Origin of the sequence: Glutamicibacter nicotianae (genome assembly GCF_006539525.1) — a bacterium.
Lineage (GTDB): Bacteria > Actinomycetota > Actinomycetes > Actinomycetales > Micrococcaceae > Glutamicibacter > Glutamicibacter nicotianae.
The window spans coordinates 112350-168468 of sequence record NZ_BJNE01000005.1; the positions used below are offsets into that span (position 1 = coordinate 112350).

Below are 56119 nucleotides of genomic sequence, written 5' to 3' on the forward strand. Positions count from 1 at the left end.
ACCCGGGGCATGAGCCGGATGCCTGGGGCGAGGCGCTGGACCCCGAGGGCATCGTGCGCCAGGCACGCACCATGGTCGAACGCTACGGATTCAAGGCGCTGAAGCTCAAGGGCGGGGTCTTCCCGCCCGAGCAGGAGGCCGCCGCAATCGAAGCCTTGCACCAGGTCTTCCCCGGAACGCCGCTGCGTCTGGACCCCAACGGGGTGTGGAATGTGGCTACCGGGATCGAGGTGGGCCGGCGGCTGGACGGAGTGCTGGAATACCTGGAGGATCCGTGCCTGAGCGCGGAAGACAACGCCGCGGTGCGCCGGGCCATCCCGATGCCGTTGGCGACGAACATGTGCGTGGTTTCCTTCAATGACCTGCCCGAAGCGATCGAACGCAAAGCCATAGACATCGTCCTGTCGGACCACCACTTCTGGGGCGGACTCAGCCGTTCCGCGCTGCTCGCCGGCATCGCGCGCACCTTCGGCCTGAAGCTGTCCATGCATTCGAATTCGCATCTGGGCATCAGCTTTGCGGCGATGGTGCAGCTGGCTGCGGCGACCGAGAACATCGACTACGCCTGCGACACCCACTGGCCGTGGAAGCGCCCGGACGAGGATGTCATCCTCCCCGGGGCGCTGGAACTGGCGGGCGGTGCCGTCGCGGTGCCCGAGGCACCGGGCCTGGGGATCGAGCTTGACCCGGAGGGGTTGGCACGGCTGCACCAGCAATACCTGGACTGCGGGCTGCGCGAACGCGACGACACCGGCTACATGCGCCGCATCGACCCGTCCTTCGAGCTGGCGAGCCCCCGATGGTAGCGCCGTTGCGGGTAGTCGTCACCGACGCCATCGTCGCCCGCTTCGAGCCGCTGTTCCGCAGCCTGTCACCGCACCACGACTGGCACTTTGCCGCCTCGATGGCGCCGGGGCCGCAACTGGAACTGATAGCCGAGGCCGACGTGCTGGTCTGCGCCCGGCTGAGTGCCGAGCAGGCCGCGGCTACCCGCGCCGGGCTGGTTCATGTCACCGGTTCCGGCACCGACCGGCTGGCACTCGACCGGCTCTCCTCCGGCACCACGGTGGCGCGCACCGCGCATCACGAACGGGCCATCGCCGAGCACATCCTGATGGTCATCCTGGCCGCGCAGCGCCGCCTGCTTGAGGTCACCGCGCAGTTGCGCGCTGGCAGCTGGCAGACCCTGGCCACCGATCCGCAAACGCCGCTGCACCGTACGCTCGCCGAGCTGACCATCGGCTTCGTGGGGCTCGGTGCCATCGGCACGCAGGCCCTTGAACTCTGCGGCAGCCTGGGTGCCCGCTGCGTCGCCGTGCGACGCACCGTCCCCGAGGAGCTCCCGCCCCATGCGGCCTGGGTGGGCACCATGGATGCATTGCCACGCCTGCTGTCCGAGGCAGACGTGCTGGTGCTGTGCGTGCCGCTGACCGATGAGACCACCGGGCTGATCGGCAGCGAGCAGCTAGCCGCACTGCGCCCCGGGGCAGTGCTGGTCAACGTCGCCCGTGGCCCGGTGCTGGACCTGGCTGCGTTGCACGAGGCGCTGGATTCGGGCCGCTTGGGTGCCGCGGCGCTGGATGTATGGTGGCAGGCGCCGGAGGGTATGCAGGCACCGGAGGACACCCGGCGCCTTGCCAACCATCCCCGAGTCATCGCTACCCCGCATTATTCAGGCCATTCGAACGACACCTTCACCCGCCGGGTGCAGGAGATCTGTGCGAATATCGATGGCTACGCGAACTGCCTGCCCGTGCGAAACGCTGATTAGAATAGGAGTTATGCAAGAAGAAGAATTGATGCAGACGGTCGAAGAAGAATTCACCGCCATCTTATTGCGTGCCCGCCAAATGCTGATCCGTCGTGCCAAGATCATCCACCCGGATCTGCAGGACCCGGGGTACCGCTTGCTTGCAGTGGTCATCCGTGATGAGGCGCAGCAGCAGGGGGCGCTCGCAGAGAAGCTGCGCTTGGACAAGGCAACCATTTCGCGCCTCGTGCAGCACCTTGAGTCCTTGGACCTTGTCACCCGTACCCAGGATCCTTCCGATGGCCGGGCCCAGCTGGTCTCGGCAACAGATATAGCCAAGGAAAAATGGCGTTCGAGCGGCAACACGCTGCGTCAGGAACTGCGCCGCCAGCTCAAGGAATGGGAAGCATCCGAACTGAAGAACTTCGGAGATCTCCTGCACCGCCTCAACCACAGCTTTGACGAAATTCTCTAAACCGCTAGAGGAGCCGAAGCCTTGGAAACCCTACAGTTTCCAAGGCTTCAGCTTTTTAAGCATCAATCCATCAGTGCCAAGAAATCATCGGCAGAAAGCGCGGCGCTCTGAGCCCCCTCGGCAGTGTCGCCCAAGACATCGTTGAACAGCTGCGTCTTCTTGGCCTGCAGCGCGAGCACCTTGGATTCGATGGTGTCCTTGGCTACCAAACGATACACATAGACGGGCCGGGTCTGCCCGATGCGATGGGCACGGTCAATCGCCTGTGCTTCGGCCTGGGGGTTCCACCACGGGTCAAGCAGGATGCAATAGTCCGCTGAGGTGAGGTTGATGCCGAATCCTCCGGACTTCAGCGAGATGAAGAAGACCGGGAAATCCCCCTCGCTGAAACCGTCAATCAGTTCCTTGCGCCGCGGTCCACTGGTGGAGCCATCAAGGTAACCGTGCTCAATGCCCAATTCCTCGGCGACGTCGCGTGCCCTGGACAGGAAGCTGGTGAATTGGCTGAAGACCAGGATCTTGTGTCCCTCGGAAACCGCATCCCCCATGAGCTCACGCAGCATTTCCAGCTTCGCGCTGGGCGCATTGCCTTCGCCTACCAGCGAGGGATCCAAAGCCAGCTGGCGCAGCAAGGTCAGCGACTGGAGAATCTGGAAGCGATTCGAATCGACATCGTCAACCAGGCCCAGCACTTCTTGCCGCACGCGCTGGAAGCGGCGGTCATAGGCTTTCCGGTGCCCTGGCTCCAGCTCGACTTCCAGGACCTGTTCGGTCTTTGCCGGTAGCTCGGGAACGACCTGCTCCTTGGTGCGGCGCAGCACGAATGGTCGCAGACGGTTCTTCAAGCGTTCCATCCGCTCTTGGTCCCCGTCGGCGATTGGCTTCTGGTAGTTGTCCTTGAAGGACTTCGCACCACCCAGCAGGCCAGGTGCGGCCAGCGAGACCAACGCCCACAGTTCCATGAGGTTGTTCTCCATGGGCGTGCCCGTGACCACGAATTTGCACGGCACCGGCAGCTGCCGGGCCTGCTTGTAGCCCTTGGACGCGTGGTTCTTCAGCTGCTGGGCCTCGTCCATGATCATCACGTTGAAACCGGCAGCCTCGAAATCCTCATAGGCCAAGCGGAAGATCGTATAGCTGGTCACCACCAGCTGCGCATCGCCGATCTGCGCAGCCAAATCCTGGCCGCTTTTCTTTGCGGTTGAGGTAATGCCGGTGACGCTTATCTGCGGGGCGAAACGCTGCGCCTCATTGATCCAGTTGCCCACCACCGAGGTAGGGGCAAGCACCAGGAATTTCTGGCTGGGATCTTCAACGCGTGCCTGTTCCAGGCAGGCCAGCAGCTGCACGGTTTTGCCCAGCCCCATGTCGTCGGCGAGGACCCCGCCAAGACCATGGGTGCGCAAGAAGTCCAGCCAGGACAGGCCATGGCTCTGGTAGGGGCGCAACTGCGCGTTGAAGGTATCCGAGAGCTCAACAGGCTTCATCTCTTCGCCGCTTTGCAATGCCTTCATGGTCTGCAGCCACTGGTTGTGCTGGGCTTCGATAATTCCCAGATCCACCAGTTCCTGCCACCAGTCGATGCTCAACTTGTGGATGCGAATCGTATCGCCCTGCACCGTGCCCAGCTCCCCGGCTTCGGAGATCAGCTGGCGCAGCTGGGCAAAATCCGCACCATCAATCGGGATCACCGTCAGGTCATCGAGGATGAGGTACTCATCTTGCTTGGTCAGGGCTTCGAGCAGCAGCGCGAACGGCACTTTGATCTCGCCGAGGAGCACTTCCACGGACAGGTCGAACCAGTCACCCGTGCTTTCACCCGCTTCGACGCTGACCGTCGCCGGGGCATCGCTGATCCGGTACTTCGGCAGCCGGTTCTGCTCCTCGATGATGACATCGGGATGCTCTTCCAGCAGCGGCAGTGCGTGGACCAGGAAGTCGATGGACTCAGAGGTGCTGAATTCCTTCGGAGGGAAAATCCCTGATGCGGTCAGTTGCCCCAGCGAACCCAGCTCGCCGAGCTTGTCCTGCACCGAAGCTGCAATTTCCCTTTCCACGGCATGCTGGCGAGGCCCCTTAGATGAGTACTCCCAGGAATAGCGCACGGTCAGCGGGGCTTGGATGCTTTCCAAGGACAGCTTGAGGCTGGGGCGCGCGGGAACCGGGATACGGTAGCTGCCATCTTCGCTCTTCAGCGGCGCCATCACGCGCAATCGGTCCAGATGCTGGGTCTCGAAAAGATCGATGGCTCCATCCGGAATGATGTGCGCACCGGAGTCGATGAACGCCGCCAGTTCCTTCGTGACAGGTTCAGCGAACTGCGCCAATCCGAGTTCCTTGGCCTTCGGCAAGGGGCTGGAGGCGTAGGCCAGCAGGGTCGGTGGCGTACCGATCGGCAAGAGGTGGTGGTGCTCTTCGCGCGGCCCGCGCAACTTGCCTTCCATGCGCAGGCCCTGTTCAGTGCGGCGCACATCCACGTGCGCCATGGCTGGTATCTCGCTGAATTCCACCGGGAGCTTGGCAGCGGAACCGCCGTTGACGATCTGCACTCCGGCGTCGCGCAGGGCCTCGAAGGCATCCAGCAGGTCCTGGCCAGGCAGATCCATCAGCGAGATCCAGTCCTTGGGATCCCACGAATGCCGGTAGGTGCTCTGTTCTACGTGTTCACGCAGCCGGTCCAGTTCAACGACCGCTCGGCGCTGCTTCTTGGAGAAGCGCTCATCGAAGGCGACGTTGCGCCAGCTGACTCCAGTCTGGACCCAAGGGCTCTTGGTGCCCCGGCGGGCCGGCCGCGCCTGCAAGGTCAGCGCGTCCGCGCCTCCGTAACGGGGTTCGCTGACCACTTTCAGGATCAATCCCAGCGGTTCCTCGTCAACCAGTTGCTCATCTGGAATTGCTGGAAGCAGACGGTCCAGGGTTCGTTCCCACTGCGGCTTGCTGTTGCGTTTCCATGCGAAAGGGTCCACCCCGGAGTCGGAGACGAAGAAGCCCTGGTCTTCTTCGGTGGTGACTTCAATGAGCAAGGCGGCGACATCCTCGCAGGATTGAACGCCCGGATGCTTGCTGCAGAAGCTGGTGAAGCTGATATTGCCGCGGTTGATTTGCAGCTCGGCCATCACCGATTCGCGCAGCACCATTGCGGAAATGCGGGAAAATCCCGGCTTCATGTACCGGTGGACGATCTCCACTTTTCCGGAATCGCAGAGGAACTGGCCCAGGTTGTATTCGGATTCGGTCACCAAGGTCTGGGCCGCAGAAAGTGTCAGCTGGAATTCCATACTCGCCGTTCATTGTTCGTGCAGTGGGTGCCCGAGAGCTCGATTCCATCTTAGCGAGCAGCCAGACAAGTTGCCCGATGACGAAAAGTTACCCCTGCCCTTTACGCGCTGGCACCTCAGCCGATAGAAAAGAACCACAGAATCACGAGTTCCGCTCTTTGAGCCCTGGCTGAGTGGACGGCAACCCTCCTGCGTCATTGTGCGGGGTGCCCCAGGTGAAGATTCGACGCATCTTGAACGCCAAGGTGCGTAAGCGATGGCGCCCCTTGCGCCAGAAAGGGGATTAATTCCTCATGTCTAATGCAGCATCTACCCTGACCGTATCCGAAGACCGCGCACAGCGCCTGCAGGAAGCAGGCAAGGGCTGGGGCGAACGCATCTCGGCGGCCCCGCAAAGCGCCAAATTGACCTTTACCGTCGAGGGCGAGGGGTTCGATTCGGTAGCCAGCAACATTGTCTCCGGGAAGCACACTTTCCAGGTCGACGAACCAACTGCCCTGGGCGGCAATGATGCCGCGGCAAGCCCGGTGGAATATGCGCTCGGCGCGCTGATCTCCTGCCAGGTTGTGGTCTACCGCTTGTACGCGCAAAACCTCGGCATCCAGGTGGACGAGGTGAAGATCCAGGCCAACGGCCACCTCGATGTCCGTGGCCTCTTCGGCATTGACAAGTCTATCCGCCCGGGCTTCTCGTCGGTGGAACTGGACATCCAGATCACCGGCCCCGAATCGGCCGAACGCTACGAGGAACTGCGCCAGGCCGTGGACGCCCACTGCCCCGTGCTGGACCTGTTCGCCAACCCGGTGCCGGTGCGCACCGCGGTGAGCATCGCCAGCTAGCAGATGCGGCAATGGCGCCCCGGGGCCGGATCGGAAAATTTCCGAACCGTTATCCGGGGCGCCATGCGCATGCTGAAATCTTGCTTATCCCTACCGCGTCTGCGAGTAGAACCAGTTGATGTGCTCTTCGAGCAGCTGGGCTGCCCGTTCGCGCTGATTCGTCGCAAAGGCGTGGTGGATGGCCTTGTGCTGGCGGCGCAGCACGCGCACCACCGGTTGCCAGGCCTCGTCGCTGGGCACCGAGTCCGAGACATAGTCACTGATCGAATTGCGCAGGGATTCCATCATGGATTCGACCACCGAATTCCCGGCCATGGAGGCCAGCAGCACATGGAATTCGGCGTCAATGCGGTGGAAGGCCTCGCGCGAAAGCTGCGGATCGTCCATGCGCATGATCAGCACCGCGGTGCGGTCGATCACCTGCTGGGCATAAACCGGGTCGCGCGGGTTCATTTGCGCGGCCCAGGTTTCCAGCAGGATGCGCGATTCGACAATTTCGCGGACGTTAATCCCCTTGGCTGCCAAGTGCAGCCGCAAGGCCTGCGAAATGCCGGCCGAGGGGTTGGAAATGATCACCGCTCCGGAGTTCGGTCCAGAACCGGTGGAAGTCCTGATAATGCCCATCACGTCAAGGATGCGGATGGCATCGCGGACTGATGCCCGCGAGATCCCATGCCGCTCCGCGAGCGCACGCTCGCCGGGAAGCTGGTCTCCTACGGAGAGCTTCTCTTTGCGCAGATCCTCTTCAATCGCTTGGAGAACGATCTGGTACGCACGCGGAGCTGGGTTCATTGACATCGGATCTATTTTAGCGGTTCATGGCTAGGGCAGCATCCAGGACAGAACCGGGGTGGACTGCAGGTAGACCAAGCAGCACAGCACCAGCAGCATGCCTACGGACCAGCCGGCAACCTTCTTGAGGATCACCGATTCCTGGCCTTCCATCTTCACCGAGGTGGCGGCGATGGCCAGGTTCTGCGGGGAGATCAGCTTGCCGACCACGCCGCCGGAAGTGTTGGCGGCAACCAGCAGGTTCGGATCGATGCCGGCATTGATGCCAGCGGTTTGCTGTAGTTTGGCGAACAGCGCGTTGGCCGAGGTGTCCGAGCCGGTCACCGCGGTGCCGATCCAGCCCAGGATTGGCGACAGGAAGGCGAAGAACGCGCCGGTTCCCGCCAGCCAGGTGCCGATGGTGATGGTCTGGCCGGACAGGTTCATCACGTAGGCCAGGCCGAGGACCGACAGGATGGTCAGTGCCGCGAAGCGCATGTTGTAGATGGTCTTGCCGATTTCGGCAGCACCCTCGGCGAAGGTCATCTTGTATTCGCCATTGCCGTCATTCAACGAGTAGACCAGGGCCACGATCAGGCCGGTGATCAGCAGCAGGGTGCCCGGGGAAGACAGCCACTGGAAGTTGTAGACGGTGGAGGTGACCGCTTCGCCTTCGGCGTTCAGGATCTTGCCATCCAGGCCCGGCCAGCCGAACTTGATGTCGGTGCTTGCCAGCCATGCAGGAATGTCGACGCCCAGCTTCCACAGCTTGGCCACGCCGAAGATGACGATGACCAGCAGGTATGGGAACAGAGCCATCCAGGTGTTGCCTGCGTGCAGCTTGGTGTTGCCTTCGTGCGGAAGCGCAGCGGCTTCAGCGGTCAGTACGCGCTGGCGTGCTTCGTCGGCGCCCTTTGGAGTCCAGAACCGAAGCAGGATTACTGCAGCGGCCAGGCCGATCAGCGAGGCGACGATATCGGTCAGCTCGTAAGAGAAGTAGGTGGAGCACAGCCACTGCGCGACACCGAAGGAAATGCCGATGGTCAGCGTCGCCGGCAGGGTCTGGCGCATGCCGCGCCAGCCATCGAGGATCAGCACCAGGATCGATGGGACAAACAGTGCCAGCAGCGGGGACTGGTGGCCAACGATGGCGCCGATGTCGGCAGCCGGGATGCCGGTCAGCGCGCCTGCGGTGGTAATCGGAATGGCCACGGCGCCGAAGGCTACCGGGGCGGTGTTGGCGATCAGCACGGCGCAGGCAGCGCGCAGCGGGGACAGGCCCAATGCCAGCAGCATGGTGGCGGTAATCGCCACAGGTGCGCCGAAGCCTGCCAACGCCTCAAGCAGGCCGCCGAAGCAGAAAGCAATCAGCACGGCCTGGATGCGCACATCGCCGCCGCCGATGACGTCGAAGACCCTGCGCAGGTCCTCGAAGCGGCCGGATTTGACGGTCACCTGGTAGAGGAAGATCGCCATCACGACGATCCAGACAATCGGGAAGGCACCGAACACCATGCCCATGACCCCGGAGTTCAACGCGAGCCCGACGGGCATGTGCCAGCCGAAGATCGCGACGATGATCGCTACAGCCAGCGACCCCAGGCCGGCCCAGTGGGCCTTGACCTTGATGATCGCGAGGAGCACGAAGAATGTGAGCAGCGGGATGAGTGCAACCAGCGCCGATAGCGCGATGCTCCCCGCAATGGGGTCTGTCGTGGGTGTAAACACGGTGTGGGCGTCCTTACTCGAGATGGTCTGACCATATGTGGTCCGACCACCTAGAGTACAAGGTGAGAGCTATCACAACAAGTCTTGACTATTTCGAAGAACCTCGCATAGTATGGTCTGACCACACCCTGAAAGAGTCATTTATTATGCGAATTGCTCTCTTTGCCACGTGCATTGTGGATGCTATGTATCCGGAAACAGCCAAGTCGACCGTGAAAATCCTGGAACGCTTGGGCCATGAAGTCATTTTCCCCAAGGCGCAAGCCTGCTGTGGGCAAATGCATATGAATTCCGGATATATGCCTGAAGCGCTGCCCGTCGTCGAAAACCACATTAATGCCTTCGACACCGAAGACTATGATGTCGCGGTCGCCCCCTCGGGTTCCTGCGTCGCTTCGGTCAAGCACCAGCACCCGTACCTGGCCGAGCGCCTGGGCAAGCCCGAGCTCAAGGACCGCGCAGTTGCCGTCGGCAAGCGCACCTATGAGCTGAGCCAGCTGCTGGTGGATGTCCTGGGGATCACCAACGCGGCAGAGCAGCTGGGCAGCTACTTCCCGCAGACCATCACCTACCACCCTTCCTGCCACGGCATGCGTTCGCTGAAGCTCGGCGACCGCCAGCTGGATCTGCTCAAGACCGTTGGCGGCATCACCGTCAACGAGCTTCCGGAAGCCGACCAGTGCTGCGGCTTCGGCGGCACCTTCGCGATCAAGAACTCCGATGTTTCCTCGGCGATGCTCGAAGACAAGATGAAGAACATCTGTTCCACCGGCGCTTCGGCCTGCGCAGGCGGCGACGCCTCCTGCCTGATGCACATCGGCGGCGGCCTTTCGCGCACCGGAGCCAAGCCAAAGACCCTGCACCTGGCCGATATCCTGGCCAGCACCATGGAAGAGACGGTGTCACTGTGACCCAGGTATTCCTCGGCATGCCTGCCGGCGGACAGGGCAACCTGTTCGAGACCGAGCCATTCCCCAAGGCGGCGCACCGCGAACTGGGCAATACCCAGATGCGCAAGAACCTGCGCCACGCCACCCACACCATTCGCGACAAGCGGCTGAACGTCGTCGGCGAGCTCCCTGATTGGGAAGAGCTGCGCGACGCCGGTAGCGCCATCAAGAACCTGACGATGGCCAACCTCGAAGAGCGGCTGGAGGAGTTCGAGAAGAACTTCACCGCCCGCGGCGGCGTCGTCCACTGGGCCCGTGACGCGGCCGAAGCCAACAAGATCGTCACCGAGCTGGTCAAGGCCACCGGCTCGAATGAGGTAGTCAAGGTCAAGTCCATGGCCACCCAGGAAATCGGCCTGAACGAGCACCTGGAAACCGAGGGCATCGAAGCCTTCGAGACCGACCTCGCCGAGCTGATCGTCCAGCTGGGCAACGACAAGCCAAGCCACATCCTGGTTCCGGCCATCCACAAGAACCGCACCGAGGTGCGCGACATCTTCCTCAAGGAGATGCCGGTGGTGGACCCGAACCTGACCGATGAGCCGGCCAAGCTGGCCGAGGCCGCGCGCAAGCACCTGCGCAAGAAGTTCCTCGCCGCCAAGGTCGCCATCTCCGGCGCGAACTTCGCGCTGGCCGACACCGGAACCCTGGGCGTCGTGGAATCCGAGGGCAACGGCCGAATGTGCCTGACCCTGCCGGAAACCCTGATCACCGTCATGGGCATCGAGAAAGTCCTCCCCCACTGGGAAGACATCGAGGTCTTCATGCAGCTGCTGCCGCGCTCCTCCACCGGCGAGCGCATGAACCCCTACACCTCGCTGTGGACCGGGGTCAGCGAAGACGACGGCCCGCAGAACGTGCACATCGTGCTGCTGGATAATGGCCGCACCCGGGCCCTGGCCGACCGTTTCGGCCGCACCGCACTGAACTGCATCCGCTGCTCGGCCTGCATGAACGTGTGCCCGGTCTACGAGCGCACCGGCGGCCACGCCTACGGCTCCACCTACCCGGGCCCGATCGGCGCGATCCTCTCCCCGCTGCTGACCGGCATCGAGGTCGAGGAAAACGGCTCCCTGCCGTACGCGTCCTCGCTGTGCGGCGCCTGCTACGACGCCTGCCCGGTGAAGATCAACATCCCTGAAATCCTCGTGCACCTGCGCGGCGACGATGTGGATGCCAACCGCGACAAGCACAAGATCCCTACCCAAATGGATCTGCTGATGAAGGGCGGCTCCTGGGCACTGGGCAAGGGCAAGAACATTGGCCTGCTCGAGAAAGCCCTGCCGCTGGGCCGGCTGGTGTCCGGCAAGGACAAGAAGATCAAGAAGCTTCCGGGCATCGCCGCAGGCTGGACCGCCAGCCGCGACATTCCAGCCCCGCCAAGCAAGTCCTTCCGCGACTGGTGGAGCGACGAAAAGGAGTCCAAGTGAGCGCAAAAGACGAAATCCTCGGGCGGATCCGCTCGGCGCTAGCCGATGCGCCCGTCGCGCCCGAAGTTCCACGCGAATACCGCAAGACCTCGGACATGGGCGAAGCCGAGCTCATCGAGCTGCTGGTCGACCGCCTGGTGGATTACAAGGCCGGAGTGGACGTCATCGACGCCGCGCAGATCCCGGAATTCGTGGCCGCCAAGCTGGCCGGTGCCTCCAGCGTCGTCTACCCGCACGGACTGGACACCAGTTGGCTCTCCGCGCTGGGCGAGAGCGTTGAGCAGCGCGTGGATGCCCCAGGCGCACGCCTGGGCATCGCCGAGCTGGATGAAACCAGCGCAGTGGTCACTTCCTCGGCAGTGTCGGTTGCCGAGTCGGGCACCATCATCCTTGATGGCGAGCCGAACCAGGGACGCCGCGCGATCTCGCTGGTGCCAGATCAGCATGTGTGCATCGTGCCGGTTTCCTCGATCGTGCGCCTGCTTCCGGAAGCCATGCCTCGGCTGACGATCACCCGTCCGCAGACCTGGATCTCCGGTCCGTCGGCCACCAGTGATATCGAGCTGGAACGCGTCGAAGGCGTACACGGCCCGCGTACGCTGGACGTCCTGATGGTCCGCGGCCTCTAAGGCCAGCTCACCAAGCTATCGCGGCCGGTTCCCCTCCTAAACCTCCAGGGAACCGGCCGCGAGTTTTTAATGCCTTCCAGCTGCCATTGCCGGTTACTGCCCGGCAATGAAATCTTCCAAGCCGGCTTCAATGCGCTCACGCGCCGCGAAGACCGCCGAGGGCAGCCCAGCCTCGAACATCTGGCGGAAGCGCACCGGCGGGATGGAAACGCTCAGTCCCGCGACCACCTCGCCGGCCCCGTCCCGGATGGCCACGCCCAATGCGTTGGCGCCGACTTCGGTCTCTTCCAAGTTCACGGCAAAGCCCCGCCGGTTGGCCGTAATAAGCTCCTGCTCGAAACCGGCAAACCAGGACTGCGGGAAGTCGGTGCCGTTGATCCTCGATTCGAGAAGGTACAGGTCCTTGACCGCTGGGAGACCCAGCTGGGCGAGCATTGCCTTCCCAGCCGAGGCGGAATGCGCCGGCATCACCTCGCCTTGCCGGTCCCCCACACGCACGGCGCGCGAGCCTTGTACGGTGGCCAGGAAGCGCACTTGCGTGCCCGCGCGGACCATCAGGTTCACGGTCTCGTCCAGCTCATCGCTCAGTGCCTGCAGGTGCGGATGCACGCGGCGACGCAGCTCTGCCGTCCAGCTCATTCCCGCCGGAGCCACGCCCAAGGCCGGGCCGGGAATGTATCGATGAGCGGCATCCTGGTCGGCAAAACCGCGGTACACCAGCATGGCCAGCAGCCGGTGGGCCGTGGAGCGCGAGATGCCCAATTCCAGCGCCGCATCACTCAGGCGCAGGGTGCCGAAATCGCGCAGCAACTCAAGCAGGGCCAAGGCATTATCCACCGAGGCAATGGGATAGGACGGCCACTTCCGGCGGTATCTCTTGAACTGCATGCTCCGAGCTTACGCGCTGCATGCCGCCCGCTCCGAAGTGCGCAGCATGGCCCAGGATTCTGCTCTGCAGAACAACATGGCCTGAGATCGCGGAAAAGCAATAGCCTCAAGGCAATCCTTTTACCTTTCCACAGCGGCATCACGACGCTGTCAACCTGCAAAGGCCGAACATGCAGTACTACCTCAATGGCTTCCGCACCGGAAGCCCCGATATCCAGCCAGCGCAGCGCGAGCACGACCCGGAGGTACTCCCCACTCAGGTTGATGTGCTCATCGCCGGAACCGGTCCGGCCGGGGCCATCTTGACTGCGCAGCTCGCCGAGTTCGGCGATCTGCACACCCTGGTCATCGAGAAGAATGGCGAACCGCTCCTGATGGGCCACGCCGATGGCGTCGCCTGCCGCACGGTGGAAATGTTCAACGCCTTCGGCCTGGCAGACCGCCTGCTGCGCGAAGGCTACAGCGTGAACGAGACCGTCTTCTGGGGCCCTGATGCCAAAGACCGTTCGCAGATCACGCGCAATAGCCGGGTCAAGGACGTTGCCGAAGGCCTGAGCGAATACCCGCACCTGATCGTGAACCAGGCCCGCCTCCAGGATTTCCTCTTCGACAAGGCCTCCAAGAGCCCAAGCCGTACAGCTCCCTACTATGGAGTAGAGCTGATCTCCGTGGAAAACACCAATGACGGGGACTATCCTGTGGCGGCCACCGTCCGGCGCAACGGCGAAGAGCAGCAGATCCAGGCCAAGTACGTGGTGGGCACCGATGGTGCCCGGTCCGCTGTGCGCCGGTCCCTGGGCATCAAGCTCGAAGGCGATGCCCGCAACCATGCGTGGGGCGTCATGGATATTCTGGCCACCACCGACTTCCCGGACATCCGCTTCAAGGCAGCCATCCAGTCCGCCGATGGCGGCAACATCCTGTTGATCCCACGCGAGGGCGGATACATGGTCCGCATGTACGTGGACATGGGAGACCTGGACCCAGAAGACCGCGAGGCGCGCAGCCGCTTCACCTCGGACCAGCTGATTGCCACCGCGCAGCGGATCATCCACCCCTACTCGCTGGACGTGAAGGAAATCGCATGGTGGTCAGTCTATGAAGTCGGCCAGCGCGTGGCCGCCCGTTTCGATGATCTGGATGCCAATGCGGCCCCTGATGCGTCACCGCGCATTTTCATCGCCGGGGATGCCTGCCACACCCACTCGGCCAAGGCCGGCCAGGGCATGAATGTTTCCATGCAGGACACTTTCAATCTCGGCTGGAAACTGGCAGCCGTGCTGCAGGGCCGCGCCCACAGCTCGCTGCTGCGCACCTACTCCGAAGAACGCCAGGCCATCGCCCGGGAACTGATCGATTTCGACACCCGCTGGTCCAAGACCATGTCGACCGCGCCCAAGGATCCCGGCAAGCCCGAAGCAGGCGGGCTGGATCCAAACCAGGTCCAGGAGCAATTCCAGCGCGGTGGCCAGTTCACCGCGGGCTTCGGCACCCGCTACACGCCCTCCCTGCTCACTGGCGGCACCGAGCACCAGCATCTGGCTGCTGGCTTCCCCGTCGGCGAGCGCTTCCACTCTTCGGATGTCACGCGCATTGCCGATGCGCAGCGCATCGGTTTGGGCCACACCGCCCAGGCAGATGGACGGTGGCGCCTGTACGCATTCGCGGACCGCGATGCCCAAGGTGCTTCGCCGAAGTATGATGCCTTGATCCAGTTCCTGGTCGAGGATCCGGACTCGCCGCTGCGGCGCTTCACGCCTGCAGGTGCTGATGTCGACGCGGTGTTCGACTTGCGCGGCGTGCACCAGGGTTCGCACACGGAGACCACCGTTGCGGATCTGCCGGCGCTGCTGGTTCCGGCCAAGGGCAAGTACGGCCTGCGCGACTATGAAAAGGCCTTTGCCTCGAAACTGGTTGATGGCGGGGAGGAAATCTACGAGGTTCGCGGCATCGACCGCGTTGCGGGGGCGCTGGTGGTCGTTCGCCCGGACCAGTACGTGTCCATGGTGCTCCCATTGGATGGCACCTCGGCTCTGACGGAGTTCTTCGCCCGATTCATGGCCGGAACCGTGGTGACTGCCTGACTTGCAGCTCGTCTTGTGCCCTGCACCACTGTCATGAATGGCAGTTGTGCAGGGCGCACTCTGCTTACATGGGTAGGTAAGCAGAAGAAATAGAAGCGAAAGGCCGGAATGCGGCAAGATCAGGACCTCCAGTCTCGGGCACATGGCGTTCCCGATTCTGCTTTGCGCTTCATAGGCTTCCTCTCCTTCTTCGACCGCTATGGCACCCCGCCGATGCTGGTCGCTTTGTCGGTCGGCACCTCGCTCAGCTTCGCGCAAACGGTCCAACTGGTAGCGTCCTATGCCTTGTTCTATGCCATTGGCCAGCCGATCTGGGGCATGCTCAGTGACCGCTTCGGGCGCTTGGCGGTGTTGCGTGCTGCGCTCATCGGAGCCGCGCTGGCCGCAATCGCAAGCATCCTGTTCACCAACTACCTGCCGCTGCTCATTGCCCGCTCCATCTCCGGACTCATGTTCGGAGCGCTGTACCCGACCCTTTTGACGCTGTTGGGCGATACCCGCACCGGTGTAGAACGCGCCCGGGGCCTTTCCGATCTGCAGGTCTATTCCTCGCTGGGCACGACCTTGGCGACGTTGGCTTCGGGAGCATTGGCGTCCTATGCCAATTGGCGGCTGGTGTTCTTCTTGCCTGCACTCGGTTGCATTGCTGCCCTGTATTCCCTGCGGAAGTCCGCGGAGCCGGAGCGTTCCCGGTCCGGGTTCAATTTCCGTGCCGCGTTGCGTCCAATGAATTTGGCCCTCTACGGCATCGTCTTCCTCGAAGGCGGCCTGCTGATGGGCTTGCTGACCTATATCGTCCCGGCCTTGCAGGAATCAGGTGTCTCCATCGGCCTGGCCGGAGCGCTGGGCTGCGCTTTCGCTGTGGGAGTCATCTTGGGCGCGCGCTTGATGCGCCGATTGGTGGCACGTTTCAGCCGAACGTGGCTTATCGGCGCTGGCGGACTGGTGCTTTGCGCGGCGTTCCTCCCCTCAGCATTCGCACCATACCCTGCCTCGTACACCGTCACGGCATTCCTGCTGGGCGCCACGAATGCCATCATGCACTCGTCCATGCAGGGCTGGGCAACCGATATCTCGCCAGACGCGAGGGCCACCACCGTTTCGCTCTTCGTCTTTGCCCTGTTTGCCGGAGCTTCTGCGGCGACCTACCTCACCGCGGATCTGGCGCAGCATGGCGGCTACGGCCAGATCTTCGGCTTCGGGTTGGCATCCAGCCTGCTGCTCGTGGCGTTGGCGACCGGCACCCATGCGCTCTGGCGCCGAAAGCATCCTGCAAGCTAGGCATCCTGGCAGGTTCGAGCCTTCATTTCGTTGCGGAAAGTTCCTATTGCTCAGGCGCTTTGGCCATCTGCATGAGAGAATCTTGAACTAGGCGCATGAGCTTCACGAACGGAAAGCAGGTTGTCATGACCAGTCCAAGCGAAGAACCGAGAAACCCTTATTCTTCGGGACAGCAGGGGCAGAACCAGCAGTACCAGCAACCTGGCTACTACGAGCTCAATGGGGTGCCTCAGCAGCCGTACTACAACCAGCAGGCTCACGGCCAGCCGGGCCCATATCCCCCGGGCAACTTCGGCTATCCTCCTGCAGCCCATTTCGAAGGCGCCCAGTTGGCGCAGACTTCGATGATTCTTGGCATCTTGTCCCTTTTCGTTGCAGGCGTGATTCTTGGGCCGATTGCTATTTCCAAAGCCAACAAAGCCGAGAGGGAATTCAACACGGCAGCCACGGTCGGCAAGGTGACCGGCTGGATCGGCACCATTTTCGGCATCCTTTGGGTTGCGTATTTCGCTTTCATGTTCCTCGGCTTGCTCGCCTTTTCCATGGAACCTTCATTCAGCGAGTTCTAGGCACCTCGCAATTACGCTCTTAACGGCAAAGCCCCGTCTCACTTTCGTGAGCCGGGGCTTTCCGGTATCGGCCCTTACGCCGTCATCCCCATGACGGCTTTCGGGAAACTATTACTCTGCGGTTGGCAGTACGAACGAAGCGTCGATTTCGATCTTGACCTTGTCGCTGACCAGAACGCCACCGGCTTCCAGTGCTGCGTTCCAGGTGATGCCGAATTCCTTGCGGGAAATGGTGGTCGATGCGAAGAAGCCAACGCGGGTTGCACCGAAGGCGTCAACAGCTTCGCCGCCGAGCTCAGCTTCGAATTCAACTTCCTTGCTCACGCCGCGGATGGTCAGGTCGCCAACGAGAACAAACTCTCCGGTGTCGCCCTTGACTGCGGTGGACTTGAAGGTCATGGTTGGGAACTGCTCAGCGTTGAAGAAGTCCTCGCCCTTCAGGTGAGCATCGCGGTTGGCATCCTTGGTGTTGACCGATGCGATCTGGACGGTTGCCTCAACCGAAGAGTCGGCCAGGGTCTCGCCGGTGGTCAGGGTTGCATCGAACTCGGTGAAGCTGCCGCGCACCTTGGAGATGCCTGCGTGGCGAACCGAGAAGCCGATCTCGGAGTGCGATGCGTCGAGGTTCCAGGTTCCGGTGGTCAGTGCAGTTGCAGTCATGTCTACATCCTTTCGTCGGGCCGCCAAGTAGTTGACGCCTCAATTTGTTTTGCTGATACCAGTATGACACTAATGAAGTTGAAGCGTCAACCACTTTTTGCAAGAAAAGTTCAAACCGGATCGTCGCAAGGTTCATTTTTCGAATCTGACTAGGAAAGTTTCCGATGAAATTATTTTTCAATCACCCCTTTACTCCTGCACGTTGATGGCTAGACTGAGGCCATGAACGCAAATAACCCAGACCCCAATCATGTCCAAGAGGAAGCCGAGCTATCTGCAGAGCTAGAGGAAATTTGGCAGGAAGAATCCATCACTACCGCTGCCAGCACCGAAATCGCCGATGAAGTCGACGGCGAGCTCGGCACCCGTGATCAGCCGTAGGCAGAGGGCATCCACCTATCTCCATCCTGCAAGCAAAACCATCGGAGCGGAACCAATCCCCAGTGAATCCTCGGCAACATTAAACTGGATCCCCGGCATCGAGATGCCGGGGATCCAGTATTTATTGCCTGCAATTTGCGTTGCCGGGATCAGGGTTCGGAGACCAGGCCCTCTCCAACCATCCATTCGAAGGCAACATCGGCTGGTTCACGTCCAACGACATCGACCTGGTAATTCAGCTCCATCAAGACCTGATCGGTCAGCAATGGAGCGATCTGGTCCATGATCTGCTGGATCTCCGGGTGCTCGTCAAGGAATTCTCCGTTGAAAGCCGGGGCAGCGTTGTAGCTCGGGAAATACTTCCGGTCATCTTCTAGGACGGTCAGGTTCAACGCCTTGATGCGTCCGTCAGTGGTGAAGACTTCGCCGAAGTTGCACGCGCCATTAGCGGTCGCCTGGTAGATGGCACCAACATCGTACAAACCGATATTGTCCTCGCTCACCTCAGAGCCTCGGTCGATGCCGTAATGCTCCAGCATCGGTGTCAGACCGTCGCGGCGGGAGTTGAATTCCGGGTCGACGCAGAACGTCAGTTCGTCGGGATCCAGCTTCTGCAGCTCGGAAAGCTTGGTAATCCCCAGCCGCTTGGTCGTTTCCTCGTTCATCGCCAACGCATAGGTGTTATTCAACGGAGCCGGGTTCCCCCAGACGATTCCGTTGGCAACATCCTCATCATGCACCGCCTGCCACTGCTCCTCCTCGCCCACGACAGGCTTCTCATGGCCCAAGTACGTCAGCCAGGCGGTACCGGTGTACTCCCAGAGCACGCTCGCGTCGCCGGAAAGCAGCAGCTGGCGCGCCGGCTGGGACCCGGGAACATTGGTCAGGTCGGTGACATCATACCCAGCGGCTTCGAGTGCGATCACGGTGATCTTGCCCAGCAGCAGCTGCTCGGTAAACGCCTTGGATGTCACGGTCACGGACGTGCTTGCAGCATTGTCGACCAGCGGCTTGATCTCGGCCGGGCCGGCTGGGGGCACAGTGCCGGTCGAGGGGCTCAGCCCGCAGCCGGTCAGTCCGATCAGCGCGGCCATGGACAGGACAGCGAATTTCAGTTTGCGGTTCACGAAAGTCCTCTCGGTCGGGCCACCTGTTCGACGACGCGGCCAAGCCAGTCAACCGTCAAGGCCAGCAAAGCCACGAGCAGCGAACCGGCGATCAGCACCACATTCAGATTCAGGTTCACACCCGTGGTGATCAGGATGCCCAGCCCGCCGCCGTTGATGAAGGTGGCCAGCGTCGCGGTGCCGACCAGCAGCACCAGTGCGGTGCGGATGCCCGAAAGCATCACCGGGACGGCCAACGGCAGTTCAACCTTGAACAGCACCGCCATCTGGCTCATGCCGATTCCCCGTCCGGCTTCCACCAGGCGCGCATCAACTTGCTGCAGGCCGACAATGGTGTTGGAGAGCACCGGGAGGATCGCGTAGATCACCAGCGAGATGATTGCGGTTTTCGGGCCGAATCCCAGCCAGAACGCCAAGAGCACGATAACGCCGATGGCGGGTGCCGCCTGGCCGAAATTGGCTATGGCGCGTACCGCCGGGGCGGCCTTGCGCAGTCCCGGGCGGGTCAGCAGCACGCCCAGCGGGATGGCGATCAGCAGGACGATGACCGCCGCGATGACCGTGATCTTCAGGTGGTCGAGGGTATAGCCCCAAATTGTTGCCGGATCCAGCGTTTGCCGTTCGGTCTCGGTCAGATCGGCTGTCACCAGCCAACCCACCAGGATGGCAAAAGCAGCTGCGATTCCGGCGATTTGCCAAATCAAGCTGCGGGTTTCGGATCTCATGCCGATTCACCACCCTGTCCGGCGGCGGCACCGTCGATGTCCACGACATTGATGGCACCGGAATTCAGGCCCACCGGAGCTTCATGGTCAGCATCCTCGGCATTGTTGGCGGCGGCGATCGCCTCCATGACGGTCTGCACGGTAATGACACCGGTGAGCACATCACGGCGCCCGGTCACCAGGGCCGACTCGGAACTGGCCACCAGCATGGTGTCCAATGCGTCATTCAAGGTTGCCTGCTCGCCGACTACCGGCATGTTTTCGTCGTAGGTGCCCTCGATGATCTGGGCACGCGACAGCTGCCTGCGGTCCAGCCGGCGCAGCGGACGTCCGCGCGAATCAAGCACCACAGCGTATTTGCGTCCGGCGCCCTGCAGCTGCGAGAGCACATCCGAAGCGTTCTTGCCCGGGGTGGTGGTCAGCGCGTCTTCCAGCTCCACTTCGTTCACCCGCGTCAGGGTCAGCTGCTTGAGGCCCGCACCCGAGCCGATGAAGTTCTCCACGAACTCGCTGGCCGGATTGGCCAGGATCCGTTCCGGGGAATCGTATTGCTCCAGTTGCGCGCCTTCGTTGAAGATCGCTATCCAGTCGCCGAGCTTCACCGCTTCATCGAAGTCGTGGGTCACGCACACAATGGTCTTCTGGACCTCGGACTGGATATTGAGCAGCTCATCCTGCAGGCGCTGGCGGGTAATCGGGTCGACCGCACCAAATGGCTCATCCATCAGCAGCACCGGAGGATCTGCTGCCAGCGCACGGGCCACGCCCACGCGCTGCTGCTGGCCGCCGGAGAGTTTCTTGGGGAAACGGTTCCGGTACAGGTCCGGGTCCAGCGAGACCAGCTCCAGCAGCTCGTCGACGCGGGCGGAGATCTTGTCCTTGGGCCAGCCCAGCATCTTCGGCACCATGGCGATATTTGCGGCCACGGTCATGTGCGGGAACAGGCCGCCGGCCTGGATCACATAGCCGATGCGGCGGCGCAGCTCGTCGCCGTTCATGTCAGTGACATCTTCGCCGTCGATGACAATCTTGCCGCTGGTCGGCTCGATCAGGCGATTGATCATCTTCAGAGTGGTCGTCTTGCCGCAGCCTGATGGCCCGACGAACATCACGATGGATCCTGCGGGGATCTCGAGGGTCAGGCCGCCGACGGCCGACTTCTTCTGCCCCGGATAGGTCTTGGTTACTTCTTCGAGCATGATCGAAGCGCCGGTGATATTCTGGGCCACTGCGTTTTCGGAAATCTTATTTTCAGACACGGATACCTCGCGGGGTAGTCAGTCGGCCAATGCCGAGCAAAATCAAGTCAAGGATGAGCGCCAGGATGACGACGCCAACGACGCCGGTAACCACGGATTCCAGGGAGTTCGCGCCGCCAAGACGCGACAGTCCCTGGAAAATGAATCCGCCAAGGCCTGGGCCCAGGGCGTAGGAGACCACTGCGGCGACGCCCATCACCATCTGGGCTGAAATGCGTATGCCCGTGAGGATCACCGGCCATGCCATGGGTATCTCCACGGAGACCAGCGTCTTCAGCCGGCTCATGCCGATGCCGCGTGCCGACTCGATAATGGTTGGCTCGATGTTGTTCAGGCCTACGATCGCATTGCGCAGAATCGGCAAGGCCGCGAAGAACGTCACCACGATGACGGCCGGCGTGACGCCGAAGCCGACGGGAACAATCAGCAAACCAATCAAGGCGAAGGATGGAACGGTCAGGCCGATGGCGCTAATGCCGTTGGCCAAACCGGATAAGGACTTATTGCGGTAAACCAGTACGGCAATAAGGACAGAAATAATTGTCGCCAGGATCAGGCACTGCGCGACGAGCGAGAAATGCTGCCAGGAGGCGAAGAGGATATGGCGAGATCTCTCGCCAATAAAGTCACCCACATTAAAACCTGCTTCACTTTAGTTTTGTATCTAGATCTTTGTTTCAGGACTGGTCACTGGGACCCGAGCTTGCCCTGAGTTTAGCCGGGTTGCCGTAGCCTGACCAAGCCACGTTTTGATAACACACCTCTGGCTTGGCCCTATTCAGCGCGGATGGGAATCTCCTGGCGGGTACGAAATATGGTGCACTTTCAGCGGGAAATGTAGTGAGATAGATTCATGAAACTTGCCACGCTCCGCCTCGCCAGCGAACCAGGCCATACCACCGCGGCTGTCATTGAAGATGGCCGTGCCTATTATTTGGACAACATCGATTCGGTGCAGCGTTTCCTGCGGCTTGAGGAAGCCGTCCAGCAGGAAGTCATTGCCCGGGCCCTGGTGGGCGATTCCATTGCCGAGGGCGAAGCCGACTACGCTCCGCTGATTCCCAAGCCGGAGAAAATCTACTGCATCGGTTTGAACTATAAGACCCACGCGGCCGAGGTCGGCGAAGAGCTGCCGAAGTATCCGACGGTTTTCGCGAAGTTCGCCTCCACCCTCTGCGGTGCCAATGACTCGATTGAAATTCCCGTTGAGGACCACCGTGTGGACTACGAAGCAGAGCTGGCCATTATTATCGGCAAGCCTGGCCGTCGCATCAGCCAAGAAGATGCGCCAGCGCATATTGCTGGCTATGCGGTGTCCAGCGACGTGTCGATGCGCGGCTATCAGGGCCGTACCCAGGAATGGCTGCAGGGCAAAATCTGGGACCACTCCACTCCCCTGGGTCCTTGGCTCGTGACCCCTGATGAGCTGAATCCTTCGGCGCGCATCAGCAGCAAGGTCAATGGCACCGTGGTGCAGGACGAGCAGATCGATGACCTGATTTTCTCGGCGGATGAGTTGGTTTCCTACCTTTCGACGTTCAATGAATTGCGGCCGGGCGACGTCATCCTCACTGGCACGCCCTCCGGTGTCGCCTTGGGTCGCCGGGACGAGAATGGGCGCCACCCGTGGCTCAAGCACGGCGACGCGTTGGAGACCTCGATTGAGGGCCTGGGTACCTCGACGGTAGTTTTCCACGCGCCGCAGCACTGATATTCCCGCTGGTTCTCGGGGCCTGTCCGCATCGGCGGGCAGGCCACTGGTTGTTAAGCACCGCTTTTCTTTTTGTTATTGAGTCTCATTCTCATATAAGCTGTGATGCGTGAACCTCATTGTCCTCTCCGCACTTGACACCTCCAGCCGCGACACCGGCTTGGAGCACCTGCGACGCCACCACCCCGATGCCATCTTCCTGCGCTATGACTTCGTCGACGGCAATCGGCTGGTGCGCCATGTCTTTGGATCGGCGACCGCCGAACGCGCTGAAGCAGTGCTTGAGCATCCCTGCATTGGCTGTGCCACGAAATTCGAGATCCTGCCGACCATCAGGCGCCTGGCACCCCAGGATTCCGAAACCACCATGGTCTTGGGGCTGCCTTCCACCTGGCATAGCGCCTCGGTGCTCCAGATGCTCGAAACACAACTCGAACCACTGGATCTGCAGATCAGCAGCATCGCGCTGGCCTTGGATCCAGCCGAATTGGAAAACCAGATGTGGGATCGGCATACCCTCTGGGAATCGGGATTCAACGCCATGGAGCACGATGCGCGGACTGCCGGAGAGTTCTTCTTCACCGAACTGATGCAGGCAGATACGCTCATTCCGGTTGAAGGCCTGGAAGCCCAGCTGCTTGAGGATGCTGCAGGTCCGCGGCGTGCTGGCGGCATCCGCTACGAAGCCGGTCTCGGCCTGGCACGGCAGATGGCGCCGCATGCGCAAATCTGCGTGCACGAAGGGGAACTCGGATCCTTCCACCCCGCCGCGGCCCGCCAGCGCACCAGCGCCGGGCATCTGCCGCGAACACCCCTTGATGCCAGCAGTGCGCCGATCCGCCTGCACGCGGAACGTCCGCTCCACCCCGAGCGCTTCCGCCAAGCCCTGCCGTCCTTGGCTGAGTCCTGCACCTGCATCCGCGGCGTCCTCTGGGTAGCCAGCGCGCTGAGCGAGCGCGTTGCCATCGGCGGAGCCGGTCCGCGCATCTGGATGGAGAACACCGGGGCCTGGCATTCGCATATCGCCGTTTCAGAATTGCTGCTCTACGGATCCGAGCATGAAGCTTCGCAGATTGAAACGGTTTTCGAGCAGTGCCAGGTCACCGAGGAAGAGCTCAAGGGGCTGTTCAACTCCGCAAATCACGAGGGAGGTGAATGGCATGAAAGTTAGGAATTCCATCCGTGCACTGAAGAAGGCACCGGGATCGCTAGTGGTCAGACGACGCGGCCGCGTCTTCGTGATCAACAAGAAGAATCCGCGCATGAAAGCGCGGCAGGGCTGAAGCCCCGCAGCTTGCCGGCATCCACCGCAGTGGATGCCGGCGGAGCCTTTTCGGCCCAAACAGCTGATCCATTGGTGAAAATAAGTTAATGAACTGGACATGACCCGAACCAGCGCGCTTTGTGACACACCTCTTCCGAGTGCCATATGATGGCACTCACATAAGGGAATCGGCTTCTCGCCTGAGACTCTTCATCATCAGTCACTCGCACATAAGGATATTGAATCCATGGACGCTTTGGGCACTCTCTTCGGGGATATCTCTTCCGTCATTTGGGGACCGTTTGTCCTCATCCCGCTGCTTCTGGGCACCGGCCTGTACCTGACCATCCGCTTGGGCGGCCTGCAGTTCTTCAAGCTCGCCGCCGCACTGCGCCTTGGCCTGCTCAAGCGCAAGGACGCTGATGCCGAGGGCGACATCTCGCAGTTCCAGGCACTGACCACCGCGCTGGCCGCTACCGTCGGTACCGGCAACATTGTCGGCGTGGCCACGGCCATCGGCATCGGCGGCCCGGGCGCCCTGTTCTGGATGTGGGTCACCGGCCTGCTCGGCATGGCCTCGAAGTACACCGAGGCCTACCTCGGCGTGCGCTACCGCGGCACTGACGCCGCCGGCGAAAAGTCCGGCGGTCCGCAGTACTACCTCGAACGCGGCATCAAGGGACCCTTCGGCAAGTTCCTGGCATTGTTCTTCGCCATCGCCGCCACGCTGGCCTGCTTCGGCATCGGCAACATGACCCAGGGCAACTCCATCGCCCTGAACCTGGAGAACTCCTTCAGCGTGGCCCCATGGGTCACCGGCGTGGTCCTGACCGTGCTGTCCATCGCGGTGCTGGTTGGCGGCATCAAGTCCATCGGCCGTGTGACCGCTGGCTTCGTTCCGGTGATGATCGTCTTCTACGTGGCCGCAGCGATCTACATCCTGGTCGCCAACGTCGGTGGCATCCCTGCAGCTTTCGCTACCATCTTCACCGATGCCTTCACCGGCACCTCCGCTGTGGGCGGCTTCACCGGCTCGGCCATCATCATCGCCATCCAGTACGGTGTTGCACGCGGCATCTTCTCCAACGAGTCCGGCATGGGCTCGGCCGCCATCGCCGCCGCGTCGGCGCAGACCACCCACCCGGTTCGCCAGGGCCTGGTCTCCATGACCCAGACCTTCATCGACACCATCATCGTGGTCACCTGCACCGGCCTGGTCATCATCACCACCGGCACCTGGAACCTGATCGACGAGGCCACCGGCGAGCAGATCTCCGCCGCGCTGATGACCGGACAGGCCTTCACCCACGGCCTGCCAGGCGAGTGGGGCCACTGGATCGTGACCATCGGCCTGGTCATGTTCGCCTTCTCCACCATCCTGGGCTGGAGCTACTACGGCGAGCGCAACATCGAGCGCCTGTTCGGCCGCAAGCTGGTCATGCCGTTCCGCGTCGTGTTCTCGCTGGTCGTCTACGTAGGCTGCACCACCGAGCTGACCGCAGTGTGGAACTTCTCGGACATGATGAACGGCCTGATGGCCCTGCCGAACCTGATCGGCCTGCTGATCCTGTCGGGCATGGTGGCACGCGAAACCCGCTGGTACCTCAAGCATGACCCGAAGCTGGAAGCGAGCAAGGCGCAGATCGAGGACTTCATGATCGATCGTCCCGGCTGGGCCGAGTGGAAGGCCGGCGACGTAGTCGGCTCCTCGCGCAACCGCGGTGCCCACGAGGCATAGGCGCAGCTAGCGAAAAGGACCCGTCCGGCATCTGGTTGAATCCAGACGCCGGACGGGTCCTTTGCTGTTGGAAGAAGGTTAGTACCCTAGGCGTTCCACAAGCCGTAGGAGTCGGCCAGGTCGGCAATCTTCTGGGCACGGGCCAAGCGAGGCAGGTACGAGCCGTCGCCCACCGATGCGCCCGCGGCATGCGCTTCGAGCAGTTCCATGGCCCAGGACAGTTCGTCTTCGCTTGGTGCCAGTGCGGCGTTGATGCCATCAACGTGGTCAACGGACAGGGACAGCTTGCCGGTCATGCCCATGGAAGCGGTAACGCGGGTTTCCTCGGTCACCTTGGCCGCGTCGGCACCTGCTGGCGGTGGCCCGTCGATTGGGCCGGGCAGCTTGCCGACACGCGAAGCGATGACGAGGCGGCCACGTGCGTAGGCCAGGGCCATCGGCTCATCGGAGATGCCGGTGTCCTTGCGGAAGTCGTTGATGCCGAATGCCAGGCGGAAGGTGCCCGGAGCCGAAGCGATCTTCGTTGCATTCTCGATGCCCAAGGCGGTTTCGATCAAGGCCAGTACCGGTGTGCCCGCGCGCAGGCGCATCGCGCTGTAGGTCACTTGTTCAGGCTGCTCGGTCATGGCCAGCATGATTCCGCGCAGGCCGGGGGCGCCGGACAATGCGGCAAGGTCATCGGCCCAGAAATCGGTGTCAATGCCGTTGACGCGCACCCAGGCAGTCATGCCATTGGACAGGGCGCGTACCACGTTGTCGCGAGCCTGGATCTTCTGATCATCAGGAACGGCAGCTTCCATGTCGAAAATCACCGAGTCCGCTTCACATGCTAGTGAAGGGGCGAAAGTTTCCTCCTTGGCAGCATTGACCAAGAGCCAGGAACGGGACAATTTTGCAGGAAGAGCCGCAGCTCGACGATTTCGGAATGCCATAAGTCCTACACTACTCACTTGCCACGCACAGCTTCCACTGGCCATGTACAGTATTTGCTTCAAGTGAACCGGTTGCCTTGAAATACAACGCAAAAGCAACCGGGTTTCGTGGTGCTCCTGTGCGCCAGCCTGGCTGTTCTGCAGCGAAAAGTGCGCCTGGATTTCGTGGTGATCCTGTTGTTCCCCTTTTATTGGATCTGCCGTTTCCGATATCCAACGGCAACGTGCACAAAGCTGGAAATGATCACCGATAATTCTGAATCAGCTAATCAAGCGCATCACGCTAATTCCATTCGCCGGAACCGGAGAAATTCCTTCATGGATATTCGATTGGTTTTCTTCCTTGCCCATTCCTGCCAGCTTTGCGACTGGCCACTTCGATTAATCGCTCCCAAGGGCCAGGCCTGCTCCCCCAGCTATTGTGCGAAGCAGCTTGCAGCATCCTTTGAGACAGGTGCATATAACGAATTTCACAACTGTTAAGCCTGCTCGCACTCTGCGTTGACGGCCAAATATAGTCGGTCAATGCATCTGCGATAACCTCGTTCTGCGGTCTAGTCCTTCCTCCCAGCGGGCCGTCTCCTTCGACAAACCGAAGGGATCTGCTCATGAAAGGTGCAGCCGTGGCGAACGATTCCACGCAACTGAAAACCGATTCCTCCGGAACGAAACTTGAGCGCGGCCTGTCCAGCAGGCATATCCAGCTCATGGCGATCTCCGGAGCAGTTGGCACCGGCTTGTTCATGGGCTCCGGCAAGACCATCTCGGCAGCCGGACCGTCGGTCATATTCGTGTACATGATCATCGGCTTCATGCTCTTCTTCGTCATGCGCGCCATGGGCGAGATCCTGCTCAGCAACTTGAACTACAAGACTTTCGCAGATTTTGCCGGAGACCTGCTGGGGCCTTGGGCCGCCTTCTTCACCGGCTGGACCTACTGGTTCTGCTGGGTTGTCACCGGCATTGCCGACGTAGTCGCCATCGCCCAGTACGTCGCCTACTGGTGGTCCGAGATCCCGTTGTGGCTTCCTGCGCTGTGCTGCATCCTGCTATTGGCCGGATTGAATCTGCCAACTGTCAAGGCCTTCGGCGAGACCGAGTTCTGGTTCTCGTTGGTGAAAATCGTCGCCATTCTGGCCTTGATTGTCTGCGGACTGGCCATGATCGCCACCGGTTTCAGCTCATCAGAGGGAGACACCGCGTCCTTCGTCCACCTCTGGGCGCACGGCGGCATGTTCCCCACCGGTTTCATGGGCTTTGTCGCTGGCTTCCAGATCGCTGTTTTCGCGTTCGTTGGCATTGAATTGGTTGGCACTGCAGCGGCCGAGACCAAGGACCCTGAGAAGAATCTGCCCAAGGCGATCAATTCCATTCCGCTGCGCGTGATCCTGTTCTACGTCGGTGCGTTGACCGTCCTGATGGCCGTCACGCCCTGGTACAAGTTCTCCGCTGATGAATCGCCATTCGTCGGCATGTTCTCGATGGCCGGCTTGGCTGCGGCTGCGGGTCTGGTTAATTTCGTTGTCCTGACGGCGGCGGCTTCCAGCGCCAATTCCGGAATCTACTCCACCTCGCGGATGCTGCGCGGCCTGTCCCAAGATGGAGATGCTCCGAAGAAGTTCAGCAAGCTGTCGACCACGCAGGTACCGCGCAATGCGTTGCTGTTCTCCTGCATGTTCCTGCTTGCCGCCGTGGTCCTGCTGTACGCGGGCGACTCGGTGGCCCAGGCGTTCACGTTGGTCACCACGGTGTCTGCGTTGTGCTTCATGTTCGTCTGGTCAATGATCCTGATCAGCTATTTGGCCTTCCGCAAGCGTCGCCCGCACCTGCATGATGCCTCGAAGTTCAAAGTTCCCGGCGGGATGGGAGCCCCATACATGGTGCTCGCCTTCTTCGTCTTCATCCTGTGGGCATTGACCACGCAGGCTGATACGCGCGCCGCGTTGCTGGCTACTCCGCTGTGGTTCCTCGTCGTTGGACTGTCCTACCTCAAGGTGCGCAAGTCCGATAGCCACCAGGCGCTGCGTGCAGCGCATCAGGCAAAAGTTCTCGCTGAAAACGAGGCAGCGGCGATTTACCGGAAAGCTAGATGCTCCGCAAGAATTTCCTACGACGAGTTGCGCTCCAGTACTGAGGCTCGAAACCCTCGGGCATCTGCCGGTACCGTCCAGCATGCGCCGCATGAGGGCCGGACGGACCATCCAATTCAGGCCTTCTGTGCAATTCAAGCATTAGCTAGTCCGACCCAGCTCAACAAAAAGCTCATCTCGCGCCCAGATATGCACCTCGCGGACTCTTGCTCCAGATCAAGCGACGCGGCGTAGATCCGCGGACAGCGTCTGCGGCTGGATATTGACGAAGTCCAACGGCATCATGCACTGGAGCCTCGAAACTGGGGCCTTACCAATAATCAGACGCGAGATGGGAAGCTCAGGCAATGCGGCCGAAGACTCCTTGAAGGTGAGCTTGCTGAACAAAGACGTACTGTGCTGGCCTTCCGAAAAGACCTGCCCGTGATCAACGACTTGCTCTGCAACATGGGAGAGCAAGGCGAAAACATCATCCCCGTCTCCCCCAACACTGGTGATTTCGGGATGCCCAATCGTGGTCAAGCCCAGCGTGTACCCAATAGCCTGCTGGTGCTTAGCTGAACCGCAGAGCACGATGGCATAGCCTTTCTCCTCTGTTTCATAGGCAGCGACGAGGCTGAGCAGGACCGTGTCGGGCAATGAGCTGCGCACAGTGAGGCGGAAGTCTGTAGGTTCTAGCATGGTGTCACTCCTGGAAGATTCGGTTCCATCCAGTTTTGCGCTCATTCATCACCCGCAGCAGAATCTTTCGCGATTGTGGATAACTTCGCCCAACGCATCCAGGGGTGCCGGGCACGAAAAAACTGCCTGCAACGGTAGGTTGCAGGCAGCTTTTCGCGTGAAATATCTACTGGTTCTTTTCGGCTTCCGCAGCCACAGCCGCAGCCACGGCAGGCATTACGCGATCGTCGGTTGCCGAAGGAATGATGTAGCCCGGAGCCAGGTCATCGCCGACCAGGTTGGCAATGGCGTGGGCCGCCGCGACCTTCATGCCTTCGGTGATCTTCTTGGCGCCCGAGTCCAGCGCTCCGCGGAAGATGCCTGGGAAGGCCAGCACGTTGTTGATCTGGTTCGGGAAGTCGCTGCGTCCGGTGGCTACGACCGCTGCATACTTCGCGGCGGCATCCGGCATGATCTCCGGGGTCGGGTTGGACAGCGCGAAGATGATGGCGTCCTTGTTCATCTTCGCCACCGCAGACTCAGCAAAGGTCGACGAGGAAAGGCCTACCACGACGTCGGCGCCATCCAGGGCCTCGGCCAAGCCGCCCATGACATCTTCGCGGTTGGTGCGCGCCGCCAGGTCGGCCTTGACCGGGTTCAGGTCGTCGCGTTCGCGGTGGATGGTGCCGCGCGAGTCGAGCACGATGACATCATCCACGCCGGCCGAAAGCAGCAGGTTGGTGACGGCGACGCCGGCCGAACCTGCGCCGGAGATGACAACCTTGAGCGAGCTGATGTCGCGGTTGGTCTGGCGGGCCGCACCGATCAGCGCTGCCAGCACCACGACGGCGGTGCCGTGCTGGTCATCGTGCATGACCGGGATGTCCAGGGCCTCGATCAGGCGCTTCTCGATTTCGAAGCAGCGCGGGGCGGAGATGTCTTCCAGATTCACTGCGCCGAAGCTCGGACGCAGGCGGATGACGGTCTCGACGATTTCATCCACATCGGTGGTGTCCAGCACCAGCGGAATCGAATCCAGTCCGCCGAATTCCTTGAACAGCGCGCTCTTGCCTTCCATGACCGGAAGCGAGGCGGCGGCGCCGATATCGCCCAGGCCGAGCACCGCGGTGCCGTCGGAAACCACAGCGACCAGGCGGGAAGCCCAGGTGTGGGTGGCGTGCTTGGCCGGATCATCGGCAATGGCTTGGGACACCTTGGCTACACCCGGGGTGTAGGCAATGGACAGGTCGCGCTTGGTATTCAGCGGCATCTGCGAGGAGACGGAAAGCTTGCCGCCGAGGTGGGCGTCGAAAATCTCTGCGTCGGTGATGGTGGACAGGTCTTTGGTGGATTCAACAGACATTGAATAGCTCTTCTTTCAAGAAAGTTCTGATTGACGAAAACGCAGTACCCACGAAATTGGTGGCAGAGCGTAGGAACGCGCATGACCATTCATCCGACCGCAACGGAGCGTGACCCACAGGCAATTAAGGAGGGTGTCAGGCTTCCATGTACACAATTCCCAATCGGGCTACGCCGGGTGAGGCTGAAGGATCCGTCATGGTGTGCCGGAAGATGGCTGGTCAGTACTTTCTTTAGACCTACGTTTTCCACCATACGGGAACCGTTTGGCGCAATTCAACCCCCTTTCGTCGTATGCGCGTCACAATTCAAGCGCCGCACGTTGCCGAGGCCCAGCGTCATGAGGTGCGGTTCAGGAGCATCTCGGGCAAAATTGGGGCCATGGCATCACCGACTTCAGCACTAGGCAGGGTCCGCACTTTCGAAGCGTTGGATGAGAAGACCACGGTGCGATTGCGCCGTGCGTTGGACGAGTCGAATGACACGACAGTATTCGTCAACGGCACTGCCCTGCAGCTGCCCAAGGAAGCCCATCAGGCGCTGATCGAGGTGCTGTCGCGCTTCGCCGATGGCGAGTCAGTCAGCATCGGCACGCCCGAGTTGCTGCTCAATACTTCCCAGGCGGCCCAGATGGCGGGCATCTCCAACAGCTACCTGCGCAAGCTGGCCGATTCCGGGATCATCCCGGTGGAATACCGCGGCACGCATCGCCGCATCCGCCCGAGCGCCATCCAGGCGTGGCTGGATTCGCGAGGCGAAACCGGAAAATGAGCAAGCCGGCCGGTTCATCCGCCAGCGCTCCGCAGGAAGTCGCCTGGTGGGATCGCCTGCTGATCCGCCTTCCCGGGTATTCCCTGTTCGCCTGGATGGGCGCCTACGGCATGCACCAGTCCGGCGACATCACCCTTGGCACCGCGGCGCTGCTCTTTTTCACGCTCGCCTTTCCCCTGCTAGCCGGGTGGCAAATCTTCCAGGTCCTGCGCAGCCGCCGGCGCACCCAGGCGTGGCGCGACGCCCAGCGGATCTCCCAAGGCCGGCTGGGCGTTCCCGACCTGCCAGAAATCCGCGCGAGCCTCGACCGGATCACCAGGACCCGCGCGCTTCGCCCAGAACCGAAAAAGCCGCGTTTTGGCAGCTTGGCCATCTTCCTCATCGTTCTCGGGGTGGCAGGGTTGGCCATCGCCGCAGGAATTCTGCTGGCCAAGCTCGGTGTTGCGGGCCTGTCGGCCTTCGCCATGGTCGGCATGCTGCTGGCCGCCATCAGGCCGTTGCAGCTCATGGGGGTGCAGAACCGGGCGCACCGCGCAGTGGTTTCCATTCCCGAAAAGCTCACGGAGATCCGCGAGCTGGTGATGCGCGAACGCCACGCACCCAGCGGGCAGCGCGCCACGCAAGCCGCCGATAGCGCACTGGATGCGTCATTGCTGATCATCGATGCTGCCATCGCCCTGTCCCGGTCCGGATATTTCCGTGCTTCTGCGGACTGCGTCGAGCTGCTGGCCCATTTGGCCACGCAGTGCTGGCTGGCGGGGAGCAAGCCCCGGAATCTTGCGGAGAAACTCCACAATCGCGTGAACGCGGCGCTGGCCCAGCTGGCCATCGAGGAGCGCCATCCCTCGCGCTGAGGCACGGAATCGCGTTGCTGGATGCCCAGGTCTTGCCAAGCCCTGAATTTCCTGCTGGAATACCAAAGTATTCTATTTGAAAACAATTCTTGTGCCGCACCCAGCGCAGGAATCACGCTCCCCGCCAGCGGGAGCCCCGGCCGAGGAGAACCATGACCACCGCATCACAATCGCTGACCACTTTGCACGAGTCCCTGCTTTCCGAGCGCGCGGCGGGAATCAAGCAGTCTGCGGTGCGCGACGTGTTCGAGCTGTCGCTGGACCCTTCGCTGGTATCGCTGGCCGGAGGCAACCCCTTCCTGCAGCTGCTCCCGCTGGAAAAGATCGGCGAGATGGCCCAGCGCATCATCGTCGAGCAGGGCCCCGAAGCTCTGCAGTACGGCTCCGGGCTGGGCACCCCCGAGCTGCGCGCGCAGATCATCGACGTGATGGCAGCCGAGGGCATCACCAATGTGGGCATCGAGGATGTCGTGGTCACCAACGGCTCCCAATCGGCCCAGGACATGGCCTGCAAGGTGTTCTGCAATCCCGGCGACACGGTGCTCTGCGAAGACCCGACCTATGTTGGCGCGCTGAACACCTTCGAGGCCTACCAGGTGACCGCCCGCCCGGTGGGCACCGACGAGAACGGGCTGATTCCTTCCGCCCTGCGCGAGCGCATTGCCGAATTGCGTGCGGCCGGCGAGCGCATCAAGTTCCTCTACACCATCCCGAACTTCAACAACCCCTCCGGCATCACGCTGGCTGCCGAGCGCCGCCAGGAAATCGTGGAGATTTGCCGTGAGGCCGGCATCCTGATCCTGGAAGACAATCCGTACGGCATGCTGCGCTACGAGGGCACCCCGGCGCCCACGCTGCGCAGCCTGGATCCGGAGAACGTGATCTACATGGGTTCCTTCTCCAAGATCTTCGCACCGGGCCTGCGCATCGGCTGGGCCGCGGTGCCTACCCACCTGTTCCGCCGATTCTATCTCGCCGGCGAAGCGGTAGCCCTGTGCCCGCCGACCCTGAACCAGATGATCATCAGCGCCTACCTCAACGAGCATGACTGGAAGGGGCAGATCAGCAAGTACAACGACCTGTACCGTTCGCGCCGCGATGCGATGCTCGCCGCCTTGGCCAAGTACCTGCCCGCTGGAGTCACCCACACCCATCCGGAAGGCGGATTCTTCATCTGGCTGACCCTGCCCGAAGGCATCGATACCTACGCACTGCTCCAGCAGGGCGTGAAGGCCGGGGTCATCTTCATTCCGGGTGCGGCATTCAGCCCCTCTGGCGAGGCCAGCAATAAGCTGCGCTTGGCGTTCTGCTCGGTAGACGAGGAAACCATCGCCGAGGGCGTGCGACGGCTCTCGCTGCTGCTTGAGCAGGCCATCGCCTCCAACCAAGGCTAGCGGCCAACCCTTCTCAGAATACCCACAGTGCCTCCTGTGCTGGCCCATGATCCGTCTGCATACGGTAGTGAACACGGCAAACAGCCCCATTTCACCTGGCTCAAGGAGTGCACTATGAATCCCCCACCGCGCTGGTTCGGAAACCGGCCGCTGCCGAGGCCCGAAGAAGATCTCGAGGACCAGGGGCTGTCCTTCGATGTCGGCACCCTGATCGAGCGGCGCAAGGTTCTGGCCGGTGTGGGCGTGGGCACGCTCGCGTTCGCCCTGGCCGCCTGCTCCCCCACCGGCAGCAAGGGCACCGCTTCATCCTCCACCGCTGCGGAGATCCCTGACGAGACGGCCGGCCCCTACCCGGGCGACGGGTCCAATGGTCCGGACGTGCTGGAGCAAAGCGGAATCGTCCGCAGCGACATCCGTTCCAGCTTCGGCACCAGCACCACAACGGCCGAGGGCATCGAAATGACCCTTGAGCTGAAGATCGTGGACATGGCCAATAACAACCAGCCCTTCGCCGGTGTGGCAGTGTACGTGTGGCACTGCGACCGGTCCGGGGAATACTCCATGTACTCCAGCGGACTGGAAGATGAGAACTACCTGCGCGGGGTCCAGGTGGCCGATGCCGACGGCATGGTGCGCTACACCAGCATCTTCCCGGCATGCTATGCCGGTCGCTGGCCGCACATCCACTTCGAGGTGTACCCGGATACCGATTCGATCACCGATCACACCACAGCGATCGCCACCTCGCAGGTCGCCTTGCCACAGGAGACCTGCACCGCGGTGTACGCAACCACCGGCTACGAGCAGTCGGTGAAGAATATGCAGGGGGTGAGCCTGGACTCGGACAACGTCTTCGGCGAGGATTCGGGAGCCGCCCAAATGGCAACCGTCACGGGGAACACCGGCTCCGGCTTCACTGCCAGACTCACGGTCAATGTGGATACGAACACCGAACCTGCCGGTGGCGGGGCTCCGGGAGGCATGCCTTCCGGCAACGCCCCGGCAATGCCCGATGGGCAGCGGCCGGGCAACGCCCCGACAGCTCCGGCACCGTCCGGCTCGTAGCGGCAGGATTGGAGGGATGCTCAGGCCAGCCGGCCGCCGAAGTCGTCTGCGATCGCCGTGGCGGCTTCGCGCAGCTTGGGCAGCAGGATCTGCTTGATGGCCTCGGGGTTGTTGCGCCCGGCCTGGACCGAGATGTTCAGCGCCCCGAGCAGCTGGTTCTTGCGGTAGACCGGCACGGCCAGGCCGCGCAGCCCCTCGTCGAGTTCCTGGTTGACCAGGGACCAGCCCTGCTCGCGCACCGTGTCCAGTTCCCTGCGCAACGCATCCAGGTCCGCCACCGTATGCTCTGTGTACCGCTGGAGCTGCACGCGCTCCAGAAAGGATTCCTGCTCGGCCTCGGCCAGCTGCGCGATCAGCACGCGTCCCATCGAGGTCGCCCAGGCCGGCAGCCGGTTGCCGATGGACACGTTCATCAAATGCAGGCGCGGCGCGGCGACACGTTCCACATAGAGGATGTCCTGGCCTTCGAGCACGCACAGGGACGAGGTCTCCTCCAGTTCGTGCGCCAGCGATTGCAGGTGGGCGGTGGCCGCCTGGGGCAGCGTGAGCCCGGAGAGGTAGGAAGCTCCGATGTCCAGCACCCGCGGGGTCTGCCGGAAGGTGCTGCCCTGCGCTTCCAGGTACCCGAGATCTGCCAGGGTGAGCAGGAACCGCCGGGCCGAGGCCCGGGTCTGGTCCGTAGCGGCCGCGACCTGGGAGACCGTCAGCTCGGTGGCGCCGGCATTGAATGCCAGCAGCACGGCCAAGGTCTTTTCCGTGGATTTAACGAAATAATCCGGCCGCTGTTCCACTCGACGGTCCCCCGTGTTCCTAGTTCCTGCTCCAGCGGTTGCTCTCGAATTGCGCAGCCAGCCGGACCGGCGCATTGGGCGCCCCGTACCCATCGTAGCCAGCACGGCGCTCAACCACCTCGAAGAACATGTTCCCGAGCGTCTTGGTGTAGAAATGCAGGAACTCGCCCTGCTCGTCCCGGTCATAGAGCAGATTCAGCTCCTTGAGCGTAGCCAGCAGCTGCCCGTCCAGCTCGAAGCGGGCGGCCAGATCCTCGTAGTAGTTGGCCGGCACCGGCAGGAATTCCATCCCCCGGGCACGGGCGGAACGCGCCAGCTGAACGATGTCGCCGGTGCGCAGGGCCACATGCTCCGGGTACTCGTGATGGCGCTCGATGGCTTTTTCCAGCCCCTGCGGCACGATGTTCAAGGCCAGCCGGACGCAGGAGTCGGCGGTGCGCAGCACCTGGGAACGCACCAGCCCCATGGGGCTGGGCACCTCGGTGCCCGGCATCATTTCCAGGTTGAGCACGCTGCTGTAGAACAGCACCGATTCATCGAAGCACTGCCAAGGCTGGGCCAGGTTGATGTGGTCGATACCGTCCACCGCAGGATTCCCGGTTTCCGGCGCGGCCTCGCCGGCGTCCAGGAATTCGCGTTCCCAGTTGCGCGTATTAGCTGGGGAGCTGAAGAAGACCTCGGTTTCATCCGGGGCCAGGAAGCCGGGCAGCTCCTGCTCGTGGTGCGTCTGCTGGCGCGGGACCTTGGTGGCCAGCAGCGACGTGCCGCGTGCGCCCCCAGCGCCCGGATCAGGAACCTGCACGCCGAAGCCGGAGACCGCCGCTTCGACGCCGCGGCTGCGCTGGGAGTTGATGATGATCCGGGCCTCGCCCGAAGCCCACAGCTGCACCGGCTTGCGCCGGTGCTGGCCCTTGAAGGCAAAGCCCAGCTGCGCCAGCATCCCTGCCACGCGCTCCGGGTCCTCGGTGCGGATCTCGGCGAAGTCGAAAGCCGTGGCTTCCTGGGCCCCGGGCAGCGCCTCCAGCTCCAGGGCCGAATGCTGGCCGCTGCCGGCCAGCAGCCCGGCGGCCTGGGACTGCAGCCACTTCAGCGAGCGCAGCCCGTCAATCGCGGTCCGCTCGACATTGGACTGGCGGAAGACGTCATTGAAGATCTCCAGGGAGACAATGCCTGCATAGCCGGAGCGGACCAGGTGGAGCATGAACTCATCCAGCGCGAAACCGCCCTGGCCCGGGAAGAGCCGGTAATGCCGCGACCAGGAGAGGATGTCCATGGACAGTACCGGAGCGTCGGCCAGCTGCACGAAGAAGATCTTCTCGCCGGGGATCTGCGCGATCTGCGCCGGGTCATCCCCGCGCGAGAGAATGTGGAAGCTGTCCAGGCACAGCCCGAAGTTCGGCCGGTCCACACCCTGCACGATGCGCCAGGAATGCTGGTAGGTGTTCACATACTTGCCCCAGGCCAGCGCCTCGTAGGCGATGCGCACGCCGTAGCCGGCGGCCAGCTCGGCCAGCTGGCGCAGCTGCGCGATGAACAGCTCATCATTATCGATGGTGGCGGTGGCGACGTTGGAGCACAGCAGCACCAGGTCCATGCCCAGCCGGTTCATCAGCTGGAACTTGGCTTCGGCGCGATGCAGGTTGGCCTGCAGCTGCGCTTCGGTGACGCCCTCGAAGTCGCGGAAGGGCTGGAACAAGTCCAGGCCCAGCCCCAGCCGGTCGGCCATGGCCCTGACTTCTTCCGGGGACATCGGGCTGACCAGCAGGTCCTGCTCAAAGATCTCGATCCCGTCGAATCCGGCCTTGGAGCAGGCCAGCATCTTCTCTTCCAGTGTTCCTGACAGGCATACGGTGGCGATTGATGTGCGCATCAGCGTCCTTCTTCCAGCATGGCCAGCAGGTGAGCGCGCATCCGCGCGGCATCCGGCTTGATTCCGGTAATGATTTCGAAAGCGTCCACCGCCTGGCCCACGGCCATGTGCCCGCCGTCCAGGGCCTGGCAGCCCAACGCGCGGGCGGCGGTGATCAGCTCGGTGTCCACCGGGCGGTAGATGCAGTCGGCCACCCAGTGATGCGCAGTCAGCGCCGCGATATCCAGCGGCAGGCCCGGGTGGTGGTGCATGCCGATCGGGGTGGCGTTGAGCAGCCCGTCCTTGCCAGGCAGCAGGCCCGGCACCTCATCCGGGGTCGCGGCGAAGATCTGCGCCTGCGGGAAGTGGCTGCGCAGCTCTGCCACGCGGTGCTCGACCCGCTCCGCGTCCAAATCCACGATGTGCAGCTCGGTGGTGCCCGAGTCCAGCAGGGCGTAGGCCACGGCGGCCCCGGCGCCGCCGGCTCCCAGCTGCAGCACCTTGGCCAGGTTGGCTCCGGGCAGCCCGCTGGCCAGGGCGCGGGCGAAGCCGGAGGCGTCGGTGTTGTGCCCGTAGAACTTGCCGTCCTCGATGAGAACGGTGTTTACCGCGCCGATCTTCCGCGCGCTGTCCGAGATCCCGTCGAGGTGCTCGAGCACCAGCTGCTTGCAGGGGTGGGTGATGTTGAAGGCGTTGTAGCCCAGCTCGGCTCCGGCGGCCAGTAGCGTCCCGACATCCTGCCCGGGCCGTTGCAGCACCGCGAGGTCGATCGGCCGGTACAGGTAGCGCAGGGATTGCGCGTCGGCTTCATGCTCGTGCATGGGAGGCGTGAGCGAAGGCATCACGCCCTCGCCGATCAGTCCCACCAGGAACGACTCGCTGGGTGTACTCATTTTCGTCGCTGCCCTTCAAAATTGGCATCAGGTCTTGCCCTGCTTGTGATTTGCATCTACTGTAAACCAATGAACACATTCCGAACAAGTGTACGGAATGCGCACACTTAGGACGAGTTCCCCTCCAAACCACTCGATCAGGGAGTATCCCGATGCAAGCTGCACACCAGGCAACGGCGCCCGACGGCACCGGAAGCCCCAAGCGCACTCCAGTCAAGGCGGCCGTCGCCAGTTTCATGGGAAGCGCCGTTGAATACTACGATTTCTTCATCTTCGGCTCCGCCGCCGCGCTCATTTTCCCGCATATCTTCTTCCAGGATACTTCCACCAACGCAGCGGTGATGTCGCTGGCGACCTTCGGCTTCGCCTATGTGGCACGCCCCATCGGAGCCATCTTCGTCGGGCACTTCGGCGACCGCGTCGGCCGGCAGAAGGTGCTGATGTTCACGCTGATCCTGATGGGCGCCTCCACCTTCCTGATCGGCTGCCTGCCCACCTTCGACCAGGTCGGCTGGCTGTCCCCGATCCTGCTGGTCTTCGCCCGCCTGTGCCAGGGCCTGTCGGCTGCCGGCGAGCAGGCCGGGGCCTCCTCCATGTCGCTGGAGCATGCGCCGGACCACCGCCGCAGCTTCTTCACCTCCTGGACGCTGACCGGCACCCAGGGCGGGCAGATCCTGGCCGCGCTGATCTTCATCCCGGTGGTCGCCCTGCCCGATGAGATCAAGTACGGCATCGGCTGGCGCATCCCGTTCTGGCTCTCTGCCCTCGTCGTGATCGTCACCTTCTTCATCCGCCGCTCGCTGCACGAAACCCCGGAGTTCGAGGAAGCCAAGAAGAACAACGAGATCGCCAAGCTCCCGCTGGCGGTGCTGCTGAAGTTCCACTGGAAGGACGTGCTGCGCGTCATCCTCTGCGCCTTCATCGCCGCGGTATCCACCGTCTACGGCACGCTGGCCATCTCCTACGGCAAGACGATCGGCAACATGGACGAGTCCATCACCCTATGGCTGGTGGTAGCTGGCAACATCGGCGCGCTGTTCACCCAGCCACTGTTCGGCATGCTGGCGGACAAGATCGGGCGCAAGCCGGTATTCATCTACGGCGCGCTGGGCTCCGCGGCCTTCATGCCGTTCTACCTGCGCTCCATGGAAACGGATAACGCGCTGGCGCAGTTCGGCCTCTCGGTGCTGGTCTTCTCCTGCGCCTATGCCGCGGCCAATGCGGTCTGGCCGAGCTTCTACGCCGAGATGTTCTCTTCCCAGGTCCGCTTCTCCGGCCTGGCCATCGGCACCCAGATCGGCTTCTTGATGGCAGGGTTCGCCCCGTCCATCGTCGCCGCCTTGGGCGGCCTGGAAGCCAATGGGTGGGTGCAGATCAGCATCTTCACCGCGGCGATCTCGCTGATCGCCTCCGTGGCGGCGATGACCGCGCGCGAAACCTACCGGGTGCCCACCACGGAGCTGGGCAGCAAGATCGAGAAGGTCTCCAGCTAGGGGCAAGACCCAGCCACAGGCCCCAGCCGAAACCGGGCAGCTGCAGTTGCAGCTGCCCGGTTTCCCGCTTCAGGCGGAGTGGGACTCGTGATCTGCGGCGATCTGCAGCAGCGTCTGCTCGGTACGGCCCAGCACCTGCGCCGCCGGCCAGATGGCGTGCAGCTCGCGCAGCAGGGCGGGGCCGTCAAAGGCGATCTCCACCAGGGCTCCGGCCGCCAGCTGGCTTTCCACGGCCAATTGGCTGAGCACCGCCGGGCCCATGCCGCCGGCCGCGCACTGGCAGATGGTCGCATTGCTGTTGAATTCGGCCACCGGCTTGGGTCGCTGGGCATGGGCGATATAGTCCAGGAACGCGCGGGTGCCCGAGCCTTCCTCGCGCTCGATCAGCGGCGTGCTCTGCAGCTCGTGCAAGGTCAGCGGCTGCTCGCGCAGCGCCCATTCATGCCCGGGCGCGACCACAATCAGCATCTCGTCGCGGAACACCGGTTTGCTCTTGAGCCCCAGCGGTATATGCGGGGTTTCCACGAAGCCGAGGCCTACCTCGCCTTGCTGCACGGCACGGATGACATCCTGCGAATTCATGATCAGCATGCGCGGCGTGATCTGCGGCAGCACCTGGTGCAGCCGGCCAATCCACTGCGGGGCCAAGTATTCGGCCACCGTCATGCTCGCCCCGAACTGCAGCTCGGATCCCCCTGCATCGGCCAGCGACCTGGCGCCGGCGGCCAAGGCTTCCAAGCTGGCCAGCGCTTCCCGGGCCCATTGCACGGTGAGCACGCCCTCGGCGGTCAGCGTGGAGCCGGTGGTTTTCCGGGTGACCAGTGAATATCCCAAGCGGCGTTCCAGGGTTTTCAAGGCGCGCGAGGCATTGGGCTGCGCCATGCCGGCCGCCCGGGCCCCGGCACTCAGGCTGCCGTGGTCGGCAATGCCCACCAGCAGTTCCAGCGAGGAAATCTGCAGCCAATGGGACAGGCTTTTCGATGAGGGCGAATCGCTTTCCATATCACGATCATATGCCTGCGGCGGCTCGATGGGACGGACCAGCTGCCTGCCGGTAGCGCAGCCATTGCCTTCACCTCGCGCTCCATCCCCCGTCCATGGCATAGGACGCGCCGGTGACCATGCTCGCTGCGTCAGCGCACAGCCAAGCCACCAAGGACGCCACCTCTTCGGGTTCCACCATCCGCTTGACTGCCGCCTCGGTCAGCATGATTCTCTGGACCACCTCGGATTCTTCGATGCCGTGGGCCTTGGCCTGGTCGGCAATCTGCTTCTGGACCAGCGGCGTGCGCACATACCCCGGGTTAATGCAGTTGCTGGTGATCCCGTAGTCCGCTCCTTCCAACGCCGTGACCTTCGACAGTCCTTCCAACCCGTGCTTGGCCGCCACATAGGCGCTCTTGAAAGCACTGGCCCGCAGCCCATGGATGGAAGAAATATTTATAATGCGCCCGAAGCCGCGTGCGCGCATGCCGGGCAACGCCGCGCGGATCAGCAGGAAAGGGGATTCCAGCATGAGCCGGTGAATCAGCCGCCACGCTTCGGGATCAAACTCATGGATCGGAGCCACCCTTTGCACGCCGGCGTTATTAACCAGGATGTCGATATCCAGGCTGAGCTCTTCCAAGGATTTGGTATCCGAGAGATCCACGGCCCACGCCTTCCCGCCAAGTGCCCTCGCCGCTTGCCCGGCCGCCTGCTCGTCCACATCGGCAATGGTCACATCCGCACCGGCGCGGGCCAATGCCGTCGCGCTGGCCAAGCCGATGCCCGACGCGCCACCGGTAACCAAGGCCCGGCGCCCGGCCAGCCCTTCAGGACCCTGCCTGTTCTCTTCAGCCATGTGGCCCATCCTCTGCTTAGCTCCACTGGATCGTCCCGGTGCGCTGTCCGCAATTGCGTGCACCGCACTTCGTTTCAACGTAAGCTCCGGCAAGGACACCGGTCAACGGCATTGGCTGTGCAGATTCCGCAGGCAAATGTGCAGGCTTGCACAGTGATTACCGTTGGATCTGCGTTGGCTGTGCGCCAGAAGCTAAGCTGGCATTCAAAGGCTATTTCGCAATCCACGAGCCAAGGACACGGTAAGCAATGACGACTTCCCCGATACCTGCGACCCCCGCTGAGGTTCCCATCCGCAAGGCAGCCAGCGTTCTGCTGCTGCGCGAGGCAGCCGCCGGATTCGAAGTATTCGTCCAGCACCGCGTGAACACGATGGACTTCGCGGCAGGCATGGTGGTCTATCCCGGCGGACGAGTTGATCTCCAGGACGGACAGGCGGCAGACGAGGCCGAAATGGATCCGGCAGTGCTCAGCGATCACGTCCAGCGTTGGGCGCACACCTCGGTCCTTGCCGAAGGCCGGGAACGCGCGCCGCACCTGGCCGGCGAGGTCCTCTTCGCAGCCCGGCGCGAAGTCTTCGAGGAAACCGGCCTGCTGCTGGATCCTGGCCAACTGCATCCATGGGCCAACTGGGTCACCCCAGCCGGTTTCCCACGGCGGTTCGACACCTATTTCTTCGTCGCTGCATTGCGCGCAGGCCAGGAACCGATCCACCAGACCACCGAAGCGGTGATTTCCAAGTGGACCAGCCCCGAAGCGCTGTTCGCTGCGCTTGAGCGCGGCGAGGTCAAAATGATGCGTCCCACCCAGCGCACCTTGCTGGATGCGATGGAGCTGGGCAGCATCGAGCAGATCATGTCCAGCAAGCCGGTGATTTCCCCAGTCCACCCGAATCCCGAGGATTCGCAGTCGTCACACCCGGTGCGGGACTCGGAGCGGCAACCCAGAGGCTAGCCGCCGCCCTGGCTCAGGATTCCAGCAGCGAGCGCCCGACGATCAGCGACATGATCTCGTTGGTGCCTTCCAGGATCTGGTGCACGCGCAGGTCCCGGGCGATCTTCTCCATCCCGTAGTCAGCCAGGTAGCCGTAGCCGCCGTGCAGCTGGATCGCGCTGTTGGCGGCATTGAAGCCGGCATCCGAGGCCATCTTCTTGGCCATCGCGCACAACCGCACCCGGTCCGGGCTCTTGGCGTCCAGGGCGGCCGCGGCACGGCGCAGCAGCGAGCGGGCGGCTTCCAGTTCCATGTCCATCTCGGCCAGCTTGAAGACCAGGGCCTCCTGCCTGGTCAGCGGCCCGCCGAAGGCCTGGCGTTCCTTGAGGTACAGCGCCGACTTCTCCAGCGCGCTCTGCCCGCCGCCCAGCGAGCAGGCACCGATGTTCAGCCGTCCGCCGTTCAGCGCCTGCATGGCCATGGAGAATCCCTGCCCTTCGGTGCCCAGCAGATTGCCGGCGGGGATGCGCACGCCTTCCATGATCACCTGGCGGGTGGGCTGCGCCTTCCAGCCCATCTTCTTCTCGTTCGGCCCGAAGCTCAGGCCCTCGGCATCTCCGGGGACCAGGAAGGCGCTGATGCCGCGCGAACCGGTATCGGCGGTGCGGGCCATGACGATGTAGAGCGCCGAGCTGCCAGCGCCGGAGATGAACTGCTTGACCCCGCTGAGCACATATTCGTCCCCGTCCCGGCGGGCCCGGGTCGACAGGGCCGCCGCGTCGGAGCCGACGCCCGGCTCGGTCAGGCAGTAGGAGCCGAGGTCTTCCATCGTGGTCATCGATGGCAGCCAAGCGGCACGCTGCTCGTCATTGCCGAAGGTGTCCACCATCCACACCACCATGTTGTGGATGGAAATATAGGCAGCCAATGTCGGATCGGCCTTGGCCAGTTCCTCGAAGACCAGCACAGCGTCGCTGCGGGTCAGGCCCGATCCGCCATGGTCTTCCGAAACATAGATGCCGCCCATGCCCAGCTGGCCGGCCTCGGCCAGCACATCCACCGGGAAGTGCTGTTCCTGGTCCCACTTCAGGGCGTTGGGAGCAATCCTGGTCTCGGCGAAATCATGAACCATCTCGATCAACGACTTCTGGTCATCGCTTACTTCAAACAACACCGGCTCCTTTGCCTGCACCTTGCGTCTTTGACCTCAGTCTATGTGACGCAAGATACACTTAGGGCGTATCAGTTGAATTCCGAAGCATCCATTTCGAAAAGTTGGGCTCACCCGCATGCAGATCCGCACTAGCACCGCCGAGGATTGGCCTGGGATCTACGGCTTCTACCGCAAGATCATGGATGAAGGGCAAACGTACGCGTTCCCGCAGGGCCAGTCCCTTGAGGAAGCCCGTCCGTGGTGGATGGAAGAGCCGCCAGGCCAAACGGCGGTCGCCGTGGATGAGGGCAGGATCATCGGTTCAGCGAAGATGGGCCCGAACAAGCCCGGAGCTGGATCCCATATCGCCACCGCTTCATTCCTGGTCGACCCGGAAGCCCGCAGCCGCGGCGTGGGGCGAGCGCTGGGCCGCTACGTGATCGAGTGGGCCCGGCAGGAAAACTACCACGGCATCCAATTCAACGCGGTTGTCGAAACCAATGAGGCGGCAGTGCACCTGTGGCAATCGCTGGGCTTCACGATCCTGGGCACCATCCCGGGAGCCTTCAATCATTCGGCCAAGGGGCTGGTGGGCCTGCACTTCATGTTCCTGCCCCTGGAACCGGCCGCGTCGCCTGGGCGTTAGCCGCGCGCGTCAAACCGCTCGCGGGCGGCGAGCACCTTAGGCACATGCTCCTCTGACCACAGGCGCAGGATTTCCATGGGTTCCAGGATCCCCTGGCCCAAATCGGTCAGCTCATAGTCCACCCGCACCGGCACCTGGGCGAACACGGTGCGCTGCACCAGCCCATCGCGCTCCAGATTGCGCAGGGTATTGGTGAGCACCTTGGGCGTGACAGCTCCGATGCGTTCGCGTAACGCAGAGAAACGTTGCGGTCCGCCCGCCAGCGCCAGAAGCACCAGCGGTGTCCATTTATCGCCTAGACGCTGCATAATTTCACGTGACGGGCATTCCTGCATGAACACGTCGAAAGGTTCATGGCTATCCATGAGGAAACCTAGTTTCGTTGTAGTAGTCGGTATCTAAAGGATACCATTGTGTCGAAGCCAATTCCCTCAAAGAAAGAGAACACCATGAAGATTGCAGTATACGGAGCGACCGGCATGGTCGGCTCGGAAGTTGTTGCCGAAGCCATTTCCCGCGGCCATGAGGTCACCTCGGTCACCCGTTCGGGCAAGGAGGTCGAGGGCACCACCGCAGTGGCCGCCGAGCTGGGCGACGGCGCGGCCTACCGCGATCTGGGCAAGGGCAACGACGTGATCGTCATCGCCGTGCCGCCATCGCGCACCGGCGGCGACCACCAGGAATACCTGGATGCCTTCGAACAGATCACCGAAACCCTTGTTCCGGCCCGCCTGGTCGTGGTCGGCGGCGCCGGCACCACCGAAGTGGAGGGCGTGCGCCTGGTCGACACTCCGGGATTCCCCGAGGAATACAAGGCCGAAGCCACTACCTGCGCCGAGGTCTACGACATGTTCACCTCGGTTTCCGGCATCACCTGGACCGTCGTGGCCCCGGCCCCGGTCATCATGCCAGCACGCCGCACCGGCAGCTACACCCTGGGCACCGATTCGCCGGCTGGCGACTTCGTTTCCTCCCAGGACTTCGCCGTGGCGATCCTCGATGAGATCGAAACCCCGGTCCATGAGAACCGCCGCATGACCGTGGCCAGCGAAAAGTAGTCCGCTTCACGGATTGCCGTTGGCAAGCATTCGCCAGATCGGAGCGGGACGCTCCGATCTGACGAATGCGTTCCGGATGACTAGAGTTGGTTTGGTCATCACCACTAGTTCATCGAGGTAAGCACTTCCCCATGCAACGATACTCGCGCGCATCCCGGATCCTCGGCTGCGCTATCGCGCTCCCGCTCATTGGATCCCTGCTGGCCAGCTGCTCGGCAGGGGCCGGACCCGATTCCACCGCAGAGAATGCGAAGCCGGTAGCCGGCGGCACCCTGGTCTACGCTTCGGGCGATGCCGAGCCGTCGTGCCTGGACCCGCATGTGGGCGGCAACTACCCGCAGGCCCTGGTGGCCAGCCAGTACCTCGAATCCCTGTTCACCAAGGATGCGGACGGGAAGATCATCCCGTGGCTTGCCGAAAGCACCGACGTATCCGAAGACGGCCTGACCCGCACCATCACCCTGCGCGACGGCATCAGCTTCACCGACGGCACCAAGCTCACCGCCGAAGCCATCAAGGCCAATATCGAGCACCTGAAAGATCCGAATACCGCTTCCTCCACCGGCTACCTGGCCGTGGGCAAGGTAGTGGACATCGAAATTGTTGATGAGCTCACCGCCAAGCTGACGCTCTCCTCCCCGGATAACGCGCTGCTCGAATCGCTGTCCATGCCGTGGACTGCCATCGAATCCCCCAAGGCGCTGGAACGCGACCAGGCCACCAACTGCGCCTCCCCGGTAGGCACCGGCCCGTTCAAGGTCGAGTCCTGGGAGCACCAGAAGGCAGTGAACCTGGTCCGCAACGACGACTACGTGCTGCCGGTGGGCGACACGGCGCGTGCCGATGACAAGGCCTATCTGGATGGCATCACCTGGCGCTTCATCCCGGAGGCCGCCACCCGCTACGCCGCATTGCAGTCCGGCGAGGTCGACGTGATCGACAACGCGCAGCCGGACACCATTGCCACCGCGACGAACGACAACTCGCTGGGCCACCTGGATGCACCGCGCCCGGGCGCTTCCAACCGCATCGAACTGAACAGCTCCAAGGCGCCATTCGATGACCAGCGCGTGCGCGAAGCATTCATCCGCTCCGTGGATGCCAACTCCGGCATCAGCGCCCTCTACTTCGGCACCGCGCAGCGCAGCTACTCGCTGCTCTCCTCCGTGGAGCCGCTGGGCTACACCGACGAGTCGCTGTTCGGCACCGATGCGGCCAAGGCCAATGAGCTGCTCGATGAAGCTGGCTGGACCGAACGCGACGCCGAAGGCTACCGCGTGAAGGACGGCAAGCGCCTGTCCCTGGACTTCCCGGTCTCCACCAACCAGTCGGTTCCCGCCGAGCAGTCGCTGTTCGAGCAGTTCCAGGCTCAGGCCAAGGCCGTGGGCTTCGAGGTGAAGATCCAGCTGCTGGACCTGTCCAGCTGGTACGGCGCCCTGGCCAAGCACGAATACGACCTGGTCTCCGCTCCGTACACCAAGGTCGGCCCGTCGGTGCTGCGCATCCTCTACCACTCCAATTCGACCGTGCCTGCGCCATCGGGCTACTTTGCCAACAACGCGCAGGTGAAGAACGAGAAGCTGGATGGAATCCTGGCCGAGGCCGAGCAGACCAATGACGAGGCGCTACGCGCTTCGCTGTACGAGCAGGCGCAGAAGCTGGTGCTCGAGGGCTACTACGTGCTGCCGCTCTACGACCAGCAGAACCACTTCCTCTACGGCAAGAACGTGCACGGAGTCGGCGCCACCACCGCCGTGTCCTCGCCGATCTACTACGACACCTTCATCACCGAGTAGCAACCGGTGGGCACGATTGCTTGGGCCGGGCGCAAGATCGGCGGCGCGCTGGTGGTGCTGTGGCTGGTCGCCACCGCCATCTTCATCGCCATCCGGCTGATCCCCGGCGACCCGGCCGAAGCAATCATGGGCGGCCCCGGCTCCCAGGCCTCGGCCGAAGCGCTGGCCGCTGCCCGCGCCGAGTATGGACTGGACCGGCCGCTCATCGCCCAGTACCTGATGTACCTGGGCAAGCTGGCCACCTGCGATTTCGGAACCTCCTATTCGCTCAAGCAGCCGGTGATCGGCATCATGGGCGAGGTCCTGCCCAACACCCTCTGGCTGGCGCTGCTCGCCCTGGCCGCTGCGTGGGTGCTGTCCCTGTGCTTCGCCGCCCAGGCCATGCGCGCCAACCGGGTGGGCGCCTGGGTGGGGAATATCGTGGAAATCATTGCCGCCGCGGTGCCGCACTTCTGGCTTGGCGCGGTGCTGATCATGTTCTTCTCCTCGATGCTCGGCTGGCTCCCGGCGGTGGACAACGGCACGACCCAGGGCCTGGTCCTTCCGGTGCTGACCCTGGCCTTGCCGCTGGCCGGATTCCTCACCCAGCTGATGCGCGATTCGCTTAGCTACGCCATGTCAAGCCAGTTCGCGCTGGCCGCCCGAGCCCGCGGCGAGAGCCGGCTGGCAGTCTTCTGGCGCCATGGCCTGCGCCATGCCGCCTTGCCAGCACTGGGCCTGACCGGCTGGGCATTCTCCTCGCTGCTCTCCGGGGCAGTGGTGGTCGAAGCGGTCTTCGCCCGCCCGGGCCTGGGCCGCTCGCTGCTCTCTGCGGTGCTGGCGCGCGACATTCCCATGGTTACCGGCATCGCCTTGTTCTCCGCACTGGTGTACATCGTGGTCATGGCCATCACCGAAGGCCTTGAACGCGCCATCGACCCGGCAGGAGCGAGCTCATGAGCCGCACCGCGAAGATCCTCAGCATCGCCTTCATCGCCCTGTGGGCGCTGATCGCTCTTGCCCCTTCGGTGCTGGCCCCGGGCGACCCGTTGGCCGTCAACCCGGCCGAGGCATTCCAGGCGCCCGGCACCACGCACTTCTTCGGCACCGACGAATCCGGCCGCGACATCTATACCCGCGTCATCCATGGCGCCCGCGACTCGCTGGCCATCGGGTTGGCCGCCACCGCGCTGGGCATGGGTCTGGCCATCGTCTTGGGCACCGTCGCGGCGCTGTCCCCGCGCTGGCTCGATGAGATCATCCTGCGCGTGCTCGAAGCGCTGTATGCGATTCCTTCCCTGCTGATGGCACTGCTGATCATCGCCTTCACCGGTCCCGGAGTCGGACCGGCCATCGTCGCGGTAGGCCTGTCCACCGCACCGGGCTATGCCCGGCTGGTGCGCAGCCAGATCCGCACGCTGAAGAGCTCCGAAATGCTGGAAGCGGCCACCGTGCTGGGCCGCGGCACCTGGCTGCGCGTGCGCAACCACCTGGTCCCCAACGCCCTGAAGCCCCTGCTGGCACTGGTGACCCTCGGGATTGGCCAGGCGGTCATCTGGGCCGCGGCGCTGTCGTTCCTGGGCTTGGGCACCCCGCCCCCAGCCCCTGAATGGGGCGCCATGCTCTCGGCCGGACGCACCTACCTGCACCTGGCCTGGTGGATGAGCCTGTTCCCCGGTCTGGCAATTGTTTTCGTGGCCGCCGGCGCCACCCTGATCGGCCGTGCGCTGGGCGGAAAGGCCAGGACCACATGAACGGGCAAGCATTGATCACCGCCAGGAATCTGTCGGTCAGCTTCGGTTCCACCGTGGCGGTGAAGAACGTTTCCTTCACCGTCCGGGCCGGAAGCTGCCTAGCGCTGGTGGGCGAATCCGGCTCCGGCAAATCCGTGACTGCACGCAGCCTGCTGGGACTCTCCGGCGGCACTGCGACCGCGGACGCGCTGGAAGTCTGCGGGCAGGATGCCCTGTCGCTGTCCGAGCGCAGCTGGCAGCAGATCCGCGGCAGCTCCGTCTCGATGATCCTGCAGGATGCGCTGATGGCGCTGGATCCGTTGCGTCCGGTGGGCAGGGAAATCGGCGACGCGCTCAAGGCCCACGGCAAGCTGCCCCGGGCCGAGCGCCAGCAGCGGGTGATCCAGGTGCTTGAGTCCGTGCGCATGCCCGAACCCGAACGCCGCGCCAGGCAGCGTTCCACCGAGCTTTCCGGCGGCATGCGCCAGCGCGCGCTGATTGCCCAGGCCCTGGCCGGCAACCCGCAGGTGGTCATCGCCGATGAGGCCACCACCGCGCTGGACTCGGCGCTGACCGCCTTGGTTCTCGCGCAGCTGCGCGAGCTGAAGGAGCAGGGCCGCGGCGTGCTGATGATCAGCCACGATCTGGCCCAGGTCGCCCACCTGGCCGATGACATCGCGGTGATGCGCCAAGGCGAGATTGTCGAGGCCGGAGTCGCCGCGCAGATCCTGGGCAACCCGCAGCATGAGTACACACGGCAGCTGCTGCGCGCCGTGCCTTCGGGCGTGCCGCGCTTCGTGCCCTTGTCGGCAGCCAGCAGGCCTTTGGCCGCACCGATGCAGAAAGATCCCGCGCCGGCTTCCAGCGCGCTGTCGGCCAACGGGCTGTCGAAGAGCTTCGGCAAGCATGCGGCCGTCGAGTCGGCCAGCTTCGAGGTACCCCGCGGCAAGACCCTGGGCATCGTTGGCGAATCCGGATCGGGCAAGACCACCACTGCCCGCATGGTCCTGGGCTTGCAGCCACCGGATGCCGGCACTGTCGAGCTGCTCGGCGAACGCTTCGCCCCGGCCCATGAGCCGCAGCGCCGGAAGCTGCGCGAGCAGATGGGCGCGATCTACCAGAACCCGCTGGGATCCTTCGACCCGCGCTATTCCGTGGGCCAGCTGCTGGCCGATGCGCTGAGCCGGGGCAAGTCCAAGCGCGCTGCCGAATACCGCGTTCCGGTGACGGAGCTACTGGAACAGGTTGAGTTGTCCCTTGGTTTGCTGGACCGCAATCCGCGCGAGCTCTCCGGCGGGCAGCGCCAGCGCCTGGCCATTGCCCGTGCGCTGGCACCGAAGCCATCGGTGCTGGTCCTCGACGAGCCGGTCTCCGCCTTGGATGCTTCCATCCAGGCCACCGTGCTGGATCTGCTGGATAGGATCCAGGTCGAGACCGGGACCAGCTACCTGTTCATCAGCCACGATTTATCGGTCATCGAGCATATGAGCGATAACGTCGCGGTAATGCATCAGGGCAAGATCATCGAGCAGGGTGCGACAGCCCAGGTCTTCGCAGCTCCGCAGCAGGAGTACACGAAGCTGCTGCTCTCGGCGATGCCGCGGTTGCGCTGAGCGCCTCTAACCGCGTCCCAGTATCGCTTGGGTCATTCGTGTTACTGGAGCTAGTCACACACCAACACCATCAGTGCGAGTATGTGTTGTGTGCTTGTTCTGCTGCGAATCGAAACATCTCTGGAACTGGATAATGTGTTTCACACATTAGACTCCCGTGCTAAGTATGCTGGCATCCATACTTGGCTTGACGGCCCTTGGGCCGTCAAGGAATTTCCAGAATCTTGCCGTTGCGCGGCAGCTGGCCGTCGAAAAGCATCGGCACCGCCTCGGCTGCGTGCACAGGCAGCCTGTCGATAGCCTGCACATGAACATGCGGTTCGGTGCTGTTGCCGGAGTTGCCGCATGCGGCAATGAGATCCCCGAGCGCGACGTGGTCTCCGACGCCAACTTCGAGGCTTCCCTGTTTCAGGTGGCATAGCGCAACGACCGCTGCACCGGTTTGGATCATCACGTGGTTCCCGGCGAGCGCCTGCCACCCGTGGGCAAGCCGTTGGCGTTGGGTCAGCGCATAGCCAATTGATGCCAGCCCGCGTCGGGCGCGATGGTCGGGCATCGAGGCATCCGCCGCGATCACGGTCCCGGCGCACGGCGCCAGAATGGGCACCCCGAAACCGAAAAAGCTCGTTGGCTCCTCTGTGCCTAACCAGGTCCTGGTGGTCACTGGCGCGGACCCTCCCTGCTCATCGACTTGGACGAAGTCGATGGCGTAGGATGAGGCGAACAGGGTTGTTCCGTGGCTGGGCACCCGGTCCGCCGGGCTGTTCTGGACCAGCCAGAGCCCGGTGAAGGGATAGTGCAGGTGCACCGCATTGCCGCCGCTCATAACAACCCCTGTAAGCCAAAACCCATGTTGCCTTCTTGTACAAGATCTACCATGAGTTCATGATTTCCGTAGCCCTCGCCGACGTCCGCAACCGCCAGGCCGATCTCATCGCCACAGCACAGCGTGAGCCTGTCGTGATCACCTCTCGCGGGGCTGGTCGACGCGCAGTCGTCGTATCTCCGGAGTTCTGCGATCGCGCGCTCCAGGCGTTGGAAGATCAAGCCGACATTCGTGCCGCGGCGGCCGCGCGCCAAGAGACCGAACCCATCTCCCACGAGGATCTGGCCGCCGAGGTCGGCCACTGATTCGTGGCGTATCGCATCGGAACCGGTGACTACCGAGTCGTTCATGACGTCGTGGACGATGAACTGGTTGTGTTGCTCCTCAGGCGCGGGCACCGTCGAAAGGTCAATCGATGAGCGGCGATGGTTCCTCTTCGATCCCAATGTAGATCTCACGCACTCGAGCCCCAGCGTGGAGGCCAAAGGCACCGATTGGGACCTTATAGTACGGGACTTGGACAGTTCACTTCACGGTGGGCACCAACGACTTCAATTCGCGAGGGGCAAGCACTCGGCCCTCGGCAAAACCCGCCTTCAGCAGCCCCGATGACGACAGTGAGATGCACTTCAGCGACACGCGGAAAGTGGCGATCGATCAGCGTGACGCCGACGACCGTCCCCTCACTGCTTCGTATAGCCCACGTCTCCTTGGAGTGAGCTGCCTCGATGCAATCCTCGTTGGAATCCGGCCGCGCGAATCACTCGGGGACCGTGGCGAGCAACTTCGCGACGTCCTCAGGCGCCTGCCGGTCGCGCCGAACAACGAATCCTGTACTGGTCAGGCGACGGCTAGAGGTGTGATCGCCTCGATCTGCTCAGACACCCGGTCCCGGGCTAGCTCCAGCTCATAGTGCGCCTGCAGGTTGAGCCAGAACTGTGGGTCGATCCCGAAGTAGCGCCCAAGGCGCAACGCCGTGTCAGCAGTGATCGCACGCTTGCCGTGCACGATCTCATTGATGCGGCGTGGCGGCACGCCGATAGATACAGCCAGCTTGTTCTGGGTGATCCCGAACCCTTCGATGAAGTCCTCCATGAGAACCTCACCTGGATGAACGGGATCCCACTTCTCAGTGGTAGTCGACGAGTTCGACATTCTCGGCACCTCCTTCTGTCCAGCTGAAACAGATTCGCCACTGATCGTTGACCCGGATGCTGTGCTGCCCCACACGGTCGCCTTTCAGCGACTCCAACCGGTTGCCAGGTGGCACGCGCAGCGAGTCGAGGAATCGGGCGGCATGGATCTGCGTCAGCTTTCGAATGGCTGCCTTCTGGACACGGGGATCGACCGACGGCACCTTATCGCGATGCCAAAGTCGCTCAGTCGCCTTGTCGGCGAAGGATCTGATCACACCTACAGCATGCCAAGCTTAACGCGATGCGTCAATAACGCTATACGTTAAACCAGAACTCAACCGCGCTCCCGCCACTCACGACTACCCGTAGGCTCTGAGTCCCTAGACCAGGTCCGACATCTGGTCCTTGACCTGCTTGCGCAGGATCTTGCCCAGCAGCGAACGCGGCATCTCGTCGATCTGCACGATGCGCTTGGGCACCTTGTAGGCGGCCAGCAGCTCGCGGCAGTGGGCGCGCAACGCGTCCTCGTTCAGCCCGGCGCCTTCTTCGAGCTGCACCGCGGCAACCACCATTTCGCCGCCACGGGCCAATGGCTTGCCGAAGACTGCGGCATCGGCAACATCGGCATGCTGGCGCAGCGCGATCTCCACCTCGGTCGGTGAAACATTGAAGCCGCCGGTGATGATCAGTTCCTTGGCGCGGTCCACCACCTGGGCGAAGCCGTCCTCGTCCACGGTGACCACATCGCCCGAACGCAACCAGCCGTCCCCGGTCATGGCCTTGGCAGTCTCCTCCGGGTTGTTCCAGTAGCCCTGGAACACCTGCGGGCCCTTGACCAGCAATTCGCCCGGCTCGCCCTGGGCCACTTCGCGGGAGGGATCCTCCACATCGACGACCTTCATCAGCGTCGAGGGGAAGGGCACGCCGATGGTGCCGGTGCGGCGGCTCGGGTGGAACGGGTTGCCCAGTGCCACCGGGGAGGACTCGGTCATCCCGTAGCCTTCCACCAGCAGGCCGCCGGACATCGATTCCCATAGCTCCACCACGTGGTCCGGCAGATTCATTGCCCCGGAGATGCAGTACTTGGCACTCTTCAGCGACATCCCGCGTTCCTTGGCGGCCAGTGCGGTGCGTTCGTAGATGGGCGGCACCGCGCAGTACACGGTGGCCGGGGATTTCTTCCACGCGTCCAGGATCATCTCCGGGTCGAATTTCGGGAAGAGCACCAGCAGGCCCTGCTTCTTCACGCCGAAGGTCAGGTACAGGGTCATGCCGAAGGCATGGAACATCGGCAGGATCGCATAGAGGATTTCCTCGCGCTCCTTGGCACCGAGCATCCAGGCCTCGCCCTGCAGGGCGTTGGAGTACAGATTGAAGTGGGTGAGCATGGCGCCCTTGGGGTGCCCGGTGGTGCCCGAGGTGTACTGGATGACCGCCAGGTCGTTGACTTCCGGATGCGGGTGGCTTTCATCCAGTGCCGACCCGGAGAGCAGCTCCTTCCAAGCCACGGTGCCCGAGGTGCGGGCGGTGAGCGAGGCCTTGGTTTCGCGCAGCTTCTTCACCGGAAGGTTCAGCGCCAGGCGCTTGATGGCAGGGAAGGCTTCGAGCAGGTTAACCGAGACGATCGAATCGAGCTGCACGTCCTTGGGGAATTCCTGGAGGTTGGCCACGACCTTGTCCCAGGCAATCACAATGCGCGCCTGGTGGTCTTCGAACTGGTGGCGCAGTTCGCGCGAGGTGTACAGCGGGTTGTGCTCCACCACGACGGCGCCAAGGCGCAGGATCGCGTAGAAAGCCACCACGTGCTGCGGGCAGTTGGGCAGGACCAGTGCCACGCGGTCCCCGGCACGCACGCCGAGCTTGCGCAGGCCTTCGGCGGCCTTGGCGACCTGGTCCCCCAGATCGGCGTAGCTGGTGCGGCGGCCGAAGAACTCGGTGGCCGGGCTTTGGCCGGCTTCGCGAACCGAGCGCTCGAACATGCGGCTGAGCGGTTCGGTGGGCAACTCGATTTCGGCAGGGACTCCGGGCTGGTAATTCGCCACCCATGCGGGCGCAGCACTATTTTCCATATCTCCAATCATGCCTTGTTGCGTCCACTGGCGCGATTCCAGGGCGGTTCAGGCGCAATCAACCCGCTGCAGGCCCCCGGTCCACCCGCCGGTGATGCGCATCCGGCGCGGGAGGGCTGGGATTTTCCTGCGAACGCCCGGTTCCGTGAAAGGATCGGCGGTAGTGTGTCCGTGATTCCACGGCTACTAAACCAACAGGAGGCTGCCATGGCGGCACGGCGAACCTCGCGGCTTCCCATCACGCGCCGACGCGCAGGAACCGGCTTCTTCTATCTGGAAGGCTCGCGCTCCGTTAAGGACCCGCGCCTGCTGGAGCGGATCAGGAAATTGTCGATTCCGCCGGCTTGGCAACAGGTCCAGATCGCGGCCAGTTCGCGGGCCAAGGTCCAAGCTCGCGGAATAGATGCGGCAGGACGCACCCAGATGATTTATCACCCGGAGTTCCGTGATCGCCAGGATGCCGCCAAATTCGACCGGTTGCCAGCGTTCGGCCGTGCGCTGCCGAATCTCCGCCGTCAGCTGATGCGGGATTTGCGCCGGGGAAGCAGCGACAAGAACAAGGTCACTGCGGCCGTGATAATGCTGCTGGATCTTCACCTGCTGCGCATCGGCACGCATGCATACTCGCATTCCAACGAATCCTTCGGGGCTGCTTCGTTGCGATCCAGGCATCTGGCGGTCCAAGGGCATTGCGCCACCCTCGATTTTCCTGGCAAGAGCGGCCAGGAGCAGCATGTGAAAATCAGGAGCCGGCGACTGGTAAAAGTGCTGGCTGAATTGCGCGATCAACCGGGCTATGAGATTTTCCGCTATCTGGACGAAGATGGGAAGTCACGCTTGCTTCAGCCATCACAGATCAACCAGTACCTCGCCGAGCATCTGGATGGCGAATTCACGGCCAAGGACTTCAGAACCTGGGGCGGCAGCTTGGCAGCGTTCGAGGCATTGCTTGAGGCTCCCGCCTCAGCGATGGCGGCCGAAGATGCAACGAATCTGCGTAAGCTGGCCGTCGAGCAAGCCGCCAGAAAACTGGGCAATACTCCCGAAATCGCCGCCGGATCCTATATCGACCCGCGGGTGCTGGCATTGGCGGAAGATCCTGGGAAATTGTCGTCGCTGCGCCGTTCCAAAAGCCAGCTCAAGACCAAGAACCATTTGGATCCTGCGTCGCGTTGCATGCTGCGTTTTCTTGAAAGGACCGGGTAGGCGACGGCTCGGAATCAGCTCGTGCAGCTGCCTGGCATCAGATTGCGGAAACTAGAAGTTCAGCCCGCGGGCCGCCACATCCCATTCTTCGCTGGTGCCGTCCTCATGCACGGCCAGCACGGTATCAACCAGGTTCACTGCGACGCAGACGTGGTTGGGGATGACCTGCAGCTGCTGGCCATGGGCCGGCAGCGGCTGGTCTTCGGGCCACAGCACGGTGGCATGGTGCTCGGACAGCGCACTGATCCGGGCTTCCGGGCATTCGGCGATGCGCCCGTAGCCGGTAGCCCAAGCCGGGCGATCTGCGCCGAGCATCTTGCTGCCGGCGTCCAGCACAATGCGCCGGGGAATCTGCGCATCGCCTTCATGCCGGCTGATCACGGTGGATGCGACAGAAAGCGAAATGTCCTCCCAGCGCACGCGCCCCAGCTCGAACTG

At 62.8% G+C, this 56119-nt stretch carries 54 protein-coding genes and 1 riboswitch (2 of these 55 only partly in view); of the genes, 30 read left to right on the plus strand and 24 right to left on the minus strand.

The window, feature by feature from the left end; genetic code table 11:
* The 3 genes in view from ANI01nite_RS07950 to ANI01nite_RS07960 are tightly spaced (at most 10 nt apart) and all read left to right on the plus strand, a layout consistent with a single transcriptional unit that may run on beyond the window.
* Positions 1-806, plus strand: the 3' portion of a protein-coding gene (locus ANI01nite_RS07950) for a glucarate dehydratase family protein (RefSeq protein WP_141357235.1). It extends 475 nt beyond the left edge of the window; the window shows 806 of its 1281 coding nt (coding positions 476-1281); the start codon falls outside the window, past its left edge; the stop codon is at positions 804-806.
* Positions 800-1771 (plus strand): 2-hydroxyacid dehydrogenase, encoded by a 972-nt coding sequence (locus ANI01nite_RS07955; RefSeq protein WP_141357237.1) that lies wholly within the window; start codon positions 800-802, stop codon positions 1769-1771. Before ANI01nite_RS07950 ends, ANI01nite_RS07955 begins: the two co-directional genes overlap by 7 nt.
* A gap of 10 nt (positions 1772-1781) precedes the next feature.
* Positions 1782-2225, plus strand: a complete 444-nt coding sequence (locus ANI01nite_RS07960) for a MarR family winged helix-turn-helix transcriptional regulator (RefSeq protein WP_170214606.1) — start codon at positions 1782-1784, stop codon at positions 2223-2225.
* A 62-nt stretch (positions 2226-2287) separates the two neighbouring features.
* On the opposite strand, the gene ANI01nite_RS07965 is transcribed toward ANI01nite_RS07960, so the two are convergent.
* Positions 2288-5503 carry a DEAD/DEAH box helicase gene (locus ANI01nite_RS07965; RefSeq protein ID WP_141357241.1) on the minus strand — a complete coding sequence of 1072 codons (3216 nt, stop codon included), beginning with the start codon at positions 5501-5503 and terminating at the stop codon, positions 2288-2290.
* A 140-nt stretch (positions 5504-5643) separates the two neighbouring features.
* A riboswitch (SAM riboswitch) is annotated at positions 5644-5765 on the plus strand.
* 31 nt (positions 5766-5796) lie between these two features.
* Between ANI01nite_RS07965 and ANI01nite_RS07970 the strand changes: the two genes are divergently transcribed.
* On the plus strand, positions 5797-6342 hold the full coding sequence (locus tag ANI01nite_RS07970; RefSeq protein ID WP_141357243.1) for an OsmC family protein: 546 nt from the start codon (positions 5797-5799) through the stop codon (positions 6340-6342).
* A gap of 90 nt (positions 6343-6432) precedes the next feature.
* Here ANI01nite_RS07970 and ANI01nite_RS07975 read toward each other — a convergent pair whose 3' ends face one another.
* Positions 6433-7140 carry a FadR/GntR family transcriptional regulator gene (locus ANI01nite_RS07975; RefSeq protein ID WP_073707796.1) on the minus strand — a complete coding sequence of 236 codons (708 nt, stop codon included), beginning with the start codon at positions 7138-7140 and terminating at the stop codon, positions 6433-6435.
* 24 nt (positions 7141-7164) lie between these two features.
* Positions 7165-8841, minus strand: coding sequence for an L-lactate permease (locus ANI01nite_RS07980; protein ID WP_141357245.1), 1677 nt, complete (start codon positions 8839-8841; stop codon positions 7165-7167).
* Positions 8842-8987: 146 nt separating this feature from the next.
* On the opposite strand from ANI01nite_RS07980, the gene ANI01nite_RS07985 reads away from it, so the two are divergent.
* Genes ANI01nite_RS07985 through ANI01nite_RS07995 form a run of 3 tightly spaced genes read left to right on the plus strand, consistent with a single transcriptional unit; the run spans position 8988 to position 11850 of the window.
* Entirely contained in the window at positions 8988-9752 is a 765-nt protein-coding gene (locus ANI01nite_RS07985) for a (Fe-S)-binding protein (RefSeq protein WP_073707794.1), read from the plus strand.
* 17 nt (positions 9753-9769) lie between these two features.
* A complete protein-coding gene (locus ANI01nite_RS07990) occupies positions 9770-11221 on the plus strand; it encodes a LutB/LldF family L-lactate oxidation iron-sulfur protein (RefSeq protein ID WP_141357382.1) in 1452 nt (483 codons plus the stop codon).
* Positions 11218-11850: a LutC/YkgG family protein gene (locus ANI01nite_RS07995; protein WP_141357247.1), complete on the plus strand. Its 633-nt coding sequence runs from the start codon at positions 11218-11220 to the stop codon at positions 11848-11850. The genes ANI01nite_RS07990 and ANI01nite_RS07995 overlap by 4 nt, the downstream gene beginning before the upstream one ends.
* 93 nt (positions 11851-11943) lie before the next feature.
* On the opposite strand, the gene ANI01nite_RS08000 is transcribed toward ANI01nite_RS07995, so the two are convergent.
* On the minus strand, positions 11944-12738 hold the full coding sequence (locus tag ANI01nite_RS08000) for an IclR family transcriptional regulator (protein ID WP_141357249.1): 795 nt from the start codon (positions 12736-12738) through the stop codon (positions 11944-11946).
* 170 nt (positions 12739-12908) lie between these two features.
* Between ANI01nite_RS08000 and ANI01nite_RS08005 the strand changes: the two genes are divergently transcribed.
* The 3 genes from ANI01nite_RS08005 to ANI01nite_RS08015 all read left to right on the plus strand — a co-directional run bounded on the left by ANI01nite_RS08005 (position 12909) and on the right by ANI01nite_RS08015 (position 16672).
* Positions 12909-14822: an FAD-dependent monooxygenase gene (locus tag ANI01nite_RS08005; protein WP_141357251.1), complete on the plus strand. Its 1914-nt coding sequence runs from the start codon at positions 12909-12911 to the stop codon at positions 14820-14822.
* A gap of 162 nt (positions 14823-14984) precedes the next feature.
* Complete coding sequence (locus ANI01nite_RS08010) at positions 14985-16103, plus strand: MFS transporter (RefSeq protein ID WP_255314460.1); 1119 nt, start codon at positions 14985-14987, stop codon at positions 16101-16103.
* 125 nt (positions 16104-16228) lie between these two features.
* Positions 16229-16672: a DUF4190 domain-containing protein gene (locus tag ANI01nite_RS08015; RefSeq protein ID WP_141357255.1), complete on the plus strand. Its 444-nt coding sequence runs from the start codon at positions 16229-16231 to the stop codon at positions 16670-16672.
* A gap of 111 nt (positions 16673-16783) precedes the next feature.
* Here the strand turns inward: ANI01nite_RS08015 and ANI01nite_RS08020 are convergent, their stop codons facing one another.
* Positions 16784-17332: a YceI family protein gene (locus ANI01nite_RS08020; protein ID WP_141357257.1), complete on the minus strand. Its 549-nt coding sequence runs from the start codon at positions 17330-17332 to the stop codon at positions 16784-16786.
* Positions 17333-17554: 222 nt separating this feature from the next.
* Between ANI01nite_RS08020 and ANI01nite_RS16685 the strand changes: the two genes are divergently transcribed.
* The gene (locus ANI01nite_RS16685) at positions 17555-17713 is read left to right on the plus strand and encodes a hypothetical protein (RefSeq protein ID WP_158024707.1); all 159 of its coding nucleotides are present in this window, start codon (positions 17555-17557) and stop codon (positions 17711-17713) included.
* Positions 17714-17862: 149 nt separating this feature from the next.
* Here ANI01nite_RS16685 and ANI01nite_RS08025 read toward each other — a convergent pair whose 3' ends face one another.
* Genes ANI01nite_RS08025 through ANI01nite_RS08040 form a run of 4 tightly spaced genes read right to left on the minus strand, consistent with a single transcriptional unit; the run spans position 17863 to position 21458 of the window.
* Positions 17863-18840: a glycine betaine ABC transporter substrate-binding protein gene (locus ANI01nite_RS08025; protein WP_038993303.1), complete on the minus strand. Its 978-nt coding sequence runs from the start codon at positions 18838-18840 to the stop codon at positions 17863-17865.
* On the minus strand, positions 18837-19565 hold the full coding sequence (locus tag ANI01nite_RS08030) for an ABC transporter permease (RefSeq protein ID WP_073707788.1): 729 nt from the start codon (positions 19563-19565) through the stop codon (positions 18837-18839). The genes ANI01nite_RS08025 and ANI01nite_RS08030 overlap by 4 nt, the downstream gene beginning before the upstream one ends.
* Positions 19562-20824, minus strand: a complete 1263-nt coding sequence (locus ANI01nite_RS08035) for an ABC transporter ATP-binding protein (protein WP_141357259.1) — start codon at positions 20822-20824, stop codon at positions 19562-19564. Before ANI01nite_RS08035 ends, ANI01nite_RS08030 begins: the two co-directional genes overlap by 4 nt.
* A complete protein-coding gene (locus tag ANI01nite_RS08040; protein WP_141357261.1) occupies positions 20817-21458 on the minus strand; it encodes an ABC transporter permease in 642 nt (213 codons plus the stop codon). Before ANI01nite_RS08040 ends, ANI01nite_RS08035 begins: the two co-directional genes overlap by 8 nt.
* Before the next feature lie 219 nt (positions 21459-21677).
* Between ANI01nite_RS08040 and ANI01nite_RS08045 the strand changes: the two genes are divergently transcribed.
* The 4 genes from ANI01nite_RS08045 to ANI01nite_RS08060 all read left to right on the plus strand — a co-directional run bounded on the left by ANI01nite_RS08045 (position 21678) and on the right by ANI01nite_RS08060 (position 25537).
* Complete coding sequence (locus ANI01nite_RS08045) at positions 21678-22535, plus strand: fumarylacetoacetate hydrolase family protein (RefSeq protein WP_141357263.1); 858 nt, start codon at positions 21678-21680, stop codon at positions 22533-22535.
* 109 nt (positions 22536-22644) lie between these two features.
* Positions 22645-23706 carry a GTP-binding protein gene (locus tag ANI01nite_RS08050; protein WP_073707786.1) on the plus strand — a complete coding sequence of 354 codons (1062 nt, stop codon included), beginning with the start codon at positions 22645-22647 and terminating at the stop codon, positions 23704-23706.
* Positions 23696-23818: a type B 50S ribosomal protein L36 gene (gene ykgO, locus ANI01nite_RS08055; protein ID WP_141357265.1), complete on the plus strand. Its 123-nt coding sequence runs from the start codon at positions 23696-23698 to the stop codon at positions 23816-23818. The genes ANI01nite_RS08050 and ykgO overlap by 11 nt, the downstream gene beginning before the upstream one ends.
* A gap of 228 nt (positions 23819-24046) precedes the next feature.
* A complete protein-coding gene (locus ANI01nite_RS08060) occupies positions 24047-25537 on the plus strand; it encodes an alanine/glycine:cation symporter family protein (protein WP_038993296.1) in 1491 nt (496 codons plus the stop codon).
* Positions 25538-25623: 86 nt separating this feature from the next.
* Here the strand turns inward: ANI01nite_RS08060 and ANI01nite_RS08065 are convergent, their stop codons facing one another.
* Positions 25624-26469: an HpcH/HpaI aldolase/citrate lyase family protein gene (locus ANI01nite_RS08065; RefSeq protein WP_038993294.1), complete on the minus strand. Its 846-nt coding sequence runs from the start codon at positions 26467-26469 to the stop codon at positions 25624-25626.
* A 608-nt stretch (positions 26470-27077) separates the two neighbouring features.
* Here ANI01nite_RS08065 and ANI01nite_RS08070 point away from each other — a divergent pair.
* Positions 27078-28793, plus strand: coding sequence for an amino acid permease (locus ANI01nite_RS08070; protein WP_371858948.1), 1716 nt, complete (start codon positions 27078-27080; stop codon positions 28791-28793).
* On the opposite strand, the gene ANI01nite_RS08075 is transcribed toward ANI01nite_RS08070, so the two are convergent.
* Complete coding sequence (locus tag ANI01nite_RS08075) at positions 28776-29285, minus strand: DUF4262 domain-containing protein (RefSeq protein WP_141357267.1); 510 nt, start codon at positions 29283-29285, stop codon at positions 28776-28778. The genes ANI01nite_RS08070 and ANI01nite_RS08075 overlap by 18 nt on opposite strands.
* A gap of 121 nt (positions 29286-29406) precedes the next feature.
* A complete protein-coding gene (locus tag ANI01nite_RS08080; RefSeq protein ID WP_141357269.1) occupies positions 29407-30582 on the minus strand; it encodes an NAD(P)-dependent malic enzyme in 1176 nt (391 codons plus the stop codon).
* Positions 30583-30962: 380 nt separating this feature from the next.
* On the opposite strand from ANI01nite_RS08080, the gene ANI01nite_RS08085 reads away from it, so the two are divergent.
* The 4 genes from ANI01nite_RS08085 (at position 30963) to ANI01nite_RS08100 (ending at position 34665) form a co-directional block, all read left to right on the plus strand.
* Positions 30963-31352: a helix-turn-helix domain-containing protein gene (locus ANI01nite_RS08085; protein WP_066141726.1), complete on the plus strand. Its 390-nt coding sequence runs from the start codon at positions 30963-30965 to the stop codon at positions 31350-31352.
* The gene (locus tag ANI01nite_RS08090; RefSeq protein ID WP_141357271.1) at positions 31349-32206 is read left to right on the plus strand and encodes a hypothetical protein; all 858 of its coding nucleotides are present in this window, start codon (positions 31349-31351) and stop codon (positions 32204-32206) included. The genes ANI01nite_RS08085 and ANI01nite_RS08090 overlap by 4 nt, the downstream gene beginning before the upstream one ends.
* A 152-nt stretch (positions 32207-32358) precedes the next feature.
* A complete protein-coding gene (locus ANI01nite_RS08095) occupies positions 32359-33600 on the plus strand; it encodes an aminotransferase-like domain-containing protein (RefSeq protein WP_141357273.1) in 1242 nt (413 codons plus the stop codon).
* Between the two features lie 114 nt (positions 33601-33714).
* Positions 33715-34665, plus strand: a complete 951-nt coding sequence (locus ANI01nite_RS08100; RefSeq protein ID WP_141357275.1) for an intradiol ring-cleavage dioxygenase — start codon at positions 33715-33717, stop codon at positions 34663-34665.
* Positions 34666-34685: 20 nt separating this feature from the next.
* Here ANI01nite_RS08100 and ANI01nite_RS08105 read toward each other — a convergent pair whose 3' ends face one another.
* Genes ANI01nite_RS08105 through ANI01nite_RS08115 form a run of 3 tightly spaced genes read right to left on the minus strand, consistent with a single transcriptional unit; the run spans position 34686 to position 38198 of the window.
* Positions 34686-35456 carry an IclR family transcriptional regulator domain-containing protein gene (locus ANI01nite_RS08105; protein WP_073707778.1) on the minus strand — a complete coding sequence of 257 codons (771 nt, stop codon included), beginning with the start codon at positions 35454-35456 and terminating at the stop codon, positions 34686-34688.
* A 19-nt stretch (positions 35457-35475) separates the two neighbouring features.
* Entirely contained in the window at positions 35476-37326 is a 1851-nt protein-coding gene (locus ANI01nite_RS08110; RefSeq protein ID WP_141357277.1) for a bifunctional sugar phosphate isomerase/epimerase/4-hydroxyphenylpyruvate dioxygenase family protein, read from the minus strand.
* A complete protein-coding gene (locus ANI01nite_RS08115; RefSeq protein ID WP_141357279.1) occupies positions 37326-38198 on the minus strand; it encodes a shikimate dehydrogenase in 873 nt (290 codons plus the stop codon). Before ANI01nite_RS08115 ends, ANI01nite_RS08110 begins: the two co-directional genes overlap by 1 nt.
* A 152-nt stretch (positions 38199-38350) precedes the next feature.
* Between ANI01nite_RS08115 and ANI01nite_RS08120 the strand changes: the two genes are divergently transcribed.
* Entirely contained in the window at positions 38351-39691 is a 1341-nt protein-coding gene (locus ANI01nite_RS08120; RefSeq protein WP_141357281.1) for an MFS transporter, read from the plus strand.
* A gap of 69 nt (positions 39692-39760) precedes the next feature.
* Here the strand turns inward: ANI01nite_RS08120 and ANI01nite_RS08125 are convergent, their stop codons facing one another.
* Together ANI01nite_RS08125 and ANI01nite_RS08130 are read right to left on the minus strand one after the other, a co-directional pair.
* Entirely contained in the window at positions 39761-40693 is a 933-nt protein-coding gene (locus ANI01nite_RS08125) for a LysR family transcriptional regulator (RefSeq protein ID WP_141357283.1), read from the minus strand.
* Between the two features lie 70 nt (positions 40694-40763).
* Positions 40764-41534: a 3-hydroxybutyrate dehydrogenase gene (locus ANI01nite_RS08130; RefSeq protein WP_141357285.1), complete on the minus strand. Its 771-nt coding sequence runs from the start codon at positions 41532-41534 to the stop codon at positions 40764-40766.
* Between the two features lie 248 nt (positions 41535-41782).
* On the opposite strand from ANI01nite_RS08130, the gene ANI01nite_RS08135 reads away from it, so the two are divergent.
* Positions 41783-42487: an NUDIX hydrolase gene (locus ANI01nite_RS08135; protein WP_141357287.1), complete on the plus strand. Its 705-nt coding sequence runs from the start codon at positions 41783-41785 to the stop codon at positions 42485-42487.
* Between the two features lie 13 nt (positions 42488-42500).
* On the opposite strand, the gene ANI01nite_RS08140 is transcribed toward ANI01nite_RS08135, so the two are convergent.
* Complete coding sequence (locus ANI01nite_RS08140; RefSeq protein WP_141357289.1) at positions 42501-43637, minus strand: acyl-CoA dehydrogenase family protein; 1137 nt, start codon at positions 43635-43637, stop codon at positions 42501-42503.
* Between the two features lie 118 nt (positions 43638-43755).
* Here ANI01nite_RS08140 and ANI01nite_RS08145 point away from each other — a divergent pair, with 118 nt between their 5' ends.
* Positions 43756-44265, plus strand: a complete 510-nt coding sequence (locus ANI01nite_RS08145) for a GNAT family N-acetyltransferase (RefSeq protein WP_141357290.1) — start codon at positions 43756-43758, stop codon at positions 44263-44265.
* On the opposite strand, the gene ANI01nite_RS08150 is transcribed toward ANI01nite_RS08145, so the two are convergent.
* Complete coding sequence (locus ANI01nite_RS08150) at positions 44262-44630, minus strand: winged helix-turn-helix transcriptional regulator (RefSeq protein ID WP_038993270.1); 369 nt, start codon at positions 44628-44630, stop codon at positions 44262-44264. The two genes, ANI01nite_RS08145 and ANI01nite_RS08150, sit on opposite strands and share 4 nt — an antisense overlap.
* Before the next feature lie 84 nt (positions 44631-44714).
* Here ANI01nite_RS08150 and ANI01nite_RS08155 point away from each other — a divergent pair, with 84 nt between their 5' ends.
* From ANI01nite_RS08155 to ANI01nite_RS08175, 5 genes are all read left to right on the plus strand, one after another.
* Positions 44715-45323 carry an NAD(P)-dependent oxidoreductase gene (locus ANI01nite_RS08155; RefSeq protein WP_141357292.1) on the plus strand — a complete coding sequence of 203 codons (609 nt, stop codon included), beginning with the start codon at positions 44715-44717 and terminating at the stop codon, positions 45321-45323.
* Positions 45324-45454: 131 nt separating this feature from the next.
* Positions 45455-47119: an ABC transporter substrate-binding protein gene (locus ANI01nite_RS08160; RefSeq protein WP_141357295.1), complete on the plus strand. Its 1665-nt coding sequence runs from the start codon at positions 45455-45457 to the stop codon at positions 47117-47119.
* A gap of 6 nt (positions 47120-47125) precedes the next feature.
* Entirely contained in the window at positions 47126-48058 is a 933-nt protein-coding gene (locus ANI01nite_RS08165) for an ABC transporter permease (RefSeq protein WP_141357297.1), read from the plus strand.
* Positions 48055-48852 carry an ABC transporter permease gene (locus ANI01nite_RS08170; RefSeq protein ID WP_141357299.1) on the plus strand — a complete coding sequence of 266 codons (798 nt, stop codon included), beginning with the start codon at positions 48055-48057 and terminating at the stop codon, positions 48850-48852. The genes ANI01nite_RS08165 and ANI01nite_RS08170 overlap by 4 nt, the downstream gene beginning before the upstream one ends.
* Positions 48849-50444, plus strand: coding sequence for a dipeptide ABC transporter ATP-binding protein (locus ANI01nite_RS08175; RefSeq protein WP_141357301.1), 1596 nt, complete (start codon positions 48849-48851; stop codon positions 50442-50444). The genes ANI01nite_RS08170 and ANI01nite_RS08175 overlap by 4 nt, the downstream gene beginning before the upstream one ends.
* Positions 50445-50649: 205 nt before the next feature.
* Here ANI01nite_RS08175 and ANI01nite_RS08180 read toward each other — a convergent pair whose 3' ends face one another.
* The gene (locus ANI01nite_RS08180; protein WP_141357303.1) at positions 50650-51270 is read right to left on the minus strand and encodes a M23 family metallopeptidase; all 621 of its coding nucleotides are present in this window, start codon (positions 51268-51270) and stop codon (positions 50650-50652) included.
* A gap of 35 nt (positions 51271-51305) precedes the next feature.
* Between ANI01nite_RS08180 and ANI01nite_RS08185 the strand changes: the two genes are divergently transcribed.
* Complete coding sequence (locus ANI01nite_RS08185) at positions 51306-51575, plus strand: type II toxin-antitoxin system prevent-host-death family antitoxin (protein WP_307723207.1); 270 nt, start codon at positions 51306-51308, stop codon at positions 51573-51575.
* 535 nt (positions 51576-52110) lie between these two features.
* On the opposite strand, the gene ANI01nite_RS08195 is transcribed toward ANI01nite_RS08185, so the two are convergent.
* From ANI01nite_RS08195 to ANI01nite_RS08205, 3 genes are all read right to left on the minus strand, one after another.
* A complete protein-coding gene (locus ANI01nite_RS08195; protein WP_038993262.1) occupies positions 52111-52425 on the minus strand; it encodes a HigA family addiction module antitoxin in 315 nt (104 codons plus the stop codon).
* Positions 52400-52681, minus strand: coding sequence for a type II toxin-antitoxin system RelE/ParE family toxin (locus ANI01nite_RS08200; RefSeq protein ID WP_038993261.1), 282 nt, complete (start codon positions 52679-52681; stop codon positions 52400-52402). Before ANI01nite_RS08200 ends, ANI01nite_RS08195 begins: the two co-directional genes overlap by 26 nt.
* Before the next feature lie 105 nt (positions 52682-52786).
* On the minus strand, positions 52787-54475 hold the full coding sequence (locus ANI01nite_RS08205; protein WP_141357305.1) for a long-chain-fatty-acid--CoA ligase: 1689 nt from the start codon (positions 54473-54475) through the stop codon (positions 52787-52789).
* 207 nt (positions 54476-54682) lie between these two features.
* Here ANI01nite_RS08205 and ANI01nite_RS08210 point away from each other — a divergent pair, with 207 nt between their 5' ends.
* Positions 54683-55681 carry a DNA topoisomerase IB gene (locus tag ANI01nite_RS08210; protein WP_141357307.1) on the plus strand — a complete coding sequence of 333 codons (999 nt, stop codon included), beginning with the start codon at positions 54683-54685 and terminating at the stop codon, positions 55679-55681.
* Positions 55682-55732: 51 nt separating this feature from the next.
* Here the strand turns inward: ANI01nite_RS08210 and ANI01nite_RS08215 are convergent, their stop codons facing one another.
* On the minus strand, positions 55733-56119 hold the final stretch of the coding sequence (locus tag ANI01nite_RS08215; protein WP_141357309.1) for an alanine racemase. Its footprint extends 714 nt past the window's final position; the window shows 387 of its 1101 coding nt (coding positions 715-1101); its start codon lies off the right edge, out of view; it ends in the stop codon at positions 55733-55735.

Bases quoted from the DNA above. Each gene is read 5' to 3' on its own strand.
- ANI01nite_RS08100 (WP_141357275.1), top strand. From the start codon at position 33,715: ATGAATCCCCCACCGCGCTGGTTCGGAAACCGGCCGCTGCCGAGGCCC.
- ANI01nite_RS08000 (WP_141357249.1), bottom strand. From the start codon at position 12,738: ATGCAGTTCAAGAGATACCGCCGGAAGTGGCCGTCCTATCCCATTGCC.
- ANI01nite_RS08095 (WP_141357273.1), top strand. From the start codon at position 32,359: ATGACCACCGCATCACAATCGCTGACCACTTTGCACGAGTCCCTGCTT.
- ANI01nite_RS08145 (WP_141357290.1), top strand. From the start codon at position 43,756: ATGCAGATCCGCACTAGCACCGCCGAGGATTGGCCTGGGATCTACGGC.
- ANI01nite_RS08210 (WP_141357307.1), top strand. From the start codon at position 54,683: ATGGCGGCACGGCGAACCTCGCGGCTTCCCATCACGCGCCGACGCGCA.
- ANI01nite_RS08150 (WP_038993270.1), bottom strand. From the start codon at position 44,630: ATGGATAGCCATGAACCTTTCGACGTGTTCATGCAGGAATGCCCGTCA.
- ykgO (WP_141357265.1), top strand. From the start codon at position 23,696: ATGAAAGTTAGGAATTCCATCCGTGCACTGAAGAAGGCACCGGGATCG.
- ANI01nite_RS07965 (WP_141357241.1), bottom strand. From the start codon at position 5,503: ATGGAATTCCAGCTGACACTTTCTGCGGCCCAGACCTTGGTGACCGAA.
- ANI01nite_RS08060 (WP_038993296.1), top strand. From the start codon at position 24,047: ATGGACGCTTTGGGCACTCTCTTCGGGGATATCTCTTCCGTCATTTGG.
- ANI01nite_RS08015 (WP_141357255.1), top strand. From the start codon at position 16,229: ATGACCAGTCCAAGCGAAGAACCGAGAAACCCTTATTCTTCGGGACAG.
- ANI01nite_RS07985 (WP_073707794.1), top strand. From the start codon at position 8,988: ATGCGAATTGCTCTCTTTGCCACGTGCATTGTGGATGCTATGTATCCG.
- ANI01nite_RS08135 (WP_141357287.1), top strand. From the start codon at position 41,783: ATGACGACTTCCCCGATACCTGCGACCCCCGCTGAGGTTCCCATCCGC.
- ANI01nite_RS08090 (WP_141357271.1), top strand. From the start codon at position 31,349: ATGAGCAAGCCGGCCGGTTCATCCGCCAGCGCTCCGCAGGAAGTCGCC.
- ANI01nite_RS08175 (WP_141357301.1), top strand. From the start codon at position 48,849: ATGAACGGGCAAGCATTGATCACCGCCAGGAATCTGTCGGTCAGCTTC.
- ANI01nite_RS07975 (WP_073707796.1), bottom strand. From the start codon at position 7,140: ATGTCAATGAACCCAGCTCCGCGTGCGTACCAGATCGTTCTCCAAGCG.
- ANI01nite_RS08030 (WP_073707788.1), bottom strand. From the start codon at position 19,565: ATGAGATCCGAAACCCGCAGCTTGATTTGGCAAATCGCCGGAATCGCA.
- ANI01nite_RS08085 (WP_066141726.1), top strand. From the start codon at position 30,963: ATGGCATCACCGACTTCAGCACTAGGCAGGGTCCGCACTTTCGAAGCG.
- ANI01nite_RS08180 (WP_141357303.1), bottom strand. From the start codon at position 51,270: ATGAGCGGCGGCAATGCGGTGCACCTGCACTATCCCTTCACCGGGCTC.
- ANI01nite_RS08160 (WP_141357295.1), top strand. From the start codon at position 45,455: ATGCAACGATACTCGCGCGCATCCCGGATCCTCGGCTGCGCTATCGCG.
- ANI01nite_RS08070 (WP_371858948.1), top strand. From the start codon at position 27,078: ATGAAAGGTGCAGCCGTGGCGAACGATTCCACGCAACTGAAAACCGAT.
- ANI01nite_RS07960 (WP_170214606.1), top strand. From the start codon at position 1,782: ATGCAAGAAGAAGAATTGATGCAGACGGTCGAAGAAGAATTCACCGCC.
- ANI01nite_RS08125 (WP_141357283.1), bottom strand. From the start codon at position 40,693: ATGGAAAGCGATTCGCCCTCATCGAAAAGCCTGTCCCATTGGCTGCAG.
- ANI01nite_RS07955 (WP_141357237.1), top strand. From the start codon at position 800: ATGGTAGCGCCGTTGCGGGTAGTCGTCACCGACGCCATCGTCGCCCGC.
- ANI01nite_RS08115 (WP_141357279.1), bottom strand. From the start codon at position 38,198: ATGAGTACACCCAGCGAGTCGTTCCTGGTGGGACTGATCGGCGAGGGC.
- ANI01nite_RS07970 (WP_141357243.1), top strand. From the start codon at position 5,797: ATGTCTAATGCAGCATCTACCCTGACCGTATCCGAAGACCGCGCACAG.
- ANI01nite_RS08045 (WP_141357263.1), top strand. From the start codon at position 21,678: ATGAAACTTGCCACGCTCCGCCTCGCCAGCGAACCAGGCCATACCACC.
- ANI01nite_RS08130 (WP_141357285.1), bottom strand. From the start codon at position 41,534: ATGGCTGAAGAGAACAGGCAGGGTCCTGAAGGGCTGGCCGGGCGCCGG.
- ANI01nite_RS16685 (WP_158024707.1), top strand. From the start codon at position 17,555: ATGAACGCAAATAACCCAGACCCCAATCATGTCCAAGAGGAAGCCGAG.
- ANI01nite_RS08170 (WP_141357299.1), top strand. From the start codon at position 48,055: ATGAGCCGCACCGCGAAGATCCTCAGCATCGCCTTCATCGCCCTGTGG.
- ANI01nite_RS07990 (WP_141357382.1), top strand. From the start codon at position 9,770: ATGCCTGCCGGCGGACAGGGCAACCTGTTCGAGACCGAGCCATTCCCC.
- ANI01nite_RS08075 (WP_141357267.1), bottom strand. From the start codon at position 29,285: ATGAGCGCAAAACTGGATGGAACCGAATCTTCCAGGAGTGACACCATG.
- ANI01nite_RS08065 (WP_038993294.1), bottom strand. From the start codon at position 26,469: ATGGCATTCCGAAATCGTCGAGCTGCGGCTCTTCCTGCAAAATTGTCC.
- ANI01nite_RS08120 (WP_141357281.1), top strand. From the start codon at position 38,351: ATGCAAGCTGCACACCAGGCAACGGCGCCCGACGGCACCGGAAGCCCC.
- ANI01nite_RS08080 (WP_141357269.1), bottom strand. From the start codon at position 30,582: ATGTCTGTTGAATCCACCAAAGACCTGTCCACCATCACCGACGCAGAG.
- ANI01nite_RS08195 (WP_038993262.1), bottom strand. From the start codon at position 52,425: ATGTCGAACTCGTCGACTACCACTGAGAAGTGGGATCCCGTTCATCCA.
- ANI01nite_RS08005 (WP_141357251.1), top strand. From the start codon at position 12,909: ATGCAGTACTACCTCAATGGCTTCCGCACCGGAAGCCCCGATATCCAG.
- ANI01nite_RS08110 (WP_141357277.1), bottom strand. From the start codon at position 37,326: ATGCGCACATCAATCGCCACCGTATGCCTGTCAGGAACACTGGAAGAG.
- ANI01nite_RS08155 (WP_141357292.1), top strand. From the start codon at position 44,715: ATGAAGATTGCAGTATACGGAGCGACCGGCATGGTCGGCTCGGAAGTT.
- ANI01nite_RS08020 (WP_141357257.1), bottom strand. From the start codon at position 17,332: ATGACTGCAACTGCACTGACCACCGGAACCTGGAACCTCGACGCATCG.
- ANI01nite_RS08205 (WP_141357305.1), bottom strand. From the start codon at position 54,475: ATGGAAAATAGTGCTGCGCCCGCATGGGTGGCGAATTACCAGCCCGGA.